This window comes from Yinghuangia sp. YIM S10712 (assembly GCF_051388935.1).
GTDB lineage: Bacteria > Actinomycetota > Actinomycetes > Streptomycetales > Streptomycetaceae > Yinghuangia.
This window is the reverse complement of sequence record NZ_JBPKBI010000001.1, coordinates 1131569-1189239: the sequence shown is the minus strand read 5'-3', so window position 1 is coordinate 1189239 and position 57671 is coordinate 1131569. Positions and strand designations below refer to the sequence as shown.

34 protein-coding genes and 1 pseudogene (1 of these 35 cut by a window edge) are annotated in these 57671 nt (G+C 68.0%); 21 read left to right on the top strand and 14 right to left on the bottom strand.

Features of this window, described 5'->3' with window-relative positions; genetic code table 11:
- Both pglW and pglX read left to right on the top strand, forming a co-directional pair.
- A protein-coding gene (gene pglW / locus ACRX5W_RS05445; protein WP_436786733.1) for a BREX system serine/threonine kinase PglW crosses the window boundary here: on the top strand, positions 1 to 1970 show its 3' portion. 2707 nt of this gene lie to the left of the window's left edge; only the last 1970 of its 4677 coding nucleotides appear in the window; its start codon lies beyond the left edge, outside the window; it ends in the stop codon at positions 1968 to 1970.
- A 59-nt stretch (positions 1971 to 2029) separates the two neighbouring features.
- On the top strand, positions 2030 to 5794 hold the full coding sequence (pglX, locus tag ACRX5W_RS05440; protein WP_436786732.1) for a BREX-2 system adenine-specific DNA-methyltransferase PglX: 3765 nt from the start codon (positions 2030 to 2032) through the stop codon (positions 5792 to 5794).
- 99 nt (positions 5795 to 5893) lie between these two features.
- Here the strand turns inward: pglX and ACRX5W_RS05435 are convergent, their stop codons facing one another.
- Entirely contained in the window at positions 5894 to 6091 is a 198-nt protein-coding gene (locus ACRX5W_RS05435) for a DUF397 domain-containing protein (RefSeq protein WP_436786731.1), read from the bottom strand.
- Positions 6088 to 6987, bottom strand: coding sequence for a helix-turn-helix domain-containing protein (locus tag ACRX5W_RS05430; protein WP_436786730.1), 900 nt, complete (start codon positions 6985 to 6987; stop codon positions 6088 to 6090). Before ACRX5W_RS05430 ends, ACRX5W_RS05435 begins: the two co-directional genes overlap by 4 nt.
- Positions 6988 to 7735: 748 nt before the next feature.
- Here ACRX5W_RS05430 and ACRX5W_RS05425 point away from each other — a divergent pair.
- Complete coding sequence (locus ACRX5W_RS05425) at positions 7736 to 9379, top strand: LGFP repeat-containing protein (RefSeq protein WP_436786729.1); 1644 nt, start codon at positions 7736 to 7738, stop codon at positions 9377 to 9379.
- Positions 9380 to 9583: 204 nt separating this feature from the next.
- Here ACRX5W_RS05425 and ACRX5W_RS05420 read toward each other — a convergent pair whose 3' ends face one another.
- The gene (locus ACRX5W_RS05420) at positions 9584 to 10651 is read right to left on the bottom strand and encodes a hypothetical protein (RefSeq protein WP_436786728.1); all 1068 of its coding nucleotides are present in this window, start codon (positions 10649 to 10651) and stop codon (positions 9584 to 9586) included.
- 401 nt (positions 10652 to 11052) lie between these two features.
- Positions 11053 to 13971, bottom strand: coding sequence for an arylsulfotransferase family protein (locus ACRX5W_RS05415; RefSeq protein WP_436786727.1), 2919 nt, complete (start codon positions 13969 to 13971; stop codon positions 11053 to 11055).
- A gap of 504 nt (positions 13972 to 14475) precedes the next feature.
- Here ACRX5W_RS05415 and pglY point away from each other — a divergent pair.
- The 6 genes from pglY (at position 14476) to ACRX5W_RS05385 (ending at position 28004) form a co-directional block, all read left to right on the top strand.
- Positions 14476 to 18441, top strand: a complete 3966-nt coding sequence (gene pglY / locus ACRX5W_RS05410) for a BREX-2 system ATPase PglY (protein WP_436786726.1) — start codon at positions 14476 to 14478, stop codon at positions 18439 to 18441.
- A 10-nt stretch (positions 18442 to 18451) separates the two neighbouring features.
- Complete coding sequence (gene pglZ / locus ACRX5W_RS05405) at positions 18452 to 21361, top strand: BREX-2 system phosphatase PglZ (RefSeq protein ID WP_436786725.1); 2910 nt, start codon at positions 18452 to 18454, stop codon at positions 21359 to 21361.
- A 183-nt stretch (positions 21362 to 21544) separates the two neighbouring features.
- On the top strand, positions 21545 to 22888 hold the full coding sequence (gene brxD, locus ACRX5W_RS05400) for a BREX system ATP-binding protein BrxD (RefSeq protein WP_436786724.1): 1344 nt from the start codon (positions 21545 to 21547) through the stop codon (positions 22886 to 22888).
- Positions 22885 to 25020 (top strand): DEAD/DEAH box helicase, encoded by a 2136-nt coding sequence (locus ACRX5W_RS05395; RefSeq protein WP_436786723.1) that lies wholly within the window; start codon positions 22885 to 22887, stop codon positions 25018 to 25020. The genes brxD and ACRX5W_RS05395 overlap by 4 nt, the downstream gene beginning before the upstream one ends.
- Before the next feature lie 134 nt (positions 25021 to 25154).
- Positions 25155 to 26909, top strand: coding sequence for a GmrSD restriction endonuclease domain-containing protein (locus ACRX5W_RS05390; protein WP_436786722.1), 1755 nt, complete (start codon positions 25155 to 25157; stop codon positions 26907 to 26909).
- A gap of 3 nt (positions 26910 to 26912) precedes the next feature.
- A complete protein-coding gene (locus tag ACRX5W_RS05385; protein ID WP_436786721.1) occupies positions 26913 to 28004 on the top strand; it encodes a CBS domain-containing protein in 1092 nt (363 codons plus the stop codon).
- A gap of 99 nt (positions 28005 to 28103) precedes the next feature.
- Here ACRX5W_RS05385 and ACRX5W_RS05380 read toward each other — a convergent pair whose 3' ends face one another.
- The 5 genes from ACRX5W_RS05380 to metG form a co-directional block, all read right to left on the bottom strand.
- A complete protein-coding gene (locus ACRX5W_RS05380) occupies positions 28104 to 30008 on the bottom strand; it encodes a DNA/RNA helicase domain-containing protein (protein ID WP_436786720.1) in 1905 nt (634 codons plus the stop codon).
- 105 nt (positions 30009 to 30113) lie between these two features.
- Positions 30114 to 32078, bottom strand: a complete 1965-nt coding sequence (locus tag ACRX5W_RS05375) for a DUF2075 domain-containing protein (protein ID WP_436786719.1) — start codon at positions 32076 to 32078, stop codon at positions 30114 to 30116.
- A gap of 332 nt (positions 32079 to 32410) precedes the next feature.
- The gene (locus ACRX5W_RS05370; RefSeq protein ID WP_436786718.1) at positions 32411 to 32668 is read right to left on the bottom strand and encodes a hypothetical protein; all 258 of its coding nucleotides are present in this window, start codon (positions 32666 to 32668) and stop codon (positions 32411 to 32413) included.
- A 457-nt stretch (positions 32669 to 33125) separates the two neighbouring features.
- The gene (locus tag ACRX5W_RS05365) at positions 33126 to 34229 is read right to left on the bottom strand and encodes a trypsin-like serine peptidase (RefSeq protein ID WP_436786717.1); all 1104 of its coding nucleotides are present in this window, start codon (positions 34227 to 34229) and stop codon (positions 33126 to 33128) included.
- Positions 34230 to 35087: 858 nt separating this feature from the next.
- Positions 35088 to 36812, bottom strand: a complete 1725-nt coding sequence (gene metG, locus ACRX5W_RS05360; RefSeq protein ID WP_436786716.1) for a methionine--tRNA ligase — start codon at positions 36810 to 36812, stop codon at positions 35088 to 35090.
- 275 nt (positions 36813 to 37087) lie between these two features.
- On the opposite strand from metG, the gene ACRX5W_RS05355 reads away from it, so the two are divergent.
- The 5 genes from ACRX5W_RS05355 (at position 37088) to ACRX5W_RS05335 (ending at position 39957) form a co-directional block, all read left to right on the top strand.
- Positions 37088 to 37456, top strand: coding sequence for a DUF4259 domain-containing protein (locus ACRX5W_RS05355; protein ID WP_436786715.1), 369 nt, complete (start codon positions 37088 to 37090; stop codon positions 37454 to 37456).
- Between the two features lie 16 nt (positions 37457 to 37472).
- Entirely contained in the window at positions 37473 to 37832 is a 360-nt protein-coding gene (locus ACRX5W_RS05350) for a VOC family protein (RefSeq protein ID WP_436786714.1), read from the top strand.
- A 142-nt stretch (positions 37833 to 37974) separates the two neighbouring features.
- On the top strand, positions 37975 to 38796 hold the full coding sequence (locus ACRX5W_RS05345) for an alpha/beta fold hydrolase (RefSeq protein ID WP_436786713.1): 822 nt from the start codon (positions 37975 to 37977) through the stop codon (positions 38794 to 38796).
- A gap of 304 nt (positions 38797 to 39100) precedes the next feature.
- The gene (locus ACRX5W_RS05340) at positions 39101 to 39751 is read left to right on the top strand and encodes a DUF5753 domain-containing protein (RefSeq protein WP_436786712.1); all 651 of its coding nucleotides are present in this window, start codon (positions 39101 to 39103) and stop codon (positions 39749 to 39751) included.
- A gap of 5 nt (positions 39752 to 39756) precedes the next feature.
- Positions 39757 to 39957 (top strand): DUF397 domain-containing protein, encoded by a 201-nt coding sequence (locus tag ACRX5W_RS05335; protein ID WP_436786792.1) that lies wholly within the window; start codon positions 39757 to 39759, stop codon positions 39955 to 39957.
- Between the two features lie 4 nt (positions 39958 to 39961).
- Here ACRX5W_RS05335 and ACRX5W_RS05330 read toward each other — a convergent pair whose 3' ends face one another.
- Positions 39962 to 43090 carry an NACHT domain-containing protein gene (locus ACRX5W_RS05330; RefSeq protein ID WP_436786711.1) on the bottom strand — a complete coding sequence of 1043 codons (3129 nt, stop codon included), beginning with the start codon at positions 43088 to 43090 and terminating at the stop codon, positions 39962 to 39964.
- Positions 43091 to 43270: 180 nt separating this feature from the next.
- Between ACRX5W_RS05330 and ACRX5W_RS05325 the strand changes: the two genes are divergently transcribed.
- Both ACRX5W_RS05325 and ACRX5W_RS05320 read left to right on the top strand, forming a co-directional pair.
- Complete coding sequence (locus ACRX5W_RS05325; protein WP_436786710.1) at positions 43271 to 44239, top strand: hypothetical protein; 969 nt, start codon at positions 43271 to 43273, stop codon at positions 44237 to 44239.
- Positions 44240 to 45459: 1220 nt separating this feature from the next.
- Positions 45460 to 48390 (top strand): SpoIIE family protein phosphatase, encoded by a 2931-nt coding sequence (locus ACRX5W_RS05320; protein ID WP_436786709.1) that lies wholly within the window; start codon positions 45460 to 45462, stop codon positions 48388 to 48390.
- Between the two features lie 79 nt (positions 48391 to 48469).
- Here the strand turns inward: ACRX5W_RS05320 and ACRX5W_RS05315 are convergent.
- Positions 48470 to 49114, bottom strand: a pseudogene (locus ACRX5W_RS05315) (dienelactone hydrolase family protein); the annotation flags it as partial.
- Positions 49115 to 49246: 132 nt separating this feature from the next.
- On the opposite strand from ACRX5W_RS05315, the gene ACRX5W_RS05310 reads away from it, so the two are divergent.
- Positions 49247 to 49552 carry a YciI family protein gene (locus tag ACRX5W_RS05310; RefSeq protein ID WP_436786708.1) on the top strand — a complete coding sequence of 102 codons (306 nt, stop codon included), beginning with the start codon at positions 49247 to 49249 and terminating at the stop codon, positions 49550 to 49552.
- Here the strand turns inward: ACRX5W_RS05310 and ACRX5W_RS05305 are convergent.
- Entirely contained in the window at positions 49534 to 49926 is a 393-nt protein-coding gene (locus ACRX5W_RS05305) for a DUF4180 domain-containing protein (protein ID WP_436786707.1), read from the bottom strand. The genes ACRX5W_RS05310 and ACRX5W_RS05305 overlap by 19 nt on opposite strands.
- Positions 49927 to 50025: 99 nt before the next feature.
- Entirely contained in the window at positions 50026 to 50934 is a 909-nt protein-coding gene (locus ACRX5W_RS05300; protein WP_436786706.1) for a phosphotransferase enzyme family protein, read from the bottom strand.
- 373 nt (positions 50935 to 51307) lie between these two features.
- On the opposite strand from ACRX5W_RS05300, the gene ACRX5W_RS05295 reads away from it, so the two are divergent.
- The 3 genes from ACRX5W_RS05295 to ACRX5W_RS05285 all read left to right on the top strand — a co-directional run bounded on the left by ACRX5W_RS05295 (position 51308) and on the right by ACRX5W_RS05285 (position 55686).
- Complete coding sequence (locus ACRX5W_RS05295) at positions 51308 to 54181, top strand: AAA family ATPase (RefSeq protein ID WP_436786705.1); 2874 nt, start codon at positions 51308 to 51310, stop codon at positions 54179 to 54181.
- An 82-nt stretch (positions 54182 to 54263) separates the two neighbouring features.
- Positions 54264 to 55241: an NADP-dependent oxidoreductase gene (locus ACRX5W_RS05290; RefSeq protein ID WP_436786704.1), complete on the top strand. Its 978-nt coding sequence runs from the start codon at positions 54264 to 54266 to the stop codon at positions 55239 to 55241.
- A gap of 58 nt (positions 55242 to 55299) precedes the next feature.
- A complete protein-coding gene (locus ACRX5W_RS05285; protein WP_436786703.1) occupies positions 55300 to 55686 on the top strand; it encodes a hypothetical protein in 387 nt (128 codons plus the stop codon).
- A gap of 33 nt (positions 55687 to 55719) precedes the next feature.
- Here ACRX5W_RS05285 and ACRX5W_RS05280 read toward each other — a convergent pair whose 3' ends face one another.
- Positions 55720 to 57201, bottom strand: coding sequence for a hypothetical protein (locus ACRX5W_RS05280; protein ID WP_436786702.1), 1482 nt, complete (start codon positions 57199 to 57201; stop codon positions 55720 to 55722).
- Positions 57202 to 57467: 266 nt separating this feature from the next.
- Between ACRX5W_RS05280 and ACRX5W_RS05275 the strand changes: the two genes are divergently transcribed.
- Positions 57468 to 57635, top strand: coding sequence for a hypothetical protein (locus ACRX5W_RS05275; RefSeq protein WP_436786701.1), 168 nt, complete (start codon positions 57468 to 57470; stop codon positions 57633 to 57635).
- The last annotated feature ends 36 nt before the right edge of the window (positions 57636 to 57671 follow it).

The window sequence follows — 57671 nt, the reverse complement described above, 5'->3', positions numbered from 1 at the left end:
TCAACACGGTCGGCGACCTGCTCGCCCACAGCCAGCGGCAGTTGGTCAATGCTCCGGGACTCGGTGCCAAGACCCGCAAGGAAGTGCTCGCCCGGATCAAGCAGTGGCGTGAGCTGCTGTCGTTGCCGGTCGCGGCACCGCTCACCCCGGAAGGCCGCAAGGCCGCGCGGCGGGAGCTGGACGACCTGTCGTCCGCCGAGGCAGGCCTGGCGAACGCCGTTGTGGCGCGCGGCGGTACGGGCGCGCTGCCCGCGCACGTGCTGCGCTCGGTCAGTCTGGACACCTTGGCCACGGTGTTGGTGCCCGAGCTGAGGAAGGACAGCGGCAACCACAACGAGTGCGAGATGGTGCGGCGGCTGCTGCGCCTTCCCGACGCCGCCGGGAAGCTCGCGGAGAGCGGGCCGTGGCCGATCCAAAAGACGGTTGCCGACGAGCTGGGGCTCAGCTCGGGACGTGTGGCCCAACTGCTGAAGGCTCAGCGCACGCGTTGGAAGCGGCATCCGGCGATTCAGGCGCTGCGCGGCGAAGTCATCGAGCTGCTGCGCGACTTCGGACGCGTGGCGTCGGCGGCGGAGATCGCCGACACGCTCGCCGTACGCCGGGGCACGGAGCTGCCGGGCCGCGAACAACGCCGCGCACTCGCGCTGGCGGCGGTGCGGGCCGTTGTTGAGGTCGAGCAACTGGTGCCGGACGACGCGGAGTTCCGTCACGCGCCCAATCGTGAGGCGGACGACAAGGGTCTGGCCGCGGGTTTGCTCGCGCTCGAAGTCCGGGACGACGACGCACCCGAGACTCCGTCCGCGCCGGGGTTGCTCGACTACGCGCAGCGGCTCGGCAAGGTCGCCGACCGCCTGGCGAAGCTGGAGACTCTGCCGACCGCGGCCACGGTGCTCGGTGAACTCGGCGCCGTGACACCGCCAAGCACCGCGGTGGAGTGGGACGAGCGGCGCATGGTCGACCTCGCGGCGGCGGCGTCGCGTACGGCAGCGGCGACACCGCGTCTGGAGATCTATCCGCGCAAGCTGCCGCTGGTCCGCGCGCTGCGGTTGACGCAGGCCGGCCTGGTACGGATCATTCCCGGCGTCGCGACCGAACAGCAACCCGGGCTACTCCCCCGGGAGATCCACGAGCGGGTGCGGGCACGCTTCCCCGAACTCCTCGACAGCCAGGGCGCGTACGGCCTGCCCATCGGCGGCCCGCTCACTCAGAAACTGCGCGAGGCGGGCTTCGATCTGGAGTTGTCGCCGAGGGCGGGCGACGGGGAGCTGCGGTATGTGCCGCGCGACCTGGACAGTTCCTCCGATTTCCAGACCTCGCGCAGGCCCAGGCAGGCGACGGGGGTCGGCACGGCCCACCGGTATGTGGACGACCCGCAACTGGCCACGGCGGTCGAGTCGGAGGAGCGCCTGGCGGCGTCTGCGCGCCGGGACGGTTTCCGGGCACTGACCGTACGCACGATGCATGCGATGGCCGCGATCGGCGAGTTGCGCTCGGAACGGTTCCGCGCCGAACAGGTGTCGGTGACGGAGATGTTCCTCCAGGCCCTGCACGAAGAGGTCGACCCGCGTCCCGCGCCGACGTGGGCGACGATCCTCAAAGCCGACGCGGCCGAGCCGGGGACGCGGGGGGCTTTGAAGTTCGCCGAGTACGCGCGGACTGCTTGGAGTACGGTCGAGCCTCGCGTGGCAGCGATGCTGTCGCAGGCGGGCGTACCGCTGCTGCTCGTTGATGCGGGCGCGTTCGCACGGTACGACGCGATGGGTGTGCTGGACCGGCTGGCGGAGTTGGCACGTGGTGGCGGACGCCGACTGTGGCTGCTGTGTCCGCAGAGCGACCCGGGCCGGCCGCCGAGGTTGGGGACGACCGCCGTGCCGTATCAGGCCGGTTTGGGTGAGTGGATAGAGCTGCCGGACGCGTGGGTGAACAACGCCCACCGCGCCGACGCGACGGGGGTCGGGGCCGCGCGCTGAGTGCGGCGGTTTCGGCGTCGAGTATTGCCGGAGTTGTTTTCGATGGGAGACGTGGCCAAGTGATCGACCGTAAAACGCTGTTGGCCGACCTGATCAAGCAGGTGAAGGCCGTCGAGGCGGATCTCGGCAGGCAGATGGCCGATGGCGAGGCGGTCGTGAAACCGCTGCGGACGGAGCACGGCAAGGCGGTGGCGGCCGATCCGGAGGGGACGCCGGCTTGGCTGGAGTGGCTGGCACCGAAGCTTGAGGCGATGACCGAGGACCGGATCGGCCAGGTCCGGATCGGTGAGGCGGCGGGACGGCTGCGCGAGGAGTACGACCGGGCGAAGAAGCTCGGGCGTACGGGGGCCACGTGGAACTCGTGGATCGACGAGCGCATCACGCAGGTCGCGGTGGCGTGGGTGCTGGGGTCGGTGTTCGTGCGGTTCTGCGAGGACAACGGCCTGATCCCGGAGCCGTATTTGGCGAGCCCGGAGGGTGAGCGGCAGGCCCTGGCGGAGGCCCGGTACCGGGAGTACATCGACGAGGACGCGAACCCGTCGTATCGCGGGTGGCTGGAGAAGGCGTTCGAGGAGTTGGGGGCCGGTGAGGCCGGGCGGTTGATGTTCGACCGGCGGCACAACCCGCTGTACCAGATCCCGATTTCGCACGAGGGCGCGAAGGGGCTGGTGGAGTTCTGGCGGGAGCGGGATGAAGCGGGGGTGCTGGTCCACGACTTCACGGACCCGTTGAACGAGGACGGGACGGAAGGGTGGGACACGCGGTTCCTGGGTGACCTGTACCAGGACTTGTCGGAGGCCGCGCGGAAGACGTATGCGCTGTTGCAGACACCGGAGTTCGTGGAGGAGTTCATCCTCGACCGGACGATGAACCCGGTGGTGCGGGAGATGGGCGCGTCGTTCACGCAGTTGAAGATGATCGACCCGACGTGTGGCTCCGGGCACTTCGTGCTGGGCGCGTTCCGGCGGATGCTGAAACTGATGGTCGAGAAGTTCCCGGGGCAGGACCGGCACGAGCGGGTTCGGATCGCGTTGGAGGCTGTGCACGGGGTGGACATCAACCCGTTCGCGGTGGCGATTGCACGGTTCCGGTTGCTGATGGCGGCGATGGCTGCGGCGAATTTGCGGACGCTGAAGGCGGCGAATCGGTATGACTGGCCGGTGCATTTGGCCGTGGGGGATTCGCTGATTCAGGACCGGCAGATGGAGTTGGCGCTGGTTGGTGAGTCGAGTGGGGACGAGCTGGCGGCGTTTTCGTATGCGACTGAGGATCTGCACGAGGAGCGGCACAAGGGGATTTTGGAGGCGGGGCGGTATGACGTGGTGGTGGGGAATCCGCCGTATATTACCGTCAAGGACAAGAAGCTCAATTCGTTGTACCGTGAAATCTACACAAGCTGTGCGGGAAAATATACCCTATCAGTCCCTTTTGCTGAAAGATTCTTTGGGCTGGCCAAAATCGGAAGTGTCGACGACTGCGGATATGGCAGGGTTGGTCAAATCACTGCAAATTCCTTCACAAAGAGAGAATTTGGCTCTAAGCTAATTGGAGAATTCTTCGCCCATAAGGTGGAGTTGACTGAGGTTATCGATACCTCAGGAGCTTACATTCCGGGGCATGGCACGCCGACGGTAATCCTGGTTGGGAAGCGACGGTCCGGAAGTTCGCGAAGCGCAAGGATTAGAACTGTTCGTGGCATTCAGGGCGAACCAACGACACCTGCAAACGCTCGACAAGGCGCGGTTTGGCAAGCCATACTTTCACAGATTGACAAACCGGGATCATACAGTCAATGGGTATCAGTCGATGACCTGGAACGCGGCAAATACTTTGGTAAGCAACCCTGGATTTTGACCGCTGGTGGCCTGGAGTTGGTTACACAACTTGAGAATGCAAGCTCCAGTAAGCTTGCAGATATCTCATCAGAAATCGGTGTGGGTGCGCTCACTGGCGAAGACAGCGCTTACATGACAGGCGAGGGATACCTTCGTCGCGCGCGTATCGCGCCGGATAAGCGGCGCTACATCGTTGAAGGAACCGAGGTCCGCGACTACGGAATTGTCGATCCGACCCTCTCGGTTTGGCCATATTCGAGCGAAACCATGCACGCCGAAGCGCCGCTTGAAGTAGAAAAACTTCTTTACCCCTATCGAAAGGTCCTCCGCGACCGTCTCTACTTCGGAAAATCTCAGGTATCACGCGGATTGAAATGGTTCGAGTACGCTCTTTTCCTGAAAGATCGCTTTAGAGCCCCGCTCTCAATCACATTTGCATTCGTGGCGACCCATAATCATTTCGCCCTGGACCGGGGTGGCAAGATTTTCAATCGCACGGCACCCATCATCAAACTGCCGGAAGGAGCGAATGAAGACGACCATTTGCGCATTCTAGGGCTACTGAACAGTTCAACAGCATGTTTCTGGCTCAAGATGGTCAGCCACAACAAAGGCGAGGGCGGTGGCGCGCGCGTCGATGCCGGATACTCTGCCATGGGAAGCGAGGCTTGGAAAAACCACTACGAGCTCACCGGCACAAAACTGGAAGAATTTCCGATCCCAGCTTCACACCCAACGGCACTAACAGAATCTCTTGATTCCCTTGCCCGGGATATCATCAAAACAACTCCGCAGGCCCTGACATTGCAAAATGTACCAACCGCTGCGGAGCTGAAGGAATCTCATGCCCGCTGGAGCGCGACTCGATCGCAGATGGTGGCGCTACAAGAAGAGCTGGACTGGCAGGTCTACTCGCTGTATCAGCTGCACACAGAAAATCTTAGCCTCCCTCAGATCGATGTTCCCAGACTCGCGTTCGGAGAGCGCGCCTTCGAAATCGTACTAGCCCGCCGCATTGCAAATGGCGACGCATCCGATGAGTGGTTCACTCGTCACGGAGCGAACCCAATAACCGAAATCCCCGCGCACTGGCCCGACGCGTACAAGGCCGTTGTGCAGAAGCGGATTGATGCCATCGAGACCAACCGCGCCATCGGGATGATCGAGCGGCCTGAGTACAAGCGCCGTTGGGCTACCGAGGGCTGGGACTCGATGCAGGAGAAGGCCCTACGCGCCTGGCTCCTTGATCGGATCGAGTCGCGGGACTACTGGTTTGACGAGAACGACCAGCCGACGATCCGCACTCGTCACCAGCTTGTGGACCTGCTGGCTCGGGACGAGGACTTCGTCTCGGTCGCGGAACTGTGGGCTCCGCGCAAGGAGTTGGCGGTTGTGGTCGCCAACCTGCTCGCTGAGGAACATGTTCCCTTCCTCGCCGCGCTGCGGTACAAGCCCGCTGCGATGAAGAAGCGGGCGGACTGGGAGCACGTCTGGGACCTTCAGCGCCAAGAGGACGCCGCCGAGGATGAGCCGACGAAGCGGCGGATTCGGGACTCGATCCCTGTGCCGCCGAAGTACACGTCGGCTGACTTCCTCAAGCCCTCATACTGGCGTGCTCGCGGGAAGTTGGACGTGCCGAAGGAGCGGTTCATCTCGTACACCACCGGCGCGATGCCGAGCGTCCCGGAGCTGTTCGGGTGGGCCGGTTGGGATCACCGCGAGCAAGCGCAGGCGCTCGCCACGTACTTCACGAACCACGATGAGCTGACGCCGGAAGAGATGACTCCGCTCCTCGCCGGCCTGCTTGAGCTTCAGCCGTGGCTTACGCAGTGGCACAACGAGTTCGATCCGATGTACGGCGGTTCGCCTGCGGCGTTCTTTGATGGCTACCGGAAGACGCAGCAGGGCGACCGTCACCTCACCGACGACGACCTGAGGGCGTGGCGTCCACCTGCCGCGACCCGCACCCGCAGGACGAAGAAGGCATGATCGCAGTCGACTTGCCGCTCTCGTCCCCGGTATGGACCGAGAGCGGCAGGACCGACACCTCGGCGAACGAGCCAGCCGCAGATCGTGATGATGCCCTGTTCAGCCGCCGTGGCGCACAGAGTTGGTGAGGGCGGCCCACTGAACGTCCGAGAAGGTAAGGGTGGCGAGGTCCGGCAGCTTCGAGTCGCGGACGCACATGGCTCTCGGGGCCGCAGCAACCTCCACACAGTTGCCCCCTTCAGGGCCGCTGTAGCTGCTCTTGAACCAGGGACCACGCACTTCCTGCTCCGCGTTCATCGGTCTCCGATCAACTTCTCAATGAGTCGCGCGGACTCGTCGATGTTCAACGCCTGGGAGCGTAGCTTGCCATAGCGCATCGTGAGGCTGCTAACGGTTCTTGCGTCACTCACGACATGGCCAAGGCCCTGCGATTCGGCGTAGGCGTACCGGCGGTTCTCCAACGTCTCCAGCAGCACGAATGCCCCGCTGAGCCCCGGGTGGAAGCCACGATGCGAGGGCATCACCTGGATCCCCACGTTGCGCATCCGCCCAACCGCGAGCAGGTGGCGGAGCTGTTCCGCCATCACGTCCTCGTCACCCACGACGTTCGTCAACGCCGCTTCACCGATGATGAACGACAGGTCCAAAACGGTCTCTCGGCCGAGCAATCGCTGCCGCGCCAAGCGACCTTCGACGCTTTGCTCAATCTCGTCGTCGGTCAGTTGCGGCATAAGTCCCGAAAATACCGCTCGCGCGTACGCCTCGGTCTGCAACAGTCCGTCTACCAGGAGGGGATCGAACGAGAACCTGGCCAACGCCCCCATTTCGATCTGTGCGATGTCCTGGAAAAACATCGGCAGTTTCGCCAGGTCCACGTCGTCCTGCAAGACAGCCAGCGCCCCCAGCGCACCCAACGCCTTCTCCGCCGCCTCCGTGAACGCGATCTTCGCCGGCCGCCTCCCCTGCTCCACCGACGCGACCTGCTCCACCGAGTACCCCACCGCGTCCGCCAACTGCTGCCGCGTCAGCTTCGCCCGCTCGCGGAACAGCCGGACCAACTTCCCGTAGGCGACCCAGACGCCCGGCAGGTCGTCCCTGCGTTCACTGCGCTTCGCCCGAGCCGTGCTCGTCGCCTTCCCCTTCGCCGGGCCGCTCCCGCCGCTCCCCGTCCCGCTTCCCGCCGTCACCGCCATGGCCAACACCCGCCCCACCGTTGCGCGTTCCGTGCCACCGGCACCGGGAAACCGTTCCCGCCACCGGCAACTTCCAGCCACCTCACACTAAGCGCGTAATCATTCGAACACGTAGCGAAATGGGTAACTCATACGAGCGGTTTGCCTCGGCAGCACGTACAAATTGGGCAGCAACACGTACAGCTCGTCGTTGGGGGCCGCTGCGGTCTGTTTCCGACTCACTTTCCCGCCGACTGCTCCGCCTGGAGAAGCGATACATCCGGATTCGACGCGCCGCGCCCTTCCCCGCTTCTCACGATGACCGAACTCCCCCATTCGGAAAGTTGCTTTCGCAAACCGCCCGGAATGCGCCCGAGACGGCGCCCGCATCACCCACCGACTCGCCGTCGCGCGACTTGCCCTGTCCGGCCTCCGCCGACACCGCCGCCGTCCCGCACCTCCACGCCCGACCAGGCCCGTACACCTCCGCCTGTACCGTCTCGGCGACCGCATCCGCATCGAAGTCGGCGGGATCGTGGGCGAGTTCGCCATCAAGCGGGTAGGTCGGCGCGACTGACTGGAAACCGAAAGTCAGACGGCGGATGCGCCGCCGCTCATGACCGGCACCGACGGGCCCCCTCAAAGCAGCCACGACAGTCCGCCCCGCTATGTTCATCCCTTACATGACGGGCCCAAGTGCCCATATACATGGGGGGTATTCGTGGGGGTTCTCCAAACTCTCCGCACAAGACTCAACGGTCTCAACTGGGTGGCAGTCAGCGCCATCGCTCTCACTTTGGGACTGGCCGACCCAGGCACCGCGGAAGCCAATGAGCCCGTGGTCCCGAACGCGCCCACGCGGCTCAGCATCGATCCCGTTGCGAAGAACGGCAGCGGAGACTTCTGCGGCTACGTCGGCTGGGCCGACCCGAACTTCGGCGGCGTCCGGTTGTCGGCCGAGTTCAGGGTGCCGAGCGACTTCACCGAGAAGCTCGAAGGGAACTTCAAGCTCCAGGACCTCACCGCCGAGGGCGCTCCCGTCACGGACTACGGCTGGCGGTACTTCAACGGAAACAACGTCGACCAAATCAGTATGGCCGTCGGTATGTTGGAGGACGGCCACACCTACCGCTGGACCGCCCAGGGCCGCAACCAGGGCCTTTACTCTCCGGTGTCCGGCTGCACGTTCACCATCGACCGGACCGGCCCGGGAGCCCCGACCATCACGTCGACGGATTTCCTGCCGACCGGATCGGTACCCAGCCGCGTCTCGCAAGGTGGCACAGGAACCTTCCGCATCGCGGCAGCGCCGGGCAGCGAATCGTCGGTCGAGTGCTTCAGCGTCTTGGTCAACAGCTCGACGTATCCCGTCCACATGAACTGTGAAAGCGGCCTCGTCGCGCGACCGACCAACGGCGTCGCCACGCTCAACTTCCCTGCCGACACGTGGGGCACAAACTCCATCTCTGTCGCGGCCGTCGAGAAGTCCGGCAATTTCAGTTGGTCGAAGCGCTACATGTTCTATGTCCCCTACCAGCCCATCGCCCTGACTTGGGCGCACTGCATGACCTTCGGCGGCAAACAGCTCTGCGGTCCGATCCTCGACCGCTACCTCGACAAGGACGCCGAGTACGGACCGCTCGGCCTCCCTGCGACCGGGACGAACGCCACACCGGACGGCGCCGGCCGGTACGCCCATTTCACCAACGGGCGGACATCGCTCTACTGGACCGAAGGCACCGGTGTGCACCTGGTCAAGGGAGCCATCCGCGACAAGTGGTCCCGACTCGGATGGGAAAGGGGACCGCTCGGCTACCCGATCACCGACGAACTGACGACTCCCGACGGACGAGGCCGCTACACGCACTTCCAGCACGGCTCCATCTACTGGACACCCGAGACCGGTGCCCGCGAAATCCACGGCGGCATCCGCGACAAGTGGGCCCAACTCCGTTGGGAAAAGGGCCCGCTCGGCTACCCCGTCACCGATGAACTGACGGCTCCGGACGGCCGAGGCAAGTACACCCACTTCCAGCGCGGCTCGATCTACTGGACACCGGAAACCGGCGCCCACGAGATCCACGGCAGCATCCGCGACCGATGGGCCGCGATGGGCTGGGAGAGAAGCCCGCTCGGCTACCCGGTGACGGACGAGATGGTCACCCCGGACGGACGCGGCCGGTACACGCACTTCCAGTACGGCTCCATCTATTGGACCTTGGAGACAGGCGCCCACGAGGTCTACGGCAGCATCCGCAACACCTGGGCCGCACAGGGCTGGGAGCGCGGACAGCTCGGCTATCCCACGCACGGCGAATACACCCCCGCGCCAGGGCAACGCCGCAGCGACTTCCAAGGCGGATACGTGATCTGGTTCGCCTCGAACGGCACCACGCGCACCTACCTCACGTAGCGATCAGTTCCTGACCCACACCAGGTCGACCACCGATCAGTTCGATCTCGGGGCCGGGCCTCCGTCGAGGGGGCCCGGCCCCGCATGCGTGTGCGTGGTCTGCTGCTTCGCGAGATTCGAGGGTGTACCCGTGAGAAGCCCCGGACTTCCCGCTCGTGCACTCCTCCCGAGCAGTCGGAGGCGCGCAGCCGCCGACAACGGAGGTTATGTCGCGGCCACCGCGCCCATGCGACACGAAGTCAGGACCGAGCGCAGGGCCGCGACCCGTTCGGCGACCGCCTTCGGCTGTGGCTTCGCCGACGAGGTTCGTGCGACTGCTCCGGAGCAGGGGGCGCAGATGCCCGTTCGCTGATTGCGCGGCAGCGGGTCGCGGCAGGTGGCGCATTCGGCGAGGGGACGTGCGTAGGTGTCGGGGGACTTGCGCGGGGCCGGCAGTTTGCGGGTGAGGCGATTGGCCAGCAGCGCACGGGGGCTGTGGACGACCTGCGGCAACCCCTGGGTGAGCAGGGCGCGCGTCTCCAGGTCGGATACGCCGGTGTCCAACCAGCGCTGCGCGAGAGGGGCGAGGGCGCGAGTCTCGGCGGCGCTGAGGGCGAGCTTGGGTTCGACACGGCCGAGGCGGGCCAGCAATGCTGTGCCGGGGTCGAGGCGTTCGAGGACGTCAGCACGTCCTTCGCGGTCTTCCGGAAGCTCGGGGACCTGCGATGCGTCCGGCTCCTCGGACTCTTCGGACGGCTGCGGCTGATCGTCTTCGGCGTCTGCGGGCTGTGCCCCGCCCTCCCTCCGTCGGCGCGGCAGCGAGGATTTGTTCTCGCTCGATTTCCGCGCGTTCTCGGCTCCCTGGGGAGGGAGGGTGGGATTTTCCCGTTGTTTTCCCCACCACTCCCCTACGGGGAGTTCTCCCGTGTCACCGGGAGCCGCGTCGCCGGTGCCCGACAGTGCGGGAGCCGGTGACGCGGGAACCGGAGTTGCTGTTCTCTGCGGAGCGTCGAAGACGTACGTCACGGTCCGGACGTGGCCGGTCTTGTCGTCGCGGAAGGTACGGCGCTGGTAGTACCCCGCCTCGATCAGTTCGTCGAGGGCCTTCGCGACGCCTCGGCGTCCGAGGCCGAGATGCTTGTCGGCGAGCGTACGCACGTTGAGGTGCGCGGCGTCGGGGACGGTGAGCAGGTAGCCGAGGAGGCCCCGGGCGACGAGGCTGATCCGGTCGTCTTGCAGGACGTCGCGGAGCGTCGAGTATCCGCGCTCGCCCCGGGTAAGCTGGACGTGCATCAGAGAGTGCTTTCTCTTGTGCCGAGCCCCGGGGTGTTCGTAGCACCGCCGGGGTCTTTTCTGTTGTCGTGCAGACACACAGCGTAGCCGCTTGGTGCGTGTTTCGGCCAACCAACCGGAAAAGGCTGTTGCGCCCAATGAGTCGCGCGCCAAAGCGGATTGCCGCGTCCGCACCTGACTGCCGCGTAGCCGCTCCCATCGCGGAGCGTCGCCTGACGAGTACGGCCGCACTGTTCGGCTGAACGAAGTTCGCCTGATCGCGAACCAGTTGAGTGCACTCTGCACCAAGGTGAACGACGCGACGCGCAATATGGCCCGGCAAAGGTCCAAGCAGTCGGAGACCGGCCCGGGTGACCGCGAATCCCCCCGCGACGCAGAGGGATTCGCGGACCCGACGGTCGTCAGAAATAGCTGACGGTGGTCTTCCTGGTCAGGTGGTCCCACACGATGGAACCGTGTTGGAAGTCCTGCCGCTGGTTGCCGTTGGCGAGCCTGTACTCGTCCGTCGTCGGATAGCCGAGTCGGCCGAGTTCCCAACCGAGCGATGCCCACGTCGCCTTGATGTCGCCGCGGACCACGTGCGACCAAGTCGACGGGGTCCAGTAGATCGAGCCGCCTTGGAAGTGGTTGAAACGGCCCACCCCGTCCGGGGTGCCGGTCTCATCGGTAGTGGGGTAGCCCAGGACGCCGAGTTCCCAGCCGGTGGCCTCCCACTTGTCGCGGATCGCTCCGCGCACGATCGTCGCGCCGGTGCTGGGCGTCCAGTAGATCGAGCCGCCCTGGAAGTGGGTGAAGCGACCCACTCCGTCGGGAGTAGCGGTCTCGTCGGTGGTCGGGTAGCCCAGGACACCGAGCTCCCAGCCGTTCGCGGCCCACTTGTCGCGGATCGATCCACGCACGATGGCCGCGCCGGTGCCGTTGGTCCAGTAGATCGAGCCGCCCTGGAAGTGCGCGTACCGCCCCACGCCGTCCGGAGTTGTCGCGACGCTGGTCACCGGGTAGCCGAGGAAGCCGAGTTCCCACCCGTTCGCGCTCCACTTGCCGACCATGGGGTCGTCGAGCGCCTGAGCTCCGGTCGACGGAGTCCAGTAGACCGACCAGAAGTTGGTGAAGTGGACGAAGCGGCCGACCTTGTCGGGCGTCGTCTGAACGTCGCTCTTCGGCAACCCCATGGGACTGCTGAGGCCACCCATGGCAATCCACTTGACGCCGATCGCCCCGGTGAGGGCATAGACGGGGCCGTTCCAGCCCGGAGCCCCCGACACCAGGACACCGCCTTCGAAACGTTGCTCGGGGGTGCTTGGGTTTCCAACGGTGAACTGGTCGGTCTTCGGGTAACCCAGCGAGCCGCGCTCGGCGCCCATCGCGCGGTACTTGTCCCGGAAAATATCGGAAACCGTGTGCGCACCGGTTTCCGCGGTGTGGTAGATGCTGCCTCGTTCGAATTCCTGCTGGGTTCCGCGTCCGTCGGGCAGCGCCACGGCGTCCGTGAGCGGCAGGCCGGCCCCGCCGCCGCCCCCGGAGCTGTAGTAGCGGTAGATCGCGCCGGTGATCGGATGGGCTCCGGTACGCGGCGACCACTCGATCGAGCCGTACTCGTACTGGATGGACGCCCTGTCCGGGGAGGAACTGCGCCCCCAGTAGCCACCCAGAGTCTCGGCCCCGCCGGCTCGGACGTACGCCTCGGCCATGGGCAGGAGTCCCGGCCGATCCACTGTGCCGATGATGGAACCGTTGGCGTCGAGGGCGTCCACGCGCACGTACTGGTCGGCGGCGATGTAGTCGATCGGCAGCGCCGTCTCGAAGCCGGCGCGAGGCGCTGTGGTGACGACACGCAGATTGTCGCCGTCGGCGCCGATCTGCACGCGCCACTGGGCGACCTGGTCGGAGCCGTTCCAACTGGCGTATACGACCGCGTGGTTGCCGCCCTGCACCTCCGCCGCGATGTCGGGCGACGTCGTCGGGCGGCCGTCCCAGGCGCTGCGGACGGTGGCGGTGCGCTGCGAGGTGGGTGCCGTCGCGGTGAACACCTGGGCACCGTCGGCGTCGTACTCGAATACGGAGCCGTCCAACGAAAGGAGTCCCGCGTAGGTGCCGCCGACCGGGACGGCGCCGGACACCGGCTGGAAGGCACCGCGCGAGTTCGCTTGGACCACGGGTGCCGTGTCCGGGGCGATCTGCTTGATCAGGCTGGTCGGGGCGGTGCCGTCGGTCCGGTAGACCAGCCCTCGGGCGCGCCCTGTCTGGGGGTCGGCGTCGCCGACGTAGAGCGCACCGTCCTCGTGGGCGCCGACCGAGAACGGGTCGTTCGGGGCGGGCGTGCCGTCGGGAAGCTGAACAGTGGGTCGCTTGCCGCCGAGCGCCCAGACGATCTCACCGGTCGTCGTGTCGATCTCGTAGACCGCGGACGTGCCCCGGGCGCTGATCAGGATGCGGTTCGGGGCGTCGCCGAACGCGATCGAGCTGATGCCGAGGTAGTCGAGCAGGTTCCCCTGGCGTTGCCGGTAGGTGTCGCTGACCGGGATCGCCCCCTGCCCGGTCTCCTCCGCGCCGGGCGTCAGGCTGCTCCACGAGGACAGGACCTCGCCTGTCTGAATGTTCACCGTCGAGACTGTGCCGAAGCGGACGACCGCCGGACCTGAACCTCCGTACGGAGTCAGGTCGACGACGACGCTCCGGGTGCCGCTCACCGCCGCGATGTTGCTGTTCGGGAAGAGCGCGAAGTGCGCTCCGGAGGACGTCGTTTCGGTCTCGACCGCTACCTCGGCGATCTTCGTGTAGCCACCGCTGATGATCTCCCAGCGGCCCGGGGCGACGATATAGGCCAAGGCGTCGGTGTTCCCGTACTTGACCGGCGTCGCCGTGGCACCGCTGGAGGCGTGCGGCTTGATCCAAACCGGCTCGCCGTCGTTGCCGTAGACGACCAGGGCGGAGGAACTGTTTCCGTTGCCGGTCGTCCCGAGGTACCCGCCGAACAGCACGCCGGGATGCGGTGTCCCCGGCTGCGTCGTCGTCGCGTTGAAGCGCGGGAGGTCGGGGCGGCTCACGTACGTCGTGGACGCTTCCGCCGTGTTCGCCGTGGTCGCTTCAGGAACGACAGCCGTCGCCGCGGGCGGTGTCGTGGTGGAGGACTGCCCCGACGCTTCGGGGACGGTGGCGAGGTTCTGAGTCGCAGGCGCTGCCGCCGGTTCCGTTCCGCGCACGGAGAGTGGGGAACCGACGTGGCCGGTGTCGGAGGCAACCGCTGTGGCCGCGCCCCCCGCGGCCACCGATGCGGCGACGGAGGCAACCACCACCACGCGCCGCAATCGTCTGGTCATGACGAAGTTCAAGAATACTTCCCTCGGAAAAGGCGTCGTGGCGCGGGCCGAGACGCATCAGCATGTGGGGGAAGTCGCCGTTCAACCGCCTGAGCCGGGCAAGTTGGGCATACAAAAGCGATCCCCCGATCAGAAGCCACGGAACTCTCACGCAGCCGCACGATCTTATTCGTTCAAAAACGAAAGAGACCAGTCCATTGGCAGTCATGCGCGGCTGGCTTTGAGCACCCGCATGGCACGGTGTCCGGTCTGTTGCGGGAGTGCAGCTCGACCGGTCGCGTCGATCAGTATTTCGTCGGGGACCGACACCGCCCGGTCCGTGCCCGATACGATCGACGGCGACCGCAACCGTCCGGGCGGCGGCGAGCGGAACCCGCGTCCCCGCGACAGCGCGCGGATCTCTCCACGGCGACGCGGCACCTCTCCGCCCGACAACCGGCACGGCTTGGGTGGGAGCACGTACGGGCAGACGCGGGCGAACAGGGTGGGAGAGGCGATATTTCCATGGCGCGGACCGGAGCGACGACCCCCCTCCTCAGCGAGATCTTCGACATCAAACAGTCGATCTCGACGTCCGACTTCGTACTCAAGCTCGCGGAAGCGGTCACCGAGGAAGGCGCCGCTCGGGCGCTGCGGGACTACGTCGTCACCGACCGTCTCCGGGAGAATTTCGACGAAGCCCTGAGCCTGATCAAAGCCGCACTCGACGGGCACACCTCGAAAGCGGCCTATCTGCACGGTTCCTTTGGTTCCGGCAAGTCGCATTTCATGGCGGTTCTCCACGCTTTGCTCCGCGGTGACTCCTCAGCGCGGGCGCGACGTGACCTCGACCCGATCCTCACCAAGCACTCGTGGCTGGTGGACGAGGGCAAGCGCTTCCTGTTGGTGCCGTACCACATGCTCGGGGCGAAATCGCTGGAGCAGCGGGTACTCGGCGGCTACGTCGCGCACGTCAAGGCACTGCACGCGGACGCGCCGACCCCCCAGGTCTACCGGACCGATGCGCTTTTCCAGGACATCCGCAGCCTGCGCGCCAAGATCGGCGACGAACGGTTCATCGAGGGGCTGGTCTCCGCCGAGGACGCCGAGTCGGCCGCGGCCGACGACGAGTGGGGCGAGGGATTCGCCTGGACGCCGTCTCTCCTTGACACCGCGCTCGCCGCCGAAGAGTTCGACGGCAGCAAGGGCAATCCCAATCTGGTCGACCCGACGACGCCGGCGGAACTGCGCGCCAAGCTCGTCCACGACGCGATCACGAGCTGGTTCCCCGGTTTCACCGGCCACGCCGCCGAAGAGGAACACGGCTTCATCTCCCTCGACGCCGGGCTCGCGGTGATCGCCGATCACGCCAAGTCGCTCGGCTACGACGGCCTCATCCTCTTCATGGACGAGCTGATCCTGTGGCTCGCCAACCGCATCCACGACCAGAAGTTCGTCTCGCGCGAGGCCGACAAGATCACCAATTTCGTGGAGGGCGCCGACTCGCGTCGTGCGATCCCGATCGTGTCGTTCATCGCCCGGCAACGCGACCTGCGCGAACTGGTCGGTGAAGAGGTGTCCGGAGCCGCCGAGACCGCGATCCAGGACAGCCTCAACCTGGCCTCCGGCCGATTCGACAAGATCACGCTGGAGGACCGCAACCTCCCGCAGATCGCGAACGCCCGTCTCCTGCGCCCGAAGAACGACGAGTCGGCCGCCTTGCTGGAGGATGCCTTCAAGAGAATCCGGAACGTCGGGCCGAACGTCTGGGACGTCCTGCTGGGGTCCGACGAGGGAACGACAGGCGCGGACGAGGCGTCGTTCCGCCTGACCTACCCCTTCTCCCCCGCGTTCATGGACACCCTCGTCCACATCTCCTCCGCGCTCCAGCGCTCGCGGACCGGGCTCAAGCTCATGGGTCTCCTGCTCGCCGCCCACCGCGACGACGCCACGGTCGACCAACTCGTGCCGCTCGGCGACCTCTACGAAGTCATCGCGGACGGCGGCGACCGCCCGTTCGTGGACCGGCTCCGCGAGGAGTTCAAGGCCGCGGACAAGCTCTACCGCACCAAGATGCGGCCGTACCTCCTGGCGACGTACGAGGTGACCGAAGAGGACATCGACCGCTACCGCCACAACCGCGCGAGCATCACCGACCCGCATCTGCTGGGCCGGTGCAAGGGCTTCACCGGCGACAACCGGCTGATGTGCACCCTGCTGCTGTCCGCCCTCGCGCCCAGCGTGCCGGCCTTGCGCGACCTCACGATCCGGCGGCTGGGCGCGCTCAACCACGGCTCGGTCGTGTCCCCGATCCCAGGCGCCGAAGTGGGGGTCATCAAAGGCAAAGTCGACGAATGGGCCACCCGGTTCGCCGAGATCAAGACGCTGGGCACCGAGGTCAATCCGGGCGTACGCCTGGAACTGGCAGGCGTGGACGTCGACTCGGTCATCGCCAACGCCAACGTCAACAACAGTCGGGCCAACCGCCGTTCGTTTGCACGCCGACTGCTCGCCGAGGAACTGGGCCTCGAACTCCACGACCGACTCGGGTCCGACGAGCTGAAGTTCGTGTGGCGCGGCTCGAACCGCACCGCCGAGGTTGTGTTCGGCAACATCGCCGACCGAGACGAAATGCCCGACCACGAGTTCTCCCCCGGCCACGAGGGGCTGTGGCGGCTGATTGTCGATCTGCCCTTCGACGAAGGGGAGTACGGCCCGGTCGACGACGTGGTCCGCGTCCGCGGCCTGCGTGAGGACTCCGCCAACCGTCCGCAGACCGTCGCGTGGATCCCCACCCACCTCTCGGCGGCGCGCTACCAGGACTTCCAGCGGCTGGTCACCGTGCACTACGCGCTGTCCGATCCACAGCGGTTCGACACCGTCTACGCCGGCCACCTCAACGCGGACAACCGGGCACGGGCCAGGGCTCTGCTGGAGAGCCAGCGCGACGCGCTGACCAAGACCGTCAAAACCGCTTTCCGCCAGGCTTACGGCTGCGCGGACAAGCAGGCGAACGAAGTCGACGTCTCGTTCGACGACCACTTCGAGGCGCTCCCCGATGTGGGCGAACTGCGCGTGTCCGTCGGCCAGTCGCTCGGCGACGCGATCCGGCATGTGGCAGCGGCTCTGCTCGCACACCAATATCCCGGCCACCCGGACTTCGACCCGGACAACACCCGCACCGCCGTCAAACCGAGCGACGCCAAGACGGTTTTCGGCTACGTGCGAGCCGCCGCGGAGGCGGGCGACCGGCAGACCGAGATTCCCGCGAAGGACCGCACGATCATGCGGCGGATCGCCGTGCCGCTCAAGCTCGGTCAGCAGAAGGAGGTCTACTTCTCGCTGGCCCCGCACTGGGGCGAGCATTTCGCTCGCGAGGCACGCGCTCATGCGGGGCCCGGTGATCTGAGCGTCGTCCAACTCACCGAGTGGATCGACAAGCCCGAGGCGATGGGCCTCGAACCGTTCATGGCCAACCTGGTTGTCGCGGCCTTCGCCGAGACCGATGACCGGGTGTGGGTGCAGTCGGGGACGGCACTCGACCCCGCTCCGGAACTGTCCGGTATCCGGCCGCACTTCGCGCTGCGCTCGCAACCGCTGCCCGAAGAGTCGGACTGGGAGGAGGCCGGGCGCAGGTTCTGGGACATCTTCGGTGAGGCGCCTCCGAAGCTGCGACGTGGGCGCCTGGTGAACCAGTTCGCCCGGCAGATCATCCAGAAAGCACGTCAGCACCAGGCACAGGTCACCAACCTGGTCTCGCTGCTGGAGACATACGCGGACGAGCTCGGGCTCGACGGCGCCGACCCGGCGGGCCGCCTCGCCCTCGCACGCCGCTCACGCGACCTGCTCGACGAGCTGATCGGCCTGGATCGCGGTACGGCCGGCGGGACGGCGGCCGCGCGGCAGATCATCACCGCCTTCGCCCGGTTTGATCTCGCTCCGCAGACCGCGAGCCGCTATGGGGCGTCGATCATGCAGGCCGAGAAGGTTGTCTACGCCTTGACGACCGCGGCATGGGACATGCTCAAGCTCGCGCCGAGCTACGGCGCCAAAGGCCGGGCCGTGCTCGAAGCGCTGCGCGGCGCGGCGCAAGCCGACCAGCGGACGACGAACCTGGTCGAAGCGCTGTTGGAGGCACGCAAGTCGATCGTGCAGGTCATCGAGCGCAGTCAGGCCGAAGCCGCCGCGGCCACCACGGTTGCGCCCGGGGGAACCACAGCAGAGGACCAACGGACCTCCGTCCCGGCCCCGGGGGATGCCGTGGACCGCGGCACCCCGGCCACGCCTGACGACGTCAAGCTGACCGGCGAAACCGCGAACCCGCCGGTGCGCAGCACGCACCCCGTCCCGCCGCAGCGTGCCAAGCAACGCTCCGGCGGAAGTCGCACGAACGCGTCCAGGGTTGTTGCCGAACTGCAGGCGGAGCTGGCGGAATTGGCAGCGGCGGAGCCGGACGCGACCGTCGAGATCACGTGGCGAGTCGTGGAATGAGGCCCGGTCGGTGAGCATCACGGCATCCACCAGCGCGATGCGCCTGTCCACCGCGACAGTGACGCAGTATCTGGCCTCCAAGACCACGACCGGTGTGCCCTCCGGCAGGCGCATCGTCGTCCTGCTGCGCGCCGAGCCGGTGTGGCACGGTCCGGAGGAAGTCGCGTGGAGCGACGGACGAGCGCGCGTGACGGTCGCTCCGTCGGTCCTCGGCGTCCACGAACACGTGCTGCGTCACCTGAGCTCGGTACAGGGTCCGGAGATACTGGTCGTGCTCACCGACCGCGAAGAGGCGGAGCTCGGGCCGGATCTGCTCGCCAAGGTGCACCGGCAGCGGGTCAGCAGCGTGAACGTGTGGGATGTGGTGCGTGAGGCTTTCGGCGCCACCGAAACCGACCGCCGCCTCTTCACCGAGAACTGGGCCGCCGAGGCTCTGGCGGATGCACAAACAGGCAAGGACTGGCCGCAGTTGGCAGGCGGGATGTTGTCGCGGAACACCGCGCTGTCCGCGCTCGCGAAGCGCAGGCTCGGCATCGGCCGCACCGGTCGCGACGGCGACGACGAGTCGGTTCTCGTCGATGGGGACGGGCTCGACGTCCACACGCTTCTGCGCTGGTCGTCGGCCCGCGGCGGTGTCGAACGCTTCCTCGCGCTCCGGTCGCCGGAGCGCGAGGGGCTGGCACGATTCCTCGGGGAAGCCGACCAGTGCGGCGACACCGGCAAGATCCTTTTCTCGCTGGTGACGGCCGAGCACGGGAGCGACGCGGTGGCGTTCGGCCTGGTCTGCGCCGCGCTGTGGGTGCACGCCGCCGAGGACACCGAGCGTGAGGACTACCAGGCGCGCGGGCGAGCGGAGCGTTGGCTGGGCGAGGAACCCCCGGCCCGGGACCGCGAACTGGACGCCTTGATGGCGAAGTTCGGGAGCGCGTGCGAAGAATTCGTCGCTGCGGAAATCGCCCAAGGGCAGTCTCGGGGCGACGAGTTCGACCTACCTGCGGCCGCGGCACGCCGTATGACAGGCATCGTGTTGGACCGGGCGGCCGTGCTGGCACGGCAGTTCGGGGCCGAGGGGGCAGCGCGGCGCAGTCCGTTGCTCGTTGCCGGTCTGGAAGCCAGGTTCGAGGCCGTCGGCGTGGCCTTGGCCTCAGGCGATCCGGAACCCATTGCGTCGGCGGTGGCGGCTCTGGCCGACCACCGGTTGGCCACGTCTCGTGAGAGCCGCGTACGCATCGAGCGAGTGCGTATGGCGCAGCGGCTCGTGCGTTGGCCGGCCCGCGGCCCCGGTGCCGGAGCCGACACCGTCGCAGCTTCGGTGGCCGCCCACGTCGCCGAAAACGGGTGGGTCGATCTTGCGCTGGAGCACATCGAGGCAGGCGGCGACACGGATCCCGTGCTGCGTTCGGCGTACGCGTCGATCGTGCGTGATGTGCGCGCACGCCGCCGGGTGATCGATGAGGACTTCGCCCGTGGACTGGCGGCTTGGACGGCGGACGGTCGCGGTCCCGGCACGATGGTCACCGTCGAATCCTTCCTGTCGACGGTGGTCAAGCCGATGGTCGCGGACACCAAGCGGGCCATGCTGTTGATCGTCATCGACGGCATGAGCGCCGCCATCGCCGCCGAGCTGGGAGAGGAACTGCGCGAGCACTGGGCGGAATACGATCCGCTGCCGGATGCCACCGATCCCCCTCGCCGACGCGCGATGGCCGCAGCCCTGCCGACGACCACGGCGGTGTCGCGGACCTCGTTGTTCGCCGGGCGCCTGATGACCGGCGGACAGGCCGACGAAAAGCGGTTGTTCGCGGCCCAGCCGTTCTGGGGCCCGCGCAAGGCCGCTGTGTTCCACAAAGACGACCTGCGCGGCAAGGACGCCGAGCCGTTCGGCCCGGAGTTGCTCGCGGCCCTCGACGACGACGGGACCCATGTCGCGGTCGTTCTCAACGTCATAGACGACCGGCTGGCCAAGGAACAGAAGATCGGCGACGGTTCGTGGCACCTCGCCGAGATCGCGGGTCTGACGCAACTCCTCCAATACGCGGCGCAGCTTGGTCGCGTCGTGATCATCACGAGCGACCACGGCCACGTGGTGGACCGCGACGGCCGCAGGGTCGACGCGCCGCCGGGAACCACGGCGGACCGCTACCGTCCCGCGGGTGGCAGGCCACCGGGAGACACCGAGATCGCACTGGCGGGCGCCCGGGTGGTCGCGCCCGAGCACCGAAACTCGATTGTCGCGTTGTGGGACCGCGATTCCCGGTACACGTCAAAGAAGGCGGGCTACCACGGCGGTGTTTCACCCGCCGAGGTGGCCGTGCCGATCCTGGCCTTCCTGCCGTTCGGTGCGACCCCGCCCAAGGGGTGGCGCGAACTCGGCACTCAGCAGCCCGAGTGGTGGCAGCTCTCCCTGCGGGACGGACGCGGCGGCGCATCGCCGGGCCCCACAGCGGCGGGTACGTCACGGCCGGCGCCGAGCGCGCCTGCCAAGACCGCGGCCAGGCAGACACGGTTCCAGACTGAGATCGCGCAAACGCACGATTCGCTTTTCGAGATCTCGCTCGCCGCCGCCGGTACCGGCGCGCTACTGGAGCCGGTTGTGGCGGCCCCCCACGAGGCTCTTGTCGACGAACTGCTGCGCTCGGAGACTTTCGAGGCACAGGTCCAACTACTCGCCCGGCGCCCTGACCGGGATCGGGTGCGGCAGGCGGTGCTGGCCTTGCTGGATGCCGGCGGCACGCTTCCGACAACCGCGTTGGCGCAGCGGGTCAAGTGGCCCGCGACACGCAGCGTCGAAAGCTTCGCGGCCGTGCTCCGCCAACTCCTCAACCGCGACGGCGAACAAGTGCTGGAAGCATTGCCCGACGGTCGGACGCTGCGCCTGGACGTCGGACTGCTGCGCCTGCAGTTCGGATTGCGCGGATGAGCCGGGAGCCTCGCCGCGCAGCCCGTACACGTCGGGCAGAACCTCCGACGAGGCTCGGTCGTGTGGCCTGCGCCGCGTCGGTACGCCTTTGGTGTCGGCACGGCGATTTCACCGCTGCAGCATCGGCGCGAACAGTTCCCGACCACAAGACGACAGGCTTGGCGCGATGAGGACAATGATCCGATGAGCACTGATCGTCGGCATCCTGCCGCGCCCGGCAGCACGTCGGTCAGCCCTGCCCGGCGCCGCGACGTGATCGACGCGCTGCGGCGCGGCGCCGTACCGGAAACCGGCCTGGATCTGCTGGCCACCGGGTTGGAGCGGTTCGAGCCCGCGCTGGACGCGGAGTTGGACGCGGTCGCCTCCGGGGCTTCGGTGTTCAAGGCGGTGCGCGGCGAATACGGCTCGGGCAAGACGTTCTTCACCCGGTGGCTCGGCGAGCGAGCCAAGCGGCGCAACTTCGCGGTCTCGGAGATCCAGGTCTCCGAGACCGAGACCCCCCTGCACAAGCTGGAGACGGTCTACCGGCGGCTCACCGAACGCCTGGCCACGACCGGGTTCGCACCGAGCGCCCTGCGTCCTGTCGTCGACGCGTGGTTCTACGCCTTGGAAGAGGACGCGCTGGCCGACGGGGTGGCCGAGGAGGACCTCACCGGCGCGGTGTCACGGCTCATGGAGGCGCGGCTCGCCGAAGTCTCGCGGCACGCCCCGTCGTTCGCGACCGCGTTGCGCGGCTATCGGAACGCGTCGGCAGCCGGCGACGAAGGCACGGCCGCGGCAATCATGGCGTGGTTGGGCGGTCAACCGCATGTGGCCGCATCCGCGCGCAAGGCCGCCGGAGTGCGCGGGGATCTCGACCACTTCGGGGCCCTGGGCTTCCTCCAGGGGTTGCTCACCGTGCTGCGGGACAGCGGTCATGCGGGGCTGTTCGTGGTGCTGGACGAGGTGGAGACGCTGCAGCGGGTGCGTTCGGACGCTCGCGACAAGGCGCTCAACGCGCTGCGGCAGTTGATCGACGAGGTGCACTCGGGGCGCTTCCCGGGCCTGTATGTGGTCATCACGGGAACACCGGCTTTCTTCGACGGTCAGCAGGGCGTCCAGCGCCTCGCGCCGCTCGCGCAGCGGCTCGCCACCGACTTCACCACCGACCCGAGGTTCGACAACCCGCGTGCCGTGCAACTCAGGCTCTCGGGCTTCGACTCCGATGCACTGGTCGACCTGGGGCGCACCATCCGCGACCTGTACGCGGAAGGCAGCACGAGTCCGCAGCGCGTCACCTCCGTGGTGGACGACGCCTACGTCGCCGAACTCGCCGAGGCGGTCGGCGGGGCCCTCGGCGGCAAAGTCGGCGTCGCCCCACGGTTGTTCCTGAAGAAGCTCGTCGGTGATGTGCTCGACCGGGTGGACCAGTTCGCCGACTTCGACCCGCGCCGGCACTACGCGCTGACAGTTGCCTCCGCAGAGATGACCGATGTGGAGCGCAACGCGGCGGCCGGGGCCGACGATGTCGAGTTGGACCTGCCGTGACCGCGGCCGAGGATCCGGCGGACCGGCTGCACCGGGGACTCGTCCATCACATCGTCAACAGCCTTGGATGGCCCGGGCTGCGGCCGCTGCAAGAAGAGTCGATCCAGCCCCTGTCGGAGGGCGCGGACGCCGTGTTGCTCGCGCCGACCGCCGGGGGGAAGACCGAGGCAGCGGTGTTCCCGCTGCTGTCACGCATGGCACACGAGAACTGGTCGGGAACATCGCTGCTGTATGTGTGTCCGCTGAAGGCTCTGCTGAACAACCTGCTGCCGCGGTTGGAACGCTACGCGGGCTGGCTCGGACGTACCACGGCGCTGTGGCACGGTGACGTGTCCCAGTCCCGGCGCAAACGGATCCTGCGTGAGCGTCCGGACGTGCTGCTGACCACGCCGGAGTCTCTGGAGGCCATGCTCGTCAGTGCGAACGTCGACCACCGTGCGTTTTTCGCGGGGCTGCGGTCGATCGTGATCGACGAGGTGCACGCCTTCGCCGGCGACGACCGCGGCTGGCATCTGCTGGCGGTGCTGGAACGCCTGGAGCGCGTGGCCGGCCGGCCGGTGCAGCGCGTCGGTCTGTCGGCCACGGTCGGCAATCCCGGCGAGTTGCTGCAGTGGCTGCAAGGGTCCCAGGCCGACCAACGTGTGGCGCGGGTGGTCGCGCCTCACCTACGCGATCTGCGCGTGGGGGCGCCCGTGCTCCCGCCTCCCGGCAACGTGCAACTCGACTATGTCGGTTCGCTGGACAACGCCGCCACGGTGATCACGGCCCTGCACCGCGGGGAGAAGCGCCTCGTCTTCTGCGAGTCGCGCAGGGCGGTGGAAGAACTGGGCTCGGCGCTGCGAGCCCGAGGCGTCACGGTGTTCCTCTCGCACGCCTCGCTATCCGCCGACGAACGACGCCGCGCCGAGGAGGCGTTCGCAGAAGCGCGCGACTGTGTGATCGTCTCGACGAGCACCCTCGAACTCGGCATCGACGTCGGGGACTTGGACCGTGTGATCCAGATAGACGCGCCGGGCACCGTCGCTTCGTTCCTGCAGCGCATCGGCCGGACCGGGCGGCGATCCGGTACCGAACGCAACTGCCTGTTCCTGACCACGGACACCGACAGCCTCATCGGCGCGGCGGCTCTGCTGCTGCTCTGGGGCCGCGGTTGGGTCGAGCCGGTCCTCCCCCCGCCCGAGCCGCGGCACATCGTGGCGCAGCAGATTCTGGCCCTGTGCCTGCAGGAACACCGGGTGGGTGAACGGCTGTGGCAGGAATGGTGGGGCGGCCTCGGCCCGTTCGGTCCTTCGGCCGAGCCGATTGTGCGCCACTTGGTGGAGGCGGGTTTTCTCGACACGGACGACGGCCTGCTGTTCATCGGCGCCGAGGCGGAAAAGCGCTTCGGATACCGGCACTTCATGGACCTGACGGCGGTTTTCACCGCGGCTCCGGAATTCACTGTGCTCGCCGGTCGCCACGAGATCGGGACCACGGATCCCGCGCTGCTGACCGAGGAGGTCGCCGGACCAAGGCGGCTGCTGTTGGCCGGCCGAAGCTGGCAGGTGACCTACATCGACTGGTCGCGGCGCCGCTGCTTCGTGGAGCCGGTCGACGGCGGCGGCCGGGCCAAATGGAACGCGGTCGGAGCGGCCCTCGGCGCGTCGTACGAACTGTCGCGTGCCGCCCGGGAGGTGCTGCTCGGTGGCACGCCCCCGGTCTCGTTGACACGGCGCGCCGAGACGGCGCTTGCGCAGGCCAGGGACAAAGCCGCCGATTTGGTGCACCCCGACGGCACGGTGATCGTGCGCGGCGGCCGGGACGCCAACGTGCGCTGGTGGACCTGGGCCGGCTTTCGGGCGAATGCGACCCTGGCGGCCACGCTCGGCGGCCTGGCCGACCCGCTGCAACGGCCGACCGACGCGTTCGTGCGGCTTCGCGAAGACCTCACTCCGGAGCAATGGCAGAAGGCCGCTTCCACAGCGGCTGATCACCTGTGCCTGCCCGAAGTGGACAAACGCGCACTCAACGGCCTGAAATTCAACGCCGCCCTGCCCTCCCGTCTCGCCGAAGCCACCCTCGCCGCCCGCCTGGCCGATCTCGACGCCGCCGCAGCGTCGTTGAGCGAGAAAGTCCGATTCTCATCTTTGTAGGGCGAACGGCCGCGATGACGTAACACGTTGTGGCGAGCAGTAACGACGGGCTACGGTAGGGCCCGTCGGAGTTCAAGCGGGGGATGCTCATGGTGACACTCGACAATCGGAAGCTCGGCCCGATCCTCACGGACGTGGGTAGCGGCGCAATTCAATTGCCCGACTTCCAGCGCGAATGGAAATGGGACGACGAGCGCATTCGCGCGCTGATCGCGACGGTGACGCTCGAGTACCCACTCGGCGTCATCATGACGCTGGAGACGGGGGGCTCCAGCCCTTTCCGGTCCCGCCCTCTCACCGGCGCCGACGGCACAGCCGGCGTCACTCCCGCTCACCTGCTGCTCGACGGGCAGCAGCGTTTGACGTCGCTCTTCCAGTCCTTGTACCTCGCCCGACCGGTGCAGACCGTCGACGCCCGCAACCGGCCCCTTGAACGCTGGTACTACATCGACATGCAAAAGGCCGTCGATCCGACGGCCGATCGAGACGAGGCGATCGTCTCCGTACCCGCGGACAAACTGCTGAAGGCCGACTTCGCGCGTACCGTCGTGCTGGATCTGTCGACTCCTGAACAGGAGTACGCGGCTCGGCACTTCCCTCTGCACATCGTCTTCGATCCGGAGAAGGTCAACGCCTGGCAGGAACGCTTCACGGCGGCGGATCCTGCGAACTGGGGCATCTGGGGACCCTTCAATGTCATCCTCGACAAGATCAAGGGTTTTCAGGTCCCCATGATCCGGTTGGACCCGACGACCTCGATGGACGCCGTGTGCGCGGTCTTCGAACGCGTCAACACCGGCGGCGTTCCCCTCAACGTGTTCGAACTCCTCACCGCGACGTACGCCGGCGACCAGTCGTACACAACCGCAAAGGGTGACTACTACCGCCTGCCGGACGCGTGGCACGAGATCAAAAAGCAATTGGCCTCCGAATTCCCGGTTCTCGGTAACATCGAGAAAGGCATCGACGACGGTCTGAGCAGCAGCGACTTTCTCCAGGCGGTGAGCCTCGTCCTCACCTGGGAGCGCAAGCAGCACGGCACGGGATCCGCCGTCTCATGCAAGCGGCGGGATCTCCTCAGCCTGCCTTTGGTCGACTTCGAACGACTCTCCCCGGTGGTGCGGGACGCCTTTTCGTGGGTCGGGCGGTTCCTTGCCGGCGAGTTCATCGTCGACCCGGCGGATCTGCCGTACCGGACCAACTTGGTCCCGCTCGCGGCGGTACGCGCGATCCTCGGCGACCGTACCGACGAGCCGGAAACGGCCCAGAGGATCCGGCGCTGGTACTGGTGCGGCGTCCTCGGCGAGATGTACGGCAGCGCGTTGGAGAGTCGCTACACGCGGGATGTCGAACAGTTGGTGGCATGGGTCAACGAAGAGGGCCAACTCCCCGACACCATCACCGAGTCCGTCTTCCTGGAAGAGCGCCTCGACACCCTCAGGACCCGCAACAGCGCCGCGTACAAGGGGATTTTTGCGCTGGTCGCCCAACAAGGCGCGGTGGACTGGTACTTCACCGAGGAAGCGATGCGGCCCGAACACCTCCAGGAGATGGCGGTGGACATCCGGCAGATCTTCCCCAAGGCATGGCTTGCCAGGCACCACCCCGGAGACAGGCGCGGCGAGTCGATCGTCAACAAGACGTGGCTGTCTCAGCGGGCCGCCCGTTCGATGACCGGGTCCCCCGAGGCGTATCTGCAATCCCTCGCCATCGAGTCGGGCACACGCAGCGAATGGTTCGACGACGTGGTGGCGACGCACTTGATCGAACCGGGCGCGCTCCGCACCGCCGACTTCGACAAGTTCTACGACGACCGCTCACGGCAGCTCCTCGCACTGGTGGATGGTGCCATGGGCAGGCGCACCGTGCACCGCGACAAGGCGGTGTGACGCATGACCACACAATCGGTCAGCGGTAGCCCTGGCCCGCAGCCGGCGCAGTCACCGGCAGACCAGCTCAAGGCGCTTGTCGGCCAGCACGTCACGCTCGTACAGATCCTTGAGATCTGCGGCCACCGGCGGAGGACGGACCAATCCGTCTCAGACATCGATCGAATCCTGACCGATGCCGGACTGGGTACCTTTCCTGACTTCCGGTTCTGCGGCCGTTCCGCGTCCGTGCAGATCCTCAAAGCGGACGACCTCGGCTCCTTGACCGGGCCGGCAACCGAGAGCCTCAACGGCGGCGGCACGGCGGGCAGCGAGGCCGACGAGCTTGCCCTGCCGCGGCACACCCTCAAACTGCGGGACATCCCCTCCGCGACGGCGGGGATCGAAAGCCTTCCGCCGTCGGCGACCCTGGCGCAGGCCAAGTACCTGATGCAGGCCCGCGAATTCTCCCAAGTACCGGTGATCGACTCCGCCGGGCGCGTCCACGGGATGATCACGTGGCGATCCATTGCGGAGATGTACGCAGCGAACAAGGAGCCGACGCTCCTCAACGCGCTCGACAGCGAAGGCCCTCACTGCGCCCCCGGCCACAGCGATCTGTTCGCGCAGATACCCGTCATCTGCCGGTACGGCCACGCCCTGGTCACCGAACACGCCACGGTGGTCGCGGGCATCGTCACGACAGCCGATCTGTCGCACTACTTCGGCAGCACCGCGCAACCGTTCTTCCTGGTGGGCCGCGTCGAATCGTTGATCCGCCAGTGGCTCGGCGTCCTTCCCGCGGACAACATCGCGATTGCGCAGTCGTTCGGTGCCGACAAACCCGAGACACGCGGCAAAATCGGCGAACTGACGATCGGCGACTACATCAAGCTGCTCGATGAACAGCATCCTCAGGCGAAGCATCGCACGAACGCCGCGGCGAACTGGTCGCTGCTGGACCGTCCGGACATCGACCGGCAGTTGCTCGTCCACCAACTGCGCCGGGCAAACCGAATCCGCAACCAGATCGCGCACTTTCACCCCGCATCCGACGACAACACGGCCACGCGCGAACTCGGCCAGTGCATTCAGATTCTCAAGTCACTTGTCTGAACGATGAGTTGAGGTGCCGAGCATCACCGACACCGCCCGACCGGGAGGGGGGCACATGCCCGCTACGCCCGGTCGTGGCAGTGTCGTTCGCCTGCTCGATCAGCGTTCCGCTGTGGCATGCGTGCGTCGGAGTCGCGTCACCGCCCCGTCCTGGATCAAGCCGCGCAGCATCGCCTGGGTTTCCGCGTCGGTGGAGTGGAGGACCGTGCCGACCATGCCGCGGGTGAGCAGGACCTTGTAGGTGTTGCGGATGAGCGCCTCGAACTCCTCGTGAGGGGCGCGGGCCACCACGGTGTCCCGGCTTGCCTCGCGGACGGCCACCCAGCGGTCGGTGCGCCAGACGAGGTCAGGGCCGAAGATGACCCCGTTCCAGTCGTATTCGAAGCCTTGGGCGGTATAGATGCAGCCGACCTGACCGAAGCCTGCCGGATCCGTGGCCCAAAGCTGCGACGGGGGCGCGTCGCCGACCGAGCGGTCGCCCTTGACGTTCCACGGACGCCGCCAGTCGCCGATCACCACGTCGTCGACGAGAGTGGCATCCGGGCGCGGATCACTCCACGGCCAGCAGAAGCCGGCCGTCATGCGGGCACCGTAACCGCGACCGAGCGGGTCGCGCAGACGCTGCTCCAACTCCATGGGGCTCTCTGCTGTTTCGACGGTGAAGTTGTCAGCGCCGCCCCATGGGAGAGGCCCTCCCGGGACGAGGCCGAGAAGCCGCAGCACCCATTCTTCGTACTCACGGCTCCCACCACAGCGGAACTGGGCATTGAGGTCGACGTGCCGTACCCGCAAGCCTTTCACGCGCGCTGCGGCGTCGATTTCGGCCACGGTGCCCATCTCCCCCGGGCGGACCACCTGGTGCTCGTCCAACAGGAAGACCGGGACGCGGGCAGCGTCGATCAACTCCTCGATCTGACGCTTGCCGCTGCGCCTCGCCGCAGGTGTGAAGCGGTTGTTGCTTGTCTCGCGGATACGGTGTGCCTCGTCGCAGATCAGGACGTCCAAGCCATTGCGCTCGGCTTGCGTGAAGCTGTTGAAGTACTGGAAGAGCTTCTGGGTACGCGTCGACCCTCGTCCGACGATCTTGCGGAGCGTGACCGTAAAGGACTTGGAGCCGGTCGCGTGGACTGCGGTGCGACCGCGGCGAGCCAGTTCTCCAAGGAGCGAAAGCGCGATGACGCTTTTACCCGACCCGGGGCCGCCGGTGACAACGATGACCTCTTTGCTGTCGGCCTCGCGGGACACCGCAACCGCGCGCATGACGAGCGCGTGCGCGACACGCTGCTCGTCGAGCAGGACGAACTGCTCGCGGTTCTTCACCTCATCCGCGGCGACGGCCATCAACTGACGGCTCGGCGCAACTCGGCTCGACTGCAGCAGATCCGCCGCCTGTGCCCCGTTCGTCGATGACAGGCGGCTCCGGAGGAAATCGAGCAACTCGCCGCGTTCGTCGGCGGTGAACATCCAATTGCCCGGTATATCCACTGCCGTGGTTGCCAATTCGACGACGTCCGCACGCTTCGCGTTGTGCAGGTACGCCACTCCGACGAGCCGATCTGCGTGGTCCGCAAGTGTCTGGGTGAAGTCGATGAGGTAATCGCAATACGCAGCAACCTGTCGTACGGGATGCAACTGCGCATGGTTACCGTACGTGGGGACAAGGCACAATTCGTCATTGTCGGGGACCATGCTCGCCGTGCTCCACTGCTTGAGCTCGACCACGACGTAGGAGGGCCGGCCCGTCGCCGGGTGTATGCCGGCGAGCACCACATCCGCGCGCTTGCTGGTGAGCGGCAACTGGTATTCGAGCATCGCCTCGACGCTTCCGAGCCCGGCGTCGTTCAGAACGTCGGCGAGCGCTTTGAGGCTGTTGACCCAGGACCTTCGCTCGCTCGCTCCGGCTTCGCGTCCGAACACGAAGCGGTAGCGGTCGCCGAGGCGTGCCTCGAGCGTCCCCGCAACGCATTCCTCGGCCAGTGTTCGCGCGGACATGCGGAGCAGCATCGCGGAACGTCCCCCAGACAGCACGAAGTAGCTCGTGCGGGTGGGGGCATGTCCGTTGGCCGGAAGCCCGGCGGGCCGCAATCGGTCGCCGCCAACCCTAGCGTTTCAGCGTCGGCGGGGTGTCCCGAAGCGCTTCGCCTCAGGGCCCTTGCTGTACTCGCGTGCCAAGCTGACGTTGACCATCTGTTCCAGATACGCCTGGGTTTCGGGGTCGACGGAATAGAAGACCGCGCCACGCATACCTCGCGTCGCCAAGACCTTGTAGGTATTGCGTACGCACCGATCGAAAGCCGCGCCTCCGTCTGTCCGCCAGCCTTGTTTCACGGCTCGATCACAGGACTTCTGCGGCTGCGACACCCACGCGTCGCCGCGCCGCACGAGGTCGAGGCCCATGAGGACCCCCGCCCAGTCGTACTCCAGGCCCTGCGTTGTGTAGATGCATCCCACCTGCCCGAATCCGCCGTCCGCGACGGCCCAAGACGACCGGGACGGGATACCGTCCCGGGTCGTCTCCGACCTCGCGTTCCACGGGTGGCGCCATCCGTCGTCGAGAACAATGTCCAAGGGAAGGTGACCGTCGGCGTCGGCTTCGCGCCACGGCCATGCGTACCCTGCGGCGATGCGCGCGCAGTCTCCTTCGGTTTCCTTGTCCCTGAGGAACGCCTCCATTTGAAACATGTCTTGGGCCGTCCGCACATCCATCAGTCCATCCCCCGACCAGGTCGCCGCCATCGAGTTCGGCTCCAGTTCGAACAGCCTGTGCACCCAGTCCAGGTATCTCTTGCTGCCGCCGCACCGGAAGGCGCCGTCCAAATCCACAACCGGCGCGACGCGTGCCCCCAACGCCCGTGCAGCGTCCCTGATCAACTCGACCGAGCCGACGTCACCGGGCCGGATCGTCTGGTGCCGGTCGAGGAAGAAGACGGAGACCTTCGCCGTGTCGATGAGTTCCTCTATCTGCGGACGTGCGGCAGCGCGAGCCGCATTCGTCGCGTACATCCCGGCGCTGGTGCGCTGAATCCTGTGTGCCTCGTCGATGATCAGAACATCGATCGAATCGGGCTCGGCTGCCTGATAGGCGCCTGGAGAACGCATCAGATACTTGGTCCCACGCGGCGCCTCGCTCGCAACGACCTTGCGGTATGCGGAGCTCGGCACCACGAGTTCGGCGTCCAGGTTCCCCTGTCGCAGATCATGCAGCAGCCTCGTGGCGATCGCCGACTTCCCGGCGCCCGGTCCACCCGAGACGATGACCACCTGCTTCCGGCCCGTCGCGTGCCTGGCGTCGACGGCGGCGAACGTTCCGTGGTACGCCTCGCCTTGGTTCCCGATCAGTTGGAACTGCCGCAGCCCGTGCAGTTCTGCGCGAAGCGTCGGCCTGATCTCGACCCGTGCGCCCAGGCGTACGGCTTCCCAAAGATTTCCCGCACTGCGCTCATGCTCGCCTGCGACGCTCATCGCAGGCGCGAAGCGCGCCGCGAGGACGTCACGGAGCCGGTCGCGGGTGTCGTCGGTGAACAGTTGGCCGTGCATGCTGGGCTGGAGAAGCGCGAGACTGCGAACGTCCGCCATCTTGGCGTCGTGCAGGAACGCAATGCCGGCCAGGCGCTCGCCGTGTCCTGCCACAGCCTCGTGACGTGACAGCAACTGCACGCAGTAGTCCCGGACTTGGTGAACCGGATTCGGCTTGCTCTTCCCCTCCGGAACGAGTCCGGGGTAACAGCGGTGCGGCTGCGCAGGATCCGCTGTCACGTGCGTCCAGCGCTTGAGCTCGATGACGACGTAAGACGGTTCGCCGGTGTCCGGGTGCCTTCCCGACAGCAGAATGTCGGCTTCAACGCCCGCACCGGGCAGCTCATACTCGATGAACAACTCGACCGAACCACGGCCTATGGCGAGGAGGTCCGCGACCACGATCGGCAAACCATCACGCCAGGCGTTGACCTGACTCTCCGTCGGACGGGCGTTCCTCGGGTGCTGCGCCTGCGCCCTGTCCGCCAACGCCTCGAAGTAGCCGGGATCCGTCAGGCGCGCCGCCAAAGCATGCGCTGAGATGCGATCGAGATGCACGGGTCCCCCGCCGCACGAAATACACGCGTGCGGGTGGGGGCATGTCCCGCGCGTGCGAGCGCGCGTGAAAGCCCGGCGGGCCGCCTGATCAGCGCGATCCTAGCGGCGTCTGGGGTCGTGGTAGGGGCTCTTTCCGACACTGCGTTCGCTGGGATGCCAGTCCACTGTCGGCTGCCGGACAGCAACTCCCTTGACATTTGGCACAACGGAACTTCATGAGCCTGCGCGCGGAGTGTGCGCGTCGGGGCTGTTCGCGGTGCCGGTGTGTGGATGAGAGAGGCACCAAGAGCTGTGTGGCCACGCCGACTTGGGGGCGTGGCCACACGGTCTGATCACCGCTGGCGAACGAGCTCAGGCTCCGGGATCCCCTGCCTGTCCTTCTGCTTGGCGAAGAGCTCCAGGTGGCCGCAGGACGGACAGCGGTACGTCGCTATCCGCCAGCGCGGCTTCCCCAGTCGCCAGGCTATTCCGAAGATGGTCTTCTGCAACTTGCCAGGGACCCACCGCACGTGGCCGACAATCGACTGTTCCTCCATGAAACCGACCTCAAGGCCGGTGCCTGAGCAGTGTGTACACCGCAACTCATCCATGATCACAGAGTACTGATCATCCCTTGACCGGATACAGGGGGCTATGCGGCAACCACGCAGTGCGGTGGCGAGGCGTCGGTCGAACGTGCGGGTCGGTACGGCCCGGCTCTCGTCCGTGTGCTCCGGGGAGCGTTTCAGGCCATCGATTGCCGGCGTCCCCGCGTACGGCCTCTTCCAGTCGCGAATGCTCTGGACAGGATCGCAACTGGGCGCGGACACAGCGCTGTTCGGCACTGAGGCGAGGCAGTCGTCGGCGTCTGCGGTGGGGCGGCGCACGTAATACTTCGTGCATCTCGACGACCTGGCACGGGGCCGGGGTGAAAGCCGCAGTGCCGGTCCGGGCCTGGCAACGCGGTGAGCTCGGCTGAGAACACGCGCTCACGGCCGAGCTCACCGTACACACGGTTTTTCGTTGTTCAAGCACACTGTGTGGTCAGGCTTGTGGGCAGGCCGGGCCTTACGGCCACGTGCTGCGCGCCCAGTGCAGCAGGTTGGTCAACGCGTTGCCGCCGGCGGCGACGTTCTGTTTCGGTTCGCCGACGTTGTCCTCGCACCCAGAGTGGGTGCCGACGACGTCAGGCGACCCGTTGAACCACGCGAACACCGGCCCACCGCTCACACCGCCCGAGGTGTCAGCCCGGTATTCCAACTCGACGCCGGCACCGTCGTTGTCGTCGTCGATGATCGGGAAGTTCAGGTGCAGCCAGGGCCGTTCGGCTTCGTCCTTGTCTCCCGCGTAGCCCGGGAGGGTCCAGACGCTTTTGTCCTGCCAGGCACTGGTGTATGTGCGGAATCCGAAGAAGCCGAGGTTGGCGCCAAGTGGGGCGGCCAGACGCATGACGGCCATGTCGTCGCCTTGGGCGTGGTTGCTGTATCCCTGGGCGTTGGTCACCCACGACGCCGCCCACGAACCGAAGAGCGATGCGCCGTTGTAGTAGGCCGGCACGAACAACGCCTTCCAGTTCGACGAACCCCACGGCACCATGTGACTGGCCGTCAGGATCGTGCGGGTGCCGAGAAGACCGGCCGTACCCGACTTGGTCCAGTTCGGACTGGCCGCGTTCCACCAAACGAAGAGTCTGCCGACGAGCGAGAACGGCCAACTGTTGGGGTAGTACGGCGAACGGTTGTCGACATCGATCACGCATTCCGGACGTACCCGGGTTCCGTCGCGGCGCACCATGCGGTCCTGCCCAGTGGCGGGAGCGAGCGGCGGCGTGACGGCCTTGGCGGCCCAATCCGGCAGGTACGACGAACTGTCGCGACCGACTTTGTTATCTTTTGAGCGCTTATGTGCGAGTTCGGCCTCGATGGCCTCCGGGGTCACCGGGTCCACGGCTCCGACGGTGATTCCCAGTACGGTTTCGGGATCGTTGACCCCTACGTTTCCGTCGGAGTCCGCGGTGAAGGCACTGACGGGATCCTCGACCGCGGCAGCGGACTGCAGGCGGCTGAAGACGAGGTAGTTGCGAGGGTTGTTCAGCTCCGCGGGTACGTCGCCTTGCGGCGGGCGCGACTCCGCGATGATGTCGTCCAAAGGCTGGGGCCGATCGTTCGGCATGCTGCTCCTTAGTTCGAACCAGGCCCGCGAGCATCAGTCCAACACGGAGCCGGTCAAAGGCTCGTGGACGTTGAGTGAAACGCCGAGAACCGTGCGCGGATTGCCTGTCTGGCAGCTTGAGCGTGACATCCGGTCTGGTTGGTTGCACCTCGTCACAGCCCGATGGGTGAACTTCGCGGATCCGTCACGGCCTCCGCTCACCGCCACCCGTCGGTACGTGCAAAGCCCGCGTGCCGTGGGGGATTTGCAGATCTCGACAACGCGATGGCTCCATGTATGTGCACATCTCCGCGAATGTCTTCGGGCGTTGGCGGCGCGGGTGGCACACGCGGGTCGATGCGGACCGCGCGGAAGTTGAGGCAGACGGGCGAACGCAGCGCTGGTACGTGGGCGAGGGTCAGGGGGCGCTCGCAATGACCGCGCTCAGGCACTGTGGGCGGTGGGATGCGCGTACCTCGCGGGCGTCGACAGCGTCGTACGCCCAGGCTGTGGGGAGGTTCGCCGGTTTGCCAGGCCACCGAGGCGAAAAGCGGGCACACGGCCACGGCTGCGGTGCGGCGGTGGCCGTGCGATGGCGAAACTGCGGGAAGAGCGAGCAGGCGGCGAGTTGGTCAACGGCACAGGCAAAGACGGCGCAGGTAAGGACGGCTCGGCCTCGGTCTTGTGGTCCGGGGTTGGTCCGAGTCGGTCGGCGGCGGCCGGGGAGGAGATCATCGCCGTGGCAGGCCGCACCCTCAAAGCCACGGGCGTGAAGGGCACGACTGGGTGTCGAACCGCCCCCAAGGGCTGGTTGCGTGCAACAAAACGGCCTGTTCCCGTGGCGGGTATCCGCCGGGAACAGGCCGGTCGTCGCGCAGGCTACTCCGCCTCGTCGCCGCCGAAGCGTTCGCGGTAGGCGGCCTGGTCCTCGTCGGTGATCTTGGCGAAGAGGACCGGGGGGACGGTGAAGGGGGTGCCGGCGGGGAGGAAGGGCAGGGTGCGGGCTTCCTCGGGGGTGATCCAGGTGCGGGTGTCGTCGGCGAGGGTGAAGGCGGCGCGCATGGACTTGGCGCTGGAGGGGATGAACGGCTCGGAGATCACGGCGTACAGGTGGATCAGGTTCATCGCGGTGCGCAGCGTCAGGGCGGCGGCGTCCGGGTCGGTCTTGATCTGGAGCCAGGGCGCCTTGTCTTCAAGGTAGACGTTGCCGGCGCTCCACAGTGCGCGCAGGGCCTGCGCGGCCTTGCGGAACTGGAGGGTGTCCAAGTGCTGTTCGTACGTCGCGAGCAGCTCGGCGATCTGCTCGCCCAACCGCTGTTCGGCCTCGCCGGCCTCGGTCCCCGCGGGAACCTCGTCGCCGAAGCGCTTGCGGGAGAAGGAGAGCACGCGGTTGACGAAGTTGCCCAGGGTGTCGGCGAGGTCCTTGTTGACCGTCGCGGTGAACAACTCCCACGTGAAGCTGGTGTCGTCGGACTCGGGTGCCTGGGCCATCAGGAAGTAGCGCCAGTAGTCCGCGGGCAGCAACTCCAGTGCGGCGTCGGTGAACACGCCGCGGCGCTGGCTGGTGGAGAACTTGCCGCCGTAGTAGTTCAGCCAGTTGAAGGCCTTGAGGAAGTCGACCTTCTTCCACTTGTCACGGGTACCGAGGAGGGTCGCCGGGAACATCACCGCGTGGAACGGGACGTTGTCCTTGGCCATGAACTCCGTGTAGCGGACGGCCTCGTCGACGTCATACCACCACGACTTCCAGTCCCTGACCTCGCCCTCGGGTGCGGCGTCGGACCATTCCTTGGTGGCGCCGATGTATTCGATCGGCGCGTCGAACCAGACGTAGAACACCTTGCCCTCGGCGGCCAGTTCGGGCCACGTGTCGGCCGGCACCGGCACGCCCCAGTCCAGGTCGCGGGTGATCGCGCGGTCCTGGAGGCCTTCGGTGAGCCACTTGCGGGCGATCGACGAGGCGAGGACCGGCCAGTCCTTGCCGTGCTCCTCGACCCACGCGGCGACTTCGCGCTCCAGCTTGGACTGGAGGAGGAACAGGTGCTTGGTCTCGCGCACCTCAAGGTCGCTGCTGCCGCTGATCGCCGAACGCGGCTCGATCAGGTCGGTCGGGTCGAGCACGCGCGTGCAGTTCTCGCACTGGTCGCCGCGCGCCTTGTCGTACCCGCAGTGCGGGCACGTGCCGATGATGTAGCGGTCGGGCAGGAACCGGCCGTCGGCGACCGAGTACACCTGCCGGATCGCGCGCTCCTCGATGAAGCCGTTGGCTTTCAGCTCGCGCGCGATGGTCTGGGTGATCTCGAGGTTCTGCGACGAGGAGCTGCGGCCGAAGTAGTCGAACGCCAGCCCGAAGCCCTCGTAGATCGCCTTCTGCGCGTCGTGCTGCTGCGCGCAGAACTCCGCGACCGGCAGCCCGGCCTCCTGCGCGGCGAGCTCGGCGGGCGTACCGTGCTCGTCGGTCGCACAGATGTAGAGGACCTCCTGCCCGCGCTGGCGCAGGTACCGGGCATAGACGTCCGCCGGGAGCATGGACCCGACCAGGTTGCCCAGGTGCTTGATCCCGTTGATGTACGGAAGCGCGCTGGTGATCAACTGTCGAGTCATCCTGGAATGCTCCAACTTTCCGGCGAACACCGCTGACGGTGCCGTGGCGGGCGGGTGTCTGGAGCCACAGCTTGTGCACATGCGGGCAGGTACCGGACCGGCACGCTGCGTGATGTCCCGTCGCTGGGGGCCGATTGCATGGTACCGAAACCGGGACAGGCCCCTTCGCTCAATAGCGGGCGGTGCGTACGCCGGCGACCGTGTGCGGGCACGTTGTCGGTGCGAGGCGTTTGGATGCGCGGGACAACCGGCGTTTGTCTGAGGAGTGACCCGGCATGGGCACGTGGGGTGCGGGCAATTTCGACAGCGACACCGCTGCCGACCATCTCGCCATGGTCGTGGACCGGCTCGTCACCGAGGTGGCCGAGGCCATGGCGGGCGACCCGGTCCGGATCGAGCCGGACGAGTACTGGGGCGTCGCGGTGCCGTGCAATCTCGAACTGCTGCACCTCATCGCGCGACAGGGCTTCGTCGGCGCGGTGCTGCCCGACGTCGCGACGATCGAGACGTGGAAGGCCGCGTTCCTGGGCGTCTGGGATGCCACGATCGACGGGCTGGAACCCACGCCGCAGTACAAGGCGGAGCGCCGGGCGGTGCTGGTGCGTACGTTCGACCAACTCGCGGTGGCAGCGGCGTCCGACTGACAAAAGGAGTTCGCAGGTGACGGTCAACCGTGTCGTTCCCGTCTTCACCACCACGGATCCCGACGCCGCGCGCGATTTCTACGCGCTCATCGGACTCGTGGAGGTGATGGACCACGGGTGGGTCAGGTCGCTCGCATCCGAGTCGAACCCGTCGGCCCAGATCGCCCTGACCACCGGCGACGCCACCGCACCGGTGGCGCCCGACGTGAGCATCGAGGTGCAGGACGTCGACGCGGTCCACGCCGCCTGCGTCGCACGCGGCCACCGCATCGTGCATCCGCTGACGGACGAGCCTTGGGGCGTACGACGGTTCTTCGTCGAGGACCCGGACGGGCGGGTGGTGAATGTGCTGGGGCACCGGAGGACCGACGCGTAGTTTCGACGGAAAATCCCGTTTGCTGTTCCCCGCCGGACGCGTACCGATGAGTTCCGGCGGCGGAGTCGGTCTCTTCTGAAGACATGCAATCGACAGAGGGGTCGTCATGCGGTCGTCCGTTCGTCCTTCGCCGGAGCGCCTGGTGGGTGTCGGTGACGTCGAGTTGTGTGTGAGCGCCTTCGGGGACCGGGGGCGACCTGCGGTGTTGTTGCCGAACACCTCGGGGCTGTTCTGGGAGGACGCGTTCTGTGGCCGGCTGGCCGACGCCGGCCGGTTCGTCGTGCGCTACGACATCCGCGACACCGGACGGTCGACCGCTTATCCCGCCGGCTCCCCCGAATACTCACTCCGCGACCTGGTCGCCGACCTCGTCGGGCTGATGGATTCCTTCGAGCTTCCGCGGGCGCATTTGGTGGGGTTCTCCGTGGCCGGGTGGATCTGCCAACTCGCGGCTCTCGATCATCCGGATCGCGTGTCGGCGCTGACGCTGATCAATACCCGCCCGACGGCTCCCGGCCGGGCGGACCCGGACCTGCCCGAGCACTCGGACCGGGTGATGGCTTCTTTCAAGACCCCGGGCCCGGACTGGTCCGACCGTGAGTCCGTGATCGGCTACGGCGTCGAGCGCGCACGAGTGTTCGCGGGGTCCCGCGGATTCGACGAACAAGAGGCACGGCGGCAGGTGACTCGGATCGTCGACCGCACGACCGACATGCAGTCCAGCATGATCAACTTGGCGTTCGCCCGAGCGGGCAAACGCTGGCGGGAGCGCCTCGGCGACATCACCGCGCCGACCCTCGTCGTGCACGGCACCGACGACCCCTTCTTCCCGTACGGAAACGGCCAGGCCCTGGCCCGGGAGATCCCCGGCACCGAACTCCTCACGTTGGAGGGCGTCGGGCACGAACTTCCGGCAGCGACCTGGGACCTGCTGCTCGACGCCATGCCGGAGGGCGGTCGCTGACGGCGTTGGTGCGGGGTCTTGGTCTTACGTGGTCTTACGGGGCCTTACGGCGTAGGCCGGGGTCGGCGGCGGCGCGGCCAGTGGAAGCCGTGCTGTCGCAAATCGCCGAGAAAGCCTCGGGCGTACGGCTGCGGAGTCTGCCCCGACGGGTGGGCGAGGTCGCCTCGGCGGAACGCCATGTCGCCTTGGGCGCCGGAACCGGCGTAGACGTAGGCACGTTCGTGGGTCGCGATGCGGATCCAACGGCGGCGCGTGGTCGCGGGTGCACCGCAGCGCCGACTCCCGCAAAGCCATCCGATACCGCGTGATCACGCCAGGCCAAGGCGGCGAAGCTGCGCGAAGTTGGCAGCAGGTGCCGCGCTCACCAACCGATATTTGCGTCGGGCGCGGCACCTACCGGGACTTCATTACGCCGGAAGCAACAGCCAAGACCATCAAGAAATTTCAGCCTCAACTGGTGCCGGGACTGCTTCAGACGCCGCAGTACGCCCGCGCCGTCGTGGGGGCATCAAAGCTCTGGCAGAGCGGCGAGGAGATGGAACAGTTCGTTCAGGTCCGGATGGCGCGGCAATCCCGGCTCACCGACCCCGAGCCCCTACAACTGTGGGCCGTCATCTCCGAGGCCGTGTCGCTCCAACAAGTCGGCGGCCCGGAAGTCATGAAGGCTCAACTGCAGCACCTGCTCAGGATGTCCGAATCTTCGAACGTAACCATCCAGGTCTTGCCGTTCTCGCGCGGCGCCCATGCGAATATGTTCGGCCCATACGTGATCCTCGGCTTCCCCGAGGTTGGAGCATTGGACGTCGTGCTCGCCGACAACCCGTTCGGCTCAATGTGGTTCGAGCGGGAGGCCGAAGTCGCCGGCTATCAGGGCCTCTTCGACACCGCACGCACCTCTGCCCTTCCGCCCGTGGAGTCCCGGGACCTGATGCAGCGCAGGGCCGAGGAGCAATAGACGTGATAGACACCAGCCACCACACACCTGACGTCTCCGGCGCGGAGTGGCGCACGAGCACTTACAGCGGTGGCAACAACGAGTGCGTCGAAGTCGCCACCAACCTCCCCACCCTCACCCCTGTCCGCGACTCCAAGCGCCCGGCCGGGCCGGTCCTCAGCTTCACGCGTGACGCGTGGCAGGCCTTCGTCATGCACGTCTCATAAAGCACTACTCACGCCGACTACCCGGCTTCACGATGCGGAGTCGGCTCAAGTGCTCGACCGGGCTGAAGTCCGAAACCGAGGTTTCGTCGACGTCTAGCAAGACCAAATCGGCCAAGCCCGACAGCGGCGTCAAGTCGCTGACTTTCGTGCGATTTAGAAACAATTCGGTGAGCTTCGAGAGGCCCGCCAAGGGCGTCAGATCCGAGACGTTCGTACCGCCGAGAACCAGAGTGGTGAGCTCAGTCAGTCCCGCCAACGGTGCTACATCTGACACATTCGTGCCGCCGAGGTACAGATATTTCAGATTGGCCAGCGCCGCCAAAGGCTCCAGATTGGAGACAGCCGCGCCACCGAGCGACAGATGCGTGAGGTTCGTCAGTTCCGCCAACGGCGTCACATCTGCCACCGTTGTCCCGTCGAGGACCAAAAAGGTGAGATCGGTCAGCTCAGCCAGCGGCGTCACGTCTGACACATTCGCTTTTTTAAGCATCAGATCGGTGAGGTTGGTCAGCCGCGACAACGGCCGCAGATCCGACACCGGTGCTTGCGTAACAGTCAATGATGTGAGGTTGGTCAGCATCGACAATTGCTCCAAATCCAAAAAAACCGCATCTACTGTGTAGAGTCCGGTCAGATTCGGCAGCGCCAGCAAATCACGCACGGGGACCTCAGTGGTGCCCGACGGTAGCGCGAAATACGTAAGCCGCTCTCGCAATTCGGCGTACCGACGCAGCAAATCCAGTTTGGGCACCCAAACGGTGACATCATCAATGCGCATGTGCTGGACCACTTCATGCCAGTACCCGTCGACGTCAGCAACTCTGGTCCAGGCATGAACCACTTCGGCACGTACAGCACCGTCGAGCTGGTGGCGCAACGATCTCAGCAGTGGGATCGCGGAGTCGGTACCCAGTGTGGCTGCCGTCGCGGCAATCCATCTGGCATCCTCCGGGCTCGGTTCCTTGCGACGGACGAAGTCACCGAGCAGGTCGAGCACGAACTCCCCCGCAGCGGCAAGATTCACCGCGTCTGATTGATTACGCGGCGGGATCAGTTCACCGGTCGCCTTGCGGATCCGTCCCACATGCCTCGGATCGACAACATCGAGATCCGCGATACAGGCCGCCGCGAGCAGCCACGCACGTCGGTCACCGCCTTTGCCGTCCCGCAGCCCTTCAGCGCGACTGATCAAGCCTTCCAGAAGTTCATACTGCTGATCAGGACGGTCTTCCCCACGTCCGACAGCCATGATCAGAACATCGTGATAGCGCGGGTCGTCAATGCGACTCAGCAGATGCCCCTCGTGATGCCCCCGCAGCGCCGCCCCCGCCGCAAGATAGTCCTGGAAACTGGCGTGATTGAACTCCAGCAAATCCACCTGCGGTTCATGCAACAACCCACTCCGCCGCTCCAAGTGCCGCAACACCTCAGCCGCAGTCGGCAGGCCCTCCCCATCACCCCTCTCCGGGAACCGAAACCTCGGCAGGATCTCCGCAACACAATCCTCCGCCACATGACGCGGAATATCCCGACGACCATTCATCGTCGTCCACCACGCCAGCGCCCCGAGCAACGTCTCCTGCTGCGTCGGTGACAACCTCAAATGCCGCGCCGCCGGCACCTTGCTCGCCTGCTCGCGACTCCCCAGCATCATCGTCATCGCCGCGCCGTACAGCCCGATCCGGCCCTCCGGCAACGCCTGATCCGTCCGCTCATGTAGTGCGCAAATCAGCGCACACAGCAACGGGTTCGTCGCCAGCCTCGCCAAATCCCGTCGCGTATCGAGCAACCGGCCGAGATCCTCCCCGAACTCCCGCAGCCGTTCTCGCGTCTCCTCGTCCGCGTCCAGCCCCTGCGTCCGGTGCCACCGCTCGATGAACTCCCCCACCTGCGCCCGGTTCATCGGCTGCAACGTCGCCGACGCGAACCCGGCACCCTCCAACACCCGCCGCTGCGCGTCCGTCAGCACCCGTGGCCGACTCGTCAGCACGTACTTCGCACGCGGATAATCCCGACACAACTGGTCCAACCACTCCAGCACCGCATCGTGATGATGCTGCGGCAGCTCGTCCAGCCCATCCACCAACACCACCGCGTGCCCGGCCTCAAGCACCCGGTCCGCCCACCCCGCAGGCTGCGCGCTCCCGAGCATCGACCCGCTCTCCGCCACCAGTTGCCCCACGTCCGGCAGCAGGAGCTCCCCATCCCGCAACAACCGCCGTACCCGCACGAAGAACGGAACGCATCCCTTCCACACCTGCAGCAACTGCGCGGGCAGATCCCCGTCAATAATGTGCACGGCCAGCCGCCGCAGCAGGCTCGTCTTCCCCGCCCCGGCCGGTCCTTCCAACACCGCTTTCGGGTAACGCCCCAGCACCGACTCCAACGAGCCGTTGCCCGACACCCGCGCCCATATCGAACTCCCGTCCGGCATAAGCACGTCGCGCTCCCGCTCCGGCCCCACCGCCTCCACATCCAGCGTCACGTACGCCGTCGTCAACGTGTACGAACTCGCCTGGTCGATCTGCACCACGCCCAAGACTTCCGCCTTGTCGAGCGACGCCCGCAGCCCCTTCGCGTACCGCTCCTCGAACCGCCGATCGGTCTCCCGCACATCCGGCACCCGGTCGAGCAAGTCCCCGATCCCCCGCGCAACCTCCGTCAACGTCCGGACCGAATACCACTCCCGCCCCGTGAAGTGCTCCACCACCTGCGCGCAGCACACATCCACCAGCGCGTCGTACAACTCCTCCGCGTCCCCGCCCAACGGCACCCGCCCCGCCGGGGCATTCCGCTCACTCAGCAACCGCCGCAGCCGGCCCGCATCCCCGTACGCCGCCTGCACGTCGTCCATCGTCACGCGCTCACCGAGCACCACCGCCACCTCGGCGACAACGCGCTCCCCCACCGCCGGCTCAAGCCCCGCGTAGCGCGCCTCGGCATCACTCAGCCGCAGCGTCAGCGCCTCCGCCAAGCGCGCCAAATCCCGCGCGTCCACGACCTCCTCGCGCCGCGACCGCCCGCCCACCCGCGCGGGATCCTCCACCAGGTGCGCGCCCGCCCGAGGCGCCCGCACCCTCCCCATCACGGAGACGAGCACCGCCCCCACCCGCGCCGCCACCGCCGCGTCCATGTCTCCCCCAACTCCCCAACTTCCCGCCGGTCACCTTATGTTCGCGCCGGGGGCGGCGTTGAGATCTGGTAATCCCGCTTCCGGCGCGGGATTTCCGGATGTCAACATGGCCCCCACCCACACGAGTGACAGGCGGCACGACGCCGGGCGGCGCGAACGTACCGTTGGCTCATGGTCCGCATGTCGCCGCCCGCTCCCGACCGCGATCCCGCATGGCTCGCGCTGATCGCCTCGCGACAATGTGGGCTGGTCACCATCGCGCAGCATCGGCGGGCCGGCATCGCGGATGACGTGCGCTTACGTCGTGTGCGGCAAGGGAAATGGCGACGGCTCGCGCCCAAGGTGGTGATAGTCGACAGCGGTGCGCCCTCCCGACGCCAACTCGCGATGGCCGCGGTGCTGCACGCGGGGCCGGGGGCGCTCGTCACGGGCTTCACGGCGTTGGAACTCGCGAACGTTCCGCACGTTCGCTACCCGCGCGATGTCCACGTTCTCGTCGCGCACACCAGCAAGGTCGAACGCTTGCCCGGCATGCGGTACGAGCGCACCTCGCGTCTGCCGGAAGCGCAGCGCCTGCGCGTTCCCCCGACGGCGCCGTACGCGCGGGCGGTGGTGGACGCGTGCCGCGCTGCCGTCGACGAGGAGCACGCACGGTCGGCGGCGCTGGCCGCTGTGCAGCGGCGGCTGTGTGATGTGGAGTCGCTGCGAGCCGAGTGCGCGCAGGCCGCGCGGCGGAATCGGCGGCGGCTTGACGCGGTGCTCGACGAAGTGGGGGCGGGCGTAAGGTCGTTGCCTGAGGGTGAGTTGCGGCGGGCGGTACTCGCGTCGGAGTTGCGTGAGCCGTTGTGGAATCCGCGGGTGTATATGGCCGACGGCGCCTTTCTCTGCTCGCCGGATGGGTTGTGGGAGGAGGAGGGGGTGGCCGTCGAGGTGGACTCCGCCACGCATCACGCGTTCGGGGCCGACCGGCTGCGCACCGCGGAGCGGGCACAGCGCACGCAGGCTGCCGGGTTGATGGTGGTGTCCGTGCTGCCGCGACAGTTGCGGAGCGATCCTGCGCGGGTGATCCGGACTCTCCGCGCGATCCTTGCCGGGCCGCGCCGGGTATGCCTCGACGCGCCGTCGCTGATTGTGCAGCGCGCTCGCTGAAGCCTGTCTGCCCGTTCGGCGTGGCCGAGACCTGCGCATATCGAAACAATCGAGGCCGTTGCTGGAGTCCCCCGAAAGCGCGACTTCACGGGGGAGCCATGCGCAGCGACAGTCTTGGTGTGCCACCGCTGCCGGGAGATCCGGCGGTTGATGATGATGCGGCGTCCGAACCTCGGGGCGCAGATGGCACGGTTGGTGGCCGGCGATGGCGATTCTGCCGCGCTGGTCGGCGCGTTGCGGCGTAGCCGTCGGCCTGCCGGTTTGCAGTGTCAGGACCACGCCGAGCTGATGATTCAGCGTCATCGTGGCGAGCAGGGCCCTGGTGCGCTCGTCGTCCCACTTCTGGTCCCGCTGTTGGGGCTCCGGCGATCGGAAGTCGATGACCGGCGGCGCATTGCCACGGGGAAGCCACCTGGAGGCCGACGAAGGCGGCAAAGGTCCGTAAGGCTGCGTGGATGTACAACTCTCTTACGGTGTCAGCCAGTTCGAACCGTGAAGGCTGAGGCGTCCAGCGGGTTGCTCTTCGGCGCGAGGTCGGCTCCTCGCGGGAAGAATCGGACCGGCGCGGGACACTGCGCGGTGGGTGGGTACCGCCGCGCTGACGGCTGATCGTGGGAAGGCGCCGGAGCGGGTTGGGTTTTCCGGTCCCCGGCCGCGTGCAAGTTGTTGGGGATTTTCTGTCTCGGCAGGTCAGGCGGTGGGCCGGAGACTGATCACTCGTGGGCGGGGGCTCCTCGGGAGTTGGGGGCGAGTGATGCGTTGAGCTGGTAGAACGAGTGGCAATGCCGGTTGATGGGAGTGGTCGCTCGTTCGCGTCGGGGGGCGTGTGGGCGGGCTGTTCGCAGCGTGGTTGCGGTTTTTGCGGGCAGACAGTGGGCCATTCCCTGTGTGGACGGGTTTCTGGGAGGCAGGGCGTGTCGGACGGAAGGTCTCAGTCGCCGGGCGACGGCTGTATCGGGACGGGGCCTGTCGGCGGGGGGGAAGGGTCTGCCGTGTGGGGCGGCCTTCACGGCTCGCGTCCGCGCACATCGGACCGCCCGGAGGAGCAGCCGCGGGGCCATTCGGCGCCGTCCGATGGGGAGTCGCCCGAAGGCGCTCCCTGGGCGCGGTCGGGAGTCCCGGGGCGTCCCGGTGAGAGCGGTCGGCCGCACCCGTTGCCGCCGGAACCACCTCGGGCCGCGTCGGGATCCCGCGGGGCCGAGGCCCGGGAGGAAGGGGAGTTGCGCGGCGCGGACTCGGCGGGCCGTTCGGATGCCTTGCGCCTGGGCCTGCTGGCCGATGCCGAGGGGTTGAGTGAAACGGATGTGCTGCGCCTCGCGGTTCAGCAGGCGCTCGCCGCGGTCGGCGGGTTCGCGGGGCTCGTGCATGTGCAGGGGCGTGAGGCGGACACGTTGCGGCTTGCGGCGGTGACGGGTCTGCCGACGCGGATCGCCCGCCCGTGGGAGTTGCTGGCGTGCGGCGGGGACACCGCGTACGACCGTGCGCTCCGGGACGAGGGGGCGGCCTGGTCGGACGCGCTCCCGGAGTCGGTCGTCGGCGAAGGGCTGCCGCCGGCCTGGGAAGGCGTCGGCATGGCGTCGGCGCCGATCACCGTCGACGGATACCCGGTCGGTGTCCTGTCGGTGCTCGCCGGCGAGCAACCGGCCCCGGACCGGCTGGAGTTCCTGGTCCGTCTCGCCGCGCTGGTCGGCCTGCGCCTGCGCAACGCCCGGCGCTGGCACAGCGGTACGGCGCCGTGGTGGCAGGAGCCGCTGGCGGAGCGCACGGAGGTGATACAGCAGGTCGCGGTGGGGACGTGGAGTTGGGACCTCGCGACGGGACTGCTCGACATCGACGGTGCGACGGACGCGCTGCTGCGCGCGGCGGGGCTGGACCCGGACCGCTGGGACCGGCGGATCGAGACGTGGATGGCACGCATCCACCCCGACGACCGCCCCGGCGTCCAGGAGGCGATCGAGTATTCGCTCTCGACCGGTGACCAGTACGCCGTCGAATACCGGGTGGTCGGCGACGACGACCGGGTGAGCTGGCTGGAGCTGCGCGGCACCTTCGAGTACGACGAACAGGGCGCACCCACACGCATGTTCGGCACCGCGTGGGACGTCACGACCCGGCGCGGCAAGCTGGACTGGCTGGTCGGCCTCCTGGAGTCGCACCCGGACCCGATCCACGTGGTGGCCGCCGACGACCGGGTGCAGTGGGCCAACAAGGCGGCCCATGAACTCGCGGCCGTGGAGGGCGTGGAAGTCGACGGCGTCGTCCTGTGGGAGGCCGTTCCCCGGCTGCGCGGCCAGGGCCTGCCCGAGTTGTTCGCGCGGGCGCGCGCGGCGCCGGGGTCGGCGGCCACCTCGGAGCTGGAGGCCGCGGCCCCGGGTGATCCGCAGGGAGCGCACGCCTTCCACCTGGTCAGGGCGGTGGCGGTCGAGGGTTTCGTGGCTGTGCAGCTGGCGGACATCACCGACCGGCGTCGTGCCGAGCGGGCGGCGGCCGAACGCGTACGCAGGATCGCGGAGTTCAACGCCGCGCTGGTCGGCGCGCTCGCGACGGGCGACGTGGTGACGGTGGTCACCGAGCATCTGCCGCCGTTGTTCGGGGCGCAGGGCCTGCTGCTGCACGACCTGACCGGCCCGAGTCCGCGGTTGCTCGGACAGACGGGCTACTCCGCCGAGTTCCTGGAGCACCTGCGGCAAAGTCCGTACGCGCGGTCGGAGTTCGTCCTTGTCACCCAGCCGCGGTTTGTCGCGTCAACCGAGGCCTCCGCGCGGCGGCGCCCCGAACTGCTGTCCCTGGCACGACTCGGCGGCAAACGCTCGTGGGCCGCGCTGCCGCTGACCGTCGGGGGGCGTCCGATCGGCTCGTGTGTCATCGGGTGGGCGTCGCCGGGCGGTTTCGCACCGGATGACCCGGCACTGCTGACGACCCTGGCCACGCTGATCGCCCAGGCGGTGGAGAACGCCAGGCTGTACGAGGAGGCGCGGCACCGCGCGGAGCGCCTCCAACAGGAGCTTCTGCCGGGCGGCCTGCCCGAGCTGTCCACGGTGCAGACCGCCGCGCGGTACCGAACCGCCAAGGGGCAGGAGGTCGGTGGCGACTGGTACGACGTCGTTCCCCTGCCGGGCGGGCGTGTTCTGGCCGTCATCGGCGACGTACTGGGCCACGGCTTCGAACAGGCCATCACCATGGGCATCATCCGGCACGCGGTGCTCGCGGTCGCCGCCTTGGACCTGCCCGTGGACGAGCTCATGGCCCACCTCAACGACGTCGTCGGCCGTCTGGGCATGGGCACGAACGGCTCGGCGGTGTACGCGACCTGCCTGTTCGCGGTCTACGACGCCACGTCGGGCCTGTGCACGATGGCCAGCGCCGGCCACCCCGCACCGATCGCCCTGCCGCCCGGCGCGGAGCCCCGGCAGCTCGACGTGGCCGCTGGTCCGCCACTGGGCCTGGCTCAGGTGCCCGCCGAGGTCACCGAGATCGCCCTCGAACGAAACAGCGTCCTGGTCTTCTACACCAACGGCCTCCTGGGTTCGGAGGCGCCCGACACGACCCGCCTGACGGATGCGATCTCCCGCCACACCGGGGAGGCGCCCCTGCCTGTTCGGCGGACCGAGCGCGCGGCCTGGTTGGAGGGGCTGTGCGACGTGGTCACGGCGGAGCTGCCGTCCGACACACGGCGTGACGACGCGGCGCTGCTGGTGCTCGGCATCGACCGTGTCTCCCACGACCGCGTCGCACAGTGGGACCTGCCGTGGGCGGCGGAGTCGGCGGGGCGCGGGCGCGATCTCACGTCCGCGCAGTTGGCCGCGTGGCGGCTCCAGGACCTCGTGGACGCGACGACGCTGATCGTCAGCGAGCTCATCGGAAACACGGTGCGCCACGCCGTCGGGCTCGGCGCGGACGTCGCGGACGACAACGCGGGCGTGATCCGGCTGCGGCTGCTGTACCTGAACGGCGTGCTGGTGTGCGAGGTCTACGACGGCTCCGAGGCCACTCCGCGCGTGCGCCACCCCAGCTTCGACGACGAGTTCGGTCGCGGCCTGCAACTGGTCGCGATGATGGCGGAGCAGTGGGGCGCGCGGTACGCCGAGGACGGCAAGTGCATTTGGGCTCGTCTCCGCACACCGCAGGCGGAGGAGTCCGTGGTCGGCTGAGGAAGGCGTACCGGCTACCCCCTGTGGCGTACCAACTGAACGCAGTGGCGTACCGGCCGAACGCTGTGGACTGATCGCGTCAGCCGGGCGCCCGGAAGTGTTCGAGGAACCACTCCGCGGCCTCGTCCGCGACCGTCGCGAGGGCGCCCGGCTCCTCGAACAGGTGTGTCGCGCCGGGGACGACGCTGAGGCGCTTGGGGCAGCGCAGCCGGTCGAGTGCCGCGCGGTTCAGTTCGAGGACCTGGCGGTCGTCTCCCCCGACGATGAGCAGGGTCGGAGCCTCCACTGCGGGGAGGCGGTCGGCGGCCAGGTCGGGGCGGCCACCGCGGGAGACGACCGCGGAGATGCCGGCCGTCGGCTCCGCGGCGGCCCACAGCGCCGCGCCCCCTCCCGTGCTCGCGCCGAAACAGCCGATGGGGCAGTCGCCGACCTGGGGCAGCTTGCGCAGCCATTCGACGACGCCGAGGAGCCGGTCTGCCAGCAGCGGGATGTCGAAGACCCGGCCGCGGTCGGTCTCCTCGTGGAGTGTCAGCAGGTCGAAGAGCACCGTGGCCAGGCCGGCGCTGTTCAGCCGGGACGCAACCGCACGGTTGCGCGGACTGTGCCTGCTGCTCCCGCTGCCGTGTGCGAAGACCACGAACCCGATGGCGTCGTCGGGTGTGGTGAGGTCTCCAGGCAGCCGGACGGGCCCGAGGTCAATCGCCGTTTCCGTGGAATGCACAGCCGCCTCCTGGTTCGACGGGTCAGGGGCCCTCTTCCAGTGTGTGCGACCGCGCGGTGGACGGGAAAACCGGACGGACAGGCGTTCGGCTCCATACTGGTACGCGCAATCGCAGCCCAGCCTCGGAGGACGGCCGTGCAGTACCTGGTGATCGCGTACGACGGTAAGGACGACGGCGCGCTTGACCGCCGACTGCGGGTGCGGGAGGCGCACCTGAGGCTCGGGGACGAGATGGCCGCGGCCGGCCGGCACCTTTTCGGGACGGCGATCCTCGACGACGAGGGCCGCATGATCGGGTCGATGCTGGTGGTGGACTACGCGTCGCGCGCGGAACTGGACGCGTGGCTGGCGCAGGAACCGTATGTCGTCGGCGACGTGTGGCGCGAGATCGAGATCAAGCCGTGCCGGGTCGGTCCGTCGTTTCAGGTCGACGCAGTGTGACCGCCCGCTTTCGTGGTCAGTCGCGTACGCAGCGCGTCCAGGTCCGGCAGGAACCACAGATGCCGTCCCTGGTTGGCCTCCCGGACGAAGTCGCGCAGCGAGGCGCTCGCGGCGGTGCGTTCGGTGATGTCGCCGATCACCGCGAGGCCGATGCGGTAGTTGACGAACTTCTGCGTGATGTCGCCCGCCACGCGCGTACGCAGCTCGAAGAAGTCGTCGGCAAGGCGTTCGACCGGCAGCGCGACCCACGCGGCGTCCAGGTGGAAGGCGTTGCCGATCAGGTCGCTCGCGTCGCGTTCGCCGCGCACCGCGTCACCCTCGGTCGAGCACAGCAATACCGCGGTGCCGTCGATCACTTCGAGGGTTTCGGACATGGCGTCGGTGCTCCGTTCGGGGCGGTCGGCAGGGTCTGATCCGCCCTGATCATCGAACGCTGCGGCGACCGACGGCAACCGGATTGTCCCGGCGGCCGTTCAGAAGGGACGCCAGGCTCGCCGGACCGCGCCGGACCGCAGGTCGGCGATCCGCCGCGACACTTCACCCGCCGCCGCGCTGTGCACGGCGGTCTGGGCGAGCCACGCGACCATCATGAGCTCGTGGATGTCAGCCAGGACCGGGTAGCCGTCCCATGTGGTGACATCGAAGCCGTACGCCTGGGCGAATTCGTCATACTCGGCCCGCGTGTGCCACCCGAACCGGTCGGCGTAGAGCGAGGTCACGGTGAGGTCCCACTCGCGGGGGCCTTCCGCGACGTCGTCGAGGTCGATCAAGTGGGCCCGGCCGTGCCGGTCGTTGAGGGCGTTCTTGACGTGCGCGTCACCGTGGATCACGCCGAACGGCAGTGCGAAGTCCAGGTCGTCGTAGAGATCTTGGAGCCGGTACGCGCGATCGCGCAGGAAGTCGCGGTCGCCCGCGGACAGCCCGTGCAGCAGGGGCAGGCGCCGGAACACACTGCCCAGCGCGTCGGTGATGGGCAGCGACAGGCTCGGCGGCGCCTCCAAGGCGTGCAGCCGGCACAGTAGTTCGCCGAGTTGGCCGGGGCTCGCGAACCGGTCGGTCTCGGCCGCCCGGGTCCAAAAAGTCACCGCCGACCCCGCCACGACCACGGGCTGCGCGATGTCCGGAACGAGACGGGCGGCCGGATATCCGGTGTCCGCGAGCCAGCGGGCCACGGCGGCCGTGCGCGCGACCTCGCTCAACGCCGTGGACGGCCGCGCCACGCGGACGATCACGGGATCCCCGAGCCGAAAAACGGCGTTCTCGCCGAGGCGCACCAACTCCGCACCGGCGGACTTGAGCCCGACGTCGGCGCACGCGGTGTGCAGGGCGTCCTTGGCCTGTTCTGCGGTGAACGGCACTCTCGTCTCCGTTTCGTCGCGCATGCCGCGAAACTACCCAGCCCGCGGACGGGGGACACAGCGCGGATGGCCGGAACGATTCGCCCGCGTACCGGAGTACGCGGGCTGCGGAAGCCGGTGCCGTGGGCCGGCGACGCGAACCGCCACCGGCGCTTCGGCGCGGCGGAACGGGCGTCGAAACCGCCCCGGCGGACAGGAACCGATGCAGACAGCGGACGGGAACCGATGCAGACAGCAACTTGTGTATCAGTCAAGGAAGTTGAATCATGGAGCGCGGGAGAAGAGGGCCTGGGGTTGGTCCTTTTCTCCCGCTTTGCCGCCACCTGCCTGCCGCTGCGTCCGTCTCACGCGGTCGGCATGCGCCGGCCCGCGCCACACGGCAGGCTACGCTCGACCGATGCTTTTCGGACGCGATCGCGAGTTGACCGCGCTCGGGGGCCTGATCGACGCGGCTCGTGACGGACACGGTGGGGCCCTCGTGTTCTCGGGCCCGCCCGGCATCGGCAAGACCGCGCTGCTCCGGGCCGCGGGCGAACGCGCGGAGGATTTTCGAATCCTGCGTACCACCGGCATCGAGTCCGAGGCAGGCCTGCCGTTCACCGCGCTGCACATGCTGCTGGCCCCCGTCCTCGACCGAATTCCCCGACTGCCCGGCCCCCAGGCCGACGCGCTGCGTGGAGCATTCGGGCTCGCGCTGCCGGCATCGGAGGACACTCGTTTCCTCGTCGGCCTCGGCCTGCTCACGCTTCTGGGCGAAGTCGCCGAGAAGACACCGGTGCTGTGTCTCGTCGACGACACGCAGTGGCTGGACGGCCCCTCGTCGGCCTCGCTCGCGTTCGCCGCCCGTCGTCTCACCGCGGAGCGCGTGGCGGTCGTCTTCGCGGCGCGCGACGAGGAGGAAGGCGCGGCGACCGGGCTGCCCGGCATTCGCGTGCTGACGCCTGGTGCGCTGGACGCCGCCGAAGCACGTGCCGTGGTCGAGGCGCACTCCCCCGCGCTCGGCCCCGGCGCCCGGGACCGCGTCGTCGCGGAGTCGGCCGGGAACCCGCTCGCCTTGCGCGAACTCGCGGCCGGGCTCGGTGAGACGGCCGTCACCGACGTCGCCCCGACCGCCCTGCGGGCCTCCGCCGCGGTGACGGCGACTTTTCGCCGAAGGCTCGCGGAACTCCCGGACACCGCGTCAAGGTTGCTTGTCGTCGCGGCAGCCGATCGGAGCGGCGACGTCGGCACGCTGATGTCGGCCGCACGGAGTCTCGGATGCGACCTGGCCGACCTCGACACCGCCGTACGCGCACGCGTGTTGGTCGTCGAAGGATCCTCGTACGCCTTCCGGCACCCCCTGATCCGCTCCGCCGCCTACCAGGACGCGTCGGTCACCGACCGCGTCAACGCCCACCGGGCACTCGGCGACGCGCTCTCCACGTCGTCCGAAAGCACTGGCGGCGCAAGCGTGTTGGCCGCGACCTGGCATCGGGCGCTCGCCGCGACGGGTCCGGACGCCGACGTGTCGGCGGCGATGGAGCAGGCCGCCGACAACGCGTGGGTGCGGGGCGGAGGACCCGCGGAGGCGTACGCGCTCGCAGCCCGCCTGCACCCCGAACAAGCCCACCGCGCCAGACTGCTGACCCGCGCCGCGCAGACCGCGATCGTCGCCGGGGACACCGGCCGGGCGACCGAACTCTCCGCATCGGCCGCAGGGTTGACCGACGATCCCGCGCTGCGGGCGGCGTTGGCGATGATCGACGGCACCGCCGAGAACTTCCGCGGACACCCTCGCCGTGCGGCGAACCTGCTGGTCACGGGAGCCGAAGGGCTGGTGAGCGCGGACACCGGGGCCCCTGGGTTCACGGCCGCACCCGAAACCGGCCTCGCAGCCACGCTTTTGGCCATCGCGGCGGGTTACGCGTGGTTCTCCGGCGACGAAACCGCCCTCGGGCGGGCGGCTGCGCTCGCGGGACGCTGCGTCCCGGGATCCCGGGTGGGTGCGGCGATCCGCGGCCTCGCCGCCCTGAGCCGCGTCGGAGCCCAGGGCCGGTTGGGAACCTCCTCGGACGGCCGGTTCCCGACGGCGCCCGGTACCGCATACACGCCCGCTACCGCGTGCACGCCCGGCAACGCCACGACGCCGGGCAGCGCCGCCGCGATGTCGTCGCTCACCGAGTTCATCGCCCACGAACGCACCACCCCCGCGTCCTCCCTCATCATCCGCATGTTCGCCGCGCACTGCGCCCGCATCATCGGTGACGACGAAGCCGCCGCCGACCTCGGCGAGGCGGAGTCGACGCGGTGCCGGGCGTACGGCACCGTGAGCGCCCTGCCCGACGTGCTCGCGGGGCTCGCGCACGCCCGACTCGGCCAGGGAAGACACCGCGAGGCGGAGGCGACCGTTGCCGAAGCTGTCGCGTTCGCCGCGGACGTCGGCCAGACCCATGTGCTCGCCGACCTGCACGCCGTGGCACTGCGCGTCGCGGCAATCGCCGGAGACGCCGAACGCTGCCGCGCCATCACGGACGCACACCCCGAGCTGACCGGGAGTCCCGCGCTCGGCCTGCTGGAACTCGGTCTCGGGAACCACGAGGAAGCCCTGGCGCATCTTGAAGCGGTCGTCGACGGTCCCGAGTCGCCCGGGGCTGCGCCCGCGGTCTTCGCGATTCCCGACCTGGTCGAGGCGGCGGTCCGCGCCGGCCGGTCGGAACGCGCGGCGAAGCCCCTGGAGCGGTTCCTCGCCTGGGCCGACGCGGCCCCGGTCCCGTGGCTCAAGGCCGTGGCCGCACGCTGCCGGGCCCTGCCGGACTTCGACCGTAAGGGGGCCGACGAGACCGTCTTGGAATACCTGTTCGTCTCGGCGTTGGACCACCACGCGGTAGCCGGCCGCCCGTTCGAGTTCGCGCGTACCGAACTTCTGTACGGCGAATGGCTGCGCCGGGCCCGCCGACGGGTCGACGCGCGGGGGCAACTCCGGTCAGCCGAAGCACGGTTCACTCGCCTAGGTGCGGTTCCGTGGGCCGCACGGGCCCGCGCGGAGCTTCGCGCGGCCGGCGAGGGAGACAGCCATGAGGCACGCATCCCGGCGTCCGCTCTCGACAGCCTCACGACGCAGGAGCTCCACGTGGTGCGCCTCGCCGCCACCGGAGCCGGCAACCAGGAGATCGCCACGCGGCTGTTCCTGAGCCGCCGAACCGTCGAATACCACCTCTACAAGGCGTACCCGAAGCTGGGCGTCAGCTCGCGCCGCGAGCTCGTGAAGCTCGACCTCCCGGAACTACGGTAGTTCTACGGATTCGCCCCCCAAAGCCCTCCGCATAGCTTCGTGACCAGCGCAATCGCGCCACGCAACGAAGCAGGAGATCGCGATGGGCAACGGCACCCGTATCAGGGGAAACACCAGCAAGGCAGCGCTCTTCCACGAGCCCGGCGGCCCCGAGGTCCTGCGTCCGGCCGACATCCGCACGCCGGAGCCCGGCCCGGGCGAGGTCCGCGTGCGGGTGAAGGCCGCGGGTGTGCAGCCGTTCGACATCTCGATCGTGCAGGGCTGGGTGCCGGCGTACCTGACCGGGCCGGTGCCGTTCCCCCGCATCCCCGGCAACGAGTTCGCGGGTGTCGTCGACGCGGTCGGCGACGGCGTCACGGCGAACCCGCTGGGCGCCGCGATCGGGGTGGGTGCCGAAGTGCTGGGGTTCTCGGTACTCAACGCGTACGCCGAACACATCGTCGTGCCGGTCGAGCACGTGGCGGTGAAGCCCGCCGCAATGCCCTGGGAGGTCGCGGGTGGGCTCAACTCCGGTACGCAGACGTCCTCGATCGCCTTGGAGATGCTGGGAGTCGGCAAAGGCGACGTCGTCCTGGTCAATGCGGCGGCAGGCAACGTCGGCACCATCGCGGTGCAGCTCGCCCGCGAACTCGGAGCCACCGTCATCGGGACCGCCCGCCCCGACAATCACGACTACCTGCGCGAACTCGGCGCGATCCCGGTCGCGTACGGTGACGGGACCGCCGAACGTATCCGAGCGGCGCTCCCCGACGGCGTCCACCGGGTCGACGCGGTGATCGACGGCGCCGGCGGAGCGAGTCTCGACGCGGCCCTCGAAGTCGCGGACGCGGCAAGGGTCATCACGCTCGTCGACCACCACCGCGCGACGGAAGGCGGCATTCGGACCACCGACGGGTCGCTGCGGCACATCGCCCGCCTCGCCGCCGCCGCGGAACTGTACGAGCGGGGCGTCCTGAAGGTGCACGTACGCCGCACCTACCCGCTCGCCCGCGCCGCCGACGCGCAGCGCGAGGTCGCCATCGGCCACGGGCGCGGCAAGGTCGTCCTGCTCGTTCCGTGACCCCCGCCGGACCTCGAAACCCCCCGACGCACACCCCTACGCACAAGGAGACTTCGGCATGACCGCCGACAACGGCTTCTACTCGATCATCGACTACACCGTGGACGGCGCCGCGACACAGACCGAGTTGGTCGAGGCGTTCGCGGCGATCCAGGAACGCTGGGTGCGCTTCTACCCCGGGTACCGCTCGGCGCGGTTCCTCGCGAGCACCGACGGGACGCGCGTCTACAACATCGTGAGCTGGGCCACCGAGGCGGACTACCGTCATTTCGAGGAGACTTCGGACACCGAGAGCCGGATGGCCGCCATCCATGCCGCGCTTGACGGTCTGTCAGGTACGGCGGAGCCGCGCATGAGCGGCGCACCGAGGTACCGCCTGGTCCGCGAGGTCGGCCCCGGGCCCGCACCGGACTCCCCTACGGGCGAACCAGCCGACGCCTCTTGACGACATCACGGCTCCGCCGGACGGTCGCGACCTCTACAACGCCAACTCCGCGCCGTCGACGTGGACATGCCTGCCCACCCACTCACCGTCACAGAACGCGGCCACGACGTCCGGGGCCGAGGTGCGGGCCACGGTACGCCTGCCCCCGGGCACCGCGACGACGGCGACCACGGACGGCGGTTGCTCGGCGCCCGGCACCACCGTGTATCCGTCGACCGCGCCCAACCCCCGGTAGTCGTCGGTGACTTCGCAGACGACCGCCGCTTCGGCGGTTCGCGCCGACAAGTCCTCGCCGTGGAACGGCGTCGCGGGCGGAGTCGCGGACCACATCGCCCCGGCCTGCTTGGTGACCATGCCCGAGATACAGGTCACCAGGCCGGTCGCGGCCGGGTCGCCGGCGCGCAACCTCTTGGCCATCGTGACCGTCGCGTGCAGCGCGTAGCTGTTCAAGGGGCCGCCCGCGAACGACATTCCGCCGGTCACGGTCAGGTCCTCGCGGTCCCCGAGCCCCAGTTCGGCGATCTGGACGCGCACCGCGGAAGGGAAGCAGCTGTAGAGGTCGATGTATGTCGCGTCCGCCGCCGCGACCTTGGTGTACGCCGCGAGCCACGACCCAACCGCGGCAAAGCCCGGCGACCGGTGCAACTGCGCGCGGGCGACCAACGGCACCATCTGGTTCGATTCGGCCGCGGCACACGGGAACACCCAGCGGTCGCGGGGCACGCCGTACCGCTCGGCGGCCTCCGCCGAACACAGGAGCAGCGCCGCGGCCTGGTCGACGCCCGCCCGCGAGCAGTGGGCGCGCGTGTAGGGGCGGGCCATCATCGGGTTCGTCGGCGATACTTCGGCAATCGCCTCCGGGGGCGCCGCAGTCCGCTGCCAGGCATCAGGGTTGTCGACCGCGCAGTCGGAGAAGCGCGACCACAACTGCGCGACTCGGGTGGCGTGTTCGTCCACCGACAGGCCCTCGGCGAACCGGAGCGCCGTCTCCAGCGCGGCGTACTGCCGGACGGGGAGCGTGAGTCCGCGTTCGATCTCCAGCGGGTGCAGGATGTCGCCGACCGGGCTGAGCACACGGTCGGGCGGTGTGGACGGCAGCGGCGGGACGAGAGAGGGCCGTCCCGTCCCGTGCAACCGCCGCTCCCGGTACGCGGCTTCGGCACCCGCCACCAGCACCACATCGGCGTCGCCCGCCGCGATCAGCGTCTCCGCGTGTGTCAGCAACGTCTGTTGCAGCACACCGAGTTCGGCGACCAACGTGCGCGCCTCGCCGGCCCCGAACCGCTGCGCGATCACCCGGCCGGGGTCACCCGGGCCCCACATGCCGCGCGGCACCAGCACGCGGTCGAGAGCCGCGAGCATCTTGCCCTCGGCCGACGCCCCGGTGTCGCGCCCCGCCGCCTCCGCCGCACGCACCATCAGCCGGACCGCGTCCTGGCCCCCGCCCGGCACGTCGACCCGCTGCTGTAGGGCGGCGACCCCCACGAGCACCGGCGTACGCGGATCCAACGACATGGCGGACTCCCCTGTTCCAGGCGTTCGAACGCATCGGCGACCACACTTACCGGCACCGCTGCGAGGGTTCAAGCTCGGGGTCCTCCCTGAGTCGGAGTAGCCCCGCTCTCCTTCTCAAGGAGTAGCCGCGCGCCCGAAAGACCCCCCGTCGAAGGCCCGGAAATGGCCGACCTGCGGCGGACGCCCGATGTCGGGGCGTACGCCTAGTCTCGGACAGGTCAGCGCCGCTCCCCCCAGGAACGGTCACCGGCCGAATCGAGAACGCCATGACCACTGCGACCACCCCTCGCACCGCTGCCGCCCCGCGCCCCACGACCGCCTTCGGCTCGCCCACCACCAACGGCCCGCTGCTCGCGATAATCGCCCGCCGCCGTCGGTACGCGAAGTCCGTCGCGACGTCGCGCGTGACGGCCGCCCTGCGACGCGTGGCCTGAGGTCGCGGCCGCGACAGACCCCGGGCAATGAAGGAA

Excerpts from the sequence above, each read along its gene's own strand:
- ACRX5W_RS05290 (WP_436786704.1), top strand. The coding sequence starts at position 54,264 with ATGGGCAACGGCACCCGTATCAGGGGAAACACCAGCAAGGCAGCGCTC.
- ACRX5W_RS05330 (WP_436786711.1), bottom strand. The coding sequence starts at position 43,090 with ATGGACGCGGCGGTGGCGGCGCGGGTGGGGGCGGTGCTCGTCTCCGTG.
- ACRX5W_RS05280 (WP_436786702.1), bottom strand. The coding sequence starts at position 57,201 with ATGTCGTTGGATCCGCGTACGCCGGTGCTCGTGGGGGTCGCCGCCCTA.
- ACRX5W_RS05285 (WP_436786703.1), top strand. The coding sequence starts at position 55,300 with ATGACCGCCGACAACGGCTTCTACTCGATCATCGACTACACCGTGGAC.
- ACRX5W_RS05430 (WP_436786730.1), bottom strand. The coding sequence starts at position 6,987 with ATGGCGGTGACGGCGGGAAGCGGGACGGGGAGCGGCGGGAGCGGCCCG.
- ACRX5W_RS05415 (WP_436786727.1), bottom strand. The coding sequence starts at position 13,971 with ATGACCAGACGATTGCGGCGCGTGGTGGTGGTTGCCTCCGTCGCCGCA.
- brxD (WP_436786724.1), top strand. The coding sequence starts at position 21,545 with ATGAGCACTGATCGTCGGCATCCTGCCGCGCCCGGCAGCACGTCGGTC.
- ACRX5W_RS05355 (WP_436786715.1), top strand. The coding sequence starts at position 37,088 with ATGGGCACGTGGGGTGCGGGCAATTTCGACAGCGACACCGCTGCCGAC.
- ACRX5W_RS05385 (WP_436786721.1), top strand. The coding sequence starts at position 26,913 with ATGACCACACAATCGGTCAGCGGTAGCCCTGGCCCGCAGCCGGCGCAG.
- ACRX5W_RS05305 (WP_436786707.1), bottom strand. The coding sequence starts at position 49,926 with ATGTCCGAAACCCTCGAAGTGATCGACGGCACCGCGGTATTGCTGTGC.
- ACRX5W_RS05300 (WP_436786706.1), bottom strand. The coding sequence starts at position 50,934 with ATGCGCGACGAAACGGAGACGAGAGTGCCGTTCACCGCAGAACAGGCC.
- ACRX5W_RS05365 (WP_436786717.1), bottom strand. The coding sequence starts at position 34,229 with ATGCCGAACGATCGGCCCCAGCCTTTGGACGACATCATCGCGGAGTCG.
- ACRX5W_RS05370 (WP_436786718.1), bottom strand. The coding sequence starts at position 32,668 with ATGGATGAGTTGCGGTGTACACACTGCTCAGGCACCGGCCTTGAGGTC.
- ACRX5W_RS05435 (WP_436786731.1), bottom strand. The coding sequence starts at position 6,091 with ATGAACGCGGAGCAGGAAGTGCGTGGTCCCTGGTTCAAGAGCAGCTAC.
- pglY (WP_436786726.1), top strand. The coding sequence starts at position 14,476 with ATGGCGCGGACCGGAGCGACGACCCCCCTCCTCAGCGAGATCTTCGAC.
- ACRX5W_RS05380 (WP_436786720.1), bottom strand. The coding sequence starts at position 30,008 with ATGCTGCTCCGCATGTCCGCGCGAACACTGGCCGAGGAATGCGTTGCG.
- ACRX5W_RS05295 (WP_436786705.1), top strand. The coding sequence starts at position 51,308 with ATGCTTTTCGGACGCGATCGCGAGTTGACCGCGCTCGGGGGCCTGATC.
- ACRX5W_RS05325 (WP_436786710.1), top strand. The coding sequence starts at position 43,271 with ATGTCGCCGCCCGCTCCCGACCGCGATCCCGCATGGCTCGCGCTGATC.
- ACRX5W_RS05275 (WP_436786701.1), top strand. The coding sequence starts at position 57,468 with ATGACCACTGCGACCACCCCTCGCACCGCTGCCGCCCCGCGCCCCACG.
- ACRX5W_RS05420 (WP_436786728.1), bottom strand. The coding sequence starts at position 10,651 with ATGCACGTCCAGCTTACCCGGGGCGAGCGCGGATACTCGACGCTCCGC.
- metG (WP_436786716.1), bottom strand. The coding sequence starts at position 36,812 with ATGACTCGACAGTTGATCACCAGCGCGCTTCCGTACATCAACGGGATC.